The following is a 56,468-nucleotide window of genomic DNA, read 5'->3' on the forward strand; positions in this document are numbered from 1 at the left end:
TCTGGTGCCCATGGATTGCTTCGCTGCGCTCGCAATGACGATTTGACGTCAAGCCAGCCCGGTTCGCTACCGCCCCGCAACCCAAGCCTGTGTCGTCGCCAACATCCGCGCCGCCCGTTCATTGAGGTCGGGCCACCCCTCCCGCAACGCGATCGACCGTTCCTCGACCGCCACCGGCAACCTCTGTGGCATCGCATCCAGCAGCGCGCCGATCGGCAATCCCCCCGCGCCCAGCGCCACCCGTCCGTCAATCGCCTCGGTCAGGATCGCGTCCGCGTCGGCCGGGTCCGCGCCGGAGTCGGGCGCGTCGCATAATTGCACATAGCTGAGCCACGCGGGCGGCACCGCCGCGACATCCGCCAGCGTCCCGCCCGACCGCCGCCAATGCAGCGCGTCGATCAGCAACCCCATCGCCGGATGATTGATCGCGCGCAAAATCGCGCTCGCCTGCCCGATCGTCCTGACTTCGGTAAAAATGCCGAATTCCAGATTGATACGGATCGCATCGCCCGCCCGCTCGGCCAATATCGCCAGCTTGTCGCGCGTCGCCCCATCGTCGGGATCGCTGCTGACGCACAACACATTCCGCGCGCCCAGTTCGATCCCCACATCGACCAGCCGCAGATGATCGGGATCAGGCGGCCCCGGCTTGATCCACACCACTTCGATGTCGATCAGCGGCAGGCCCGTGTCGCGCAGCGCGGCCTTCACCTGCCGCGTCGTCGCATCCGTCCAATCCGCCGCCTCGAACCACATGCCGCCATAATCGAATCCGGCCCGCGCCGCCGCCTCCACCAATTGCAGCGGCGTCGCTTCGGGCATGATGCCCGACGCCATGCAGAGTGGCGGCGTCACGCCCCGGCGGCAGCCATCGCGGCGGCGACCGACGCCTCGATATCCGCCTTAGTCGGATTGGCGCGCAGCGTCAGCCCGCCATTCACCTGCAAATTCTGCCCCGTCATGAAGCAGGCGTCACTCGCCAGGAACAGGCACGCCTCGGCCACATCCTCCGACGTGCCATAGCGGCCCAGCGGATAGCCCTTGCGAAACGCATCCATCAGCCCCGGCACCGCCGCCGCATCCGCCGTCATCGGCGTTTCGGTGATGCCGGGCGACACACTGTTGGCGCGTATGCCCATGGCCCCAAATTCATTGGCGACGGTGCGAACCAGATGGTCGGTCCCCGCCTTGGTCGCCATATAGGCGGCATGGTCGTGGAACATGATCGTCGCGGTCGCTGAACTGATCTGGATGATCGACCCGCCGCCGCGCCGCTCCATCGCCGGGATCAGCGCCTGGAAAAACTGGAACGGCCCGCGCAGTTGCAGCGCATACATGGCGTCGAGATCGTCCTGCGTCGTCTCCAGAAACGGCTTGAGCAACCCCCAGCCGGTCGCGTTGATCGCGATGTCGACCCCGCCCAACGCCGCCTCGGTGTCGGCCACCGCCGTCTTTATGCTCTGCTGGTCCGTCATGTCGCAGGCGACGGCCACCCCGCCAATCTCGTCGGCAAAGGCGGACAGCGCCTCCGCCTTGCGCCCCGCCACCGCGACCTTAGCCCCTTCGGCGGTCAGGCGGCGGGCGATCACCTGCGCCATATTATCCTTGCCCGCCGCACCGACGATCAGCGCCAATTTGCCGTTCAACCTGCCCATCATCTCTTCCTTCGCGCATCTATTTTACGCGCCAAGGTAACGAGCCGGGCCGATGCGCCAAACTCGGCTTTATGCTAGGCCGCCCGCCCCAGTCCGGTGAAGCCCGCGCCGACGAAATCGACCATCCGCTCGACCATCGCATCGAGATCGCTGGAACTGAACCGCCCGCCCGACTGGCGATCCAACATGCCGCTTTCGGCGAGGATATGCGTGATCATCGCCTGAAAAAAGAAGAAGCCCCACTGCACATCGCCCTCATCCATCTCCGGATGCAGCGCGCGCAGCGCCTGGACATAGGCGGCGATCACATCGTCGAAATGCTGGCGAAACGGCGATATGAACGCTTCCTGCTGCGGCATGTTCGCCACCAGCGCCATCAGGCGGATATAATTTTTCCACCCCGTCCCGCCGCGCATTGATCGGTCGACGATCGGCGTGATGAAGGCGCGGATGATCGCGCGGCGGCGCGTCGCCTGATCGCCCGCAACCTGCCGCGCCTGCGTCAGCGCGTCCGCCATGCCCGCCACATGCGCGTCGGCCCGCCGGTCGATCACGGCACCGAACAAATCTTCCTTCGACCCGAAATGATAATGGGTCAGCGCCACCTGCACCCCCGCCTGCGTCGCAATGTCGCGCAACGACACGCCATGATAGCCCCGGATCGAAAAGAGCGACTCCGCCGCGTCCAATATCCTGGCCGCCGTATCGGGCGCGCGTCGGCGGTCGATCTTCGGCGCGGCCTCCGCCGCCTCGGCCAAACCTGTCCTTTTCACTAGTTTCAACGCCCTTCTGCCCATTGGACAGCTATGGCGAAGATATTGACAGACGACAACCGATCAGGGTAAATTTAGTCGATCGTTCAATTAAAAATAGCGAGAGGGTATCATGACCATCGAGTCTTTTCTGGGCCGCGCCATTGCCGCCTATGATCCGCCCGTGCGCGGTGACCGCATCACTGGCGAACGCTATCATGAAAAACGCTGGGCCGACGCCGAATGGGCGCATGTCTGGACCAAGGCCTGGCATATCGGCGGCATGGCGGCCGACCTTGAAGAGGCAGGCGACTTTCTGACCCATAATATCGGCCGGGAATCGGTGGTCATGCTCTGCCAGGAGGATGGATCGGTCAAAGCCTTCTACAATGCCTGCAAGCATCGCGGCTATCGCCTCGCCTGGACCGAAGTCGGCGGTTCGCCCTTCCTCACCTGCGGCTATCATGGCTGGAAATATGCGCCCGACGGCACGCTCGCCCATGTCCAAGACCCGGATGATTTCCCCGGCGGCTCCCCTTGCGGCAAGGTGAAGCTGGAGGAAATTCCCTGCACCGTCTGGGGTGGATTCGTCTGGTTCACCATGGATCGCGATGCGCCGCCGCTCAAGACATGGCTGGGCGCAGCGGGCGAACAGCTCGAACAATGGCAGATGGGCAAGATGACTCGCGTGCTGGCGCTCAGTTCCGACGTGCCGTGCAACTGGAAGATCATCCGCGACAATTTCAACGAAAGCTATCACCTCCCCAATCTCCACCCGCAAATTGCCGGGTCGATCGACGATGCGCTGGAAGGCACCATCTTCGAGATGAACCCCGAAGGCCATAATTGCATGATCATGCGCGGCCTCAAGCCATCGGGCCGCTATCCCACCTCCGACATCCTCGAAATGCCGCTGGCCCAGGCGCTGGAATATTGGGAACTGGACCCCAAGGATTTCGAAGGCCGCGCCAGCCAGGCCCGCGACGCCATCCTCGCGCAAAAGCGCAAGCTGGGCGCGGACAAGGGCTATGCCCATTATGCGACCATGGGCGACAGCGAGATTGTGGATTATCACCACTATACGCTCTTCCCCAACATCACCTTCACCATGTGGCCGGACGGGTTCCAGTTATTGCGGTCCGAACCGCACCCGACCGACCCCGAACGCTGCATCTTCGACCATTGGTTCATGGCGCATGAAATGCCCGGCAGCGATGTCGTGATGGGACCGATGGGGCCAACCCCCTTCCGCCATGTCGAGCGCGAAAAGATCGAATTCGGCACCAGGTCGCTGGGCGATGTCGCCGATCAGGATATGAGCGTCGCGATCGGCCAGCAACTCGGCCTCCATTCGCGTGGCTTTACCGGCGGCATCCTGCCCAATCAGGAAAAGCGGGTGCAGATGTTCCATGAAAAGCTGAATGACGTCTGCGGCATCCATGACTGATCCCGCGCTGATCGACACCCTCGTCGCCCGACAGCAGATCGCCGACCTGACGGCGGCCTATTGCCGGGGCGTCGATCGCGCCGATGCGGCGTTGCTGGGTTCGCTTTTCCACGCGGACAGCCATGTCGAAAGCGGTCCCTTCAACGGCAGCGGTCAGGATTTCGCCCGCGAAATCTGCGCCATCGTCCGCACCGTCTTTACCCAGACCAGCCACGCCAATGCGCATCAATGGGTGGAGGTTGATGGTGATAGCGCGAAGGGTGAAACCTATGTCACCGCCGTCGCCACCCCGCGCGGGCAAGAGGGCGACCCCGTCCATATGCTGACCGGCGGCCGCTATCTCGACCGCTTCGTCCGCACCAACGGCACATGGCAGTTCATCGAACGGCGCTTCGTCTGCGACTGGATCGTCCATCAGGCCGCCGGTGGCGGCGAAGACCTTTATGCCGGTTTCCTGCGCGGCGCGCAGGGGCCGTCCGATCCCGTCCATAGCCTCTGGGGAAACACCGCATCATGACCGCTTCCGTCAATCGCCGTTTCCTGCTCGTCGCGCGGCCCGATGGCCATCCACGTGAAAGCGACTTCCGGCTGGAGGACAGCCCCGTCCCCGCGCCCGGCCCCGGCGAAATCCTCATCCGCAACCATTATGCCTCGCTCGACCCCGCCATCCGCGGCTGGCTCGACGACGCGCCAAGCTATCTGCCGCCCATCGCGATCGGCGATCCGGTGCGCGCCTCCACCATCGGCACGGTCGAAGCGAGCGGGGTCGATCGCTTCAAGCCCGGCGATTGGGTCATGGGGCTGAACGCGATCGAGGAATACAGCCTCGTCACGCCCAATGACTTCATGCACCCGATTGACGTGTCGGCGGCCCCGTCTGTCACCAGCTATCTGTCCGCCATGGGCGCGGTCGGCCTCACCGCCTGGTTCGGCGTCAGCGATGCGATGCAGCCCACACCCGGCCAGACCGTGCTGGTCAGCGGCGCGGCGGGCGCGGTCGGTTCGATGGTCGGGCAACTCGCCAAATTGCGCGGCGCACGGGTCGTCGGCATCGCCGGGGGCGCGACCAAATGCGCGCGCCTGACCGATCGCTATGGCTTCGACGCGGCGATCGACTATCGCGGCAAGGATGAAGCGGCGCTCGCCGACGCCATCGCCACGGCCTGCCCGGACGGCATCGATCATGTCTTCGAAAATGTCGGCGGCGTCTGTCTCGACGCGGCCTTGCGCCATATCAACCAGGACGCGCAGATCCTCCTGTGCGGCCTTATCTCCGAATATAATGGCGACCCCCACGGCGCGCGCAACATCTGGCAGTTGATCGTCAAGACCGCCACCATGCGCGGCTTCCTCATCGCCCGCTATGCCGACCGCTTCCCCGAAGGCAGCCAGGCCATCGCCGCCTTGATCGGCGAGGGCAAGCTCGTCTTTGACGAACATATCGAACAGGGCATCGACAACGCCTACCCCGCCTTCATGCGCCTCTTCGACGGCACCAACGACGGCAAGATGATCCTGAAACTGACCTAAAATTCCTCTCCTTGCAGGGGTCGAACGGAGTCACGTGCCTCCGTTCGAGGACCACGAAGTGGTGGAGGGGTGTCACCCTATCAAGGGCGCGATACCCCTCCCCTCACACCCGCACTATCTGCTTCCCCCTATTCGCCCCGGTGAACAGCCGTGCCAGCGCCGCCGGGGCCGCTTCGAACCCCTGCTGCTCATCGACCTGCCATTGCAGCCGTCCCGCCAGCACCAGCGCTGCCAGCCGGTCGCGCATCGCGCCCCAGCGTGGCTGTTCGTCCAGGATGATGAACCCCTCCATCCGCGCCCGGCGCAGGATCAGGTTGAAATAATTGCCCGGCCCGGCAATCTCGCCACCCTGTTCATAGCGGCTGATCCCGCCGCACAGCACCACCCGCGCGCCGATCGCGAGTCGGCCCAGCATCGCGTCCAGCACCACCCCGCCGACATTGTCATAGACGATATCGCACCCCTTGGGGGCCAGCGCCTTCAACTGCGCCGCGACCTTGCCCTCGCGATAGTCGATCGCCGCGTCGAACCCGGCCTCCTGCGTCAGCCAGGCGCATTTTTCCGCGCCACCCGCAATGCCGATGACATGGCAGCCCGCGACCTTGGCCAATTGCCCTGCAACCGATCCCGTCGCCCCGGCCGCGCCGGACACCACCACGACATCGCCCGCCACCGGGCGGCCGATCGCGTGAAAGCCGTGCCAGGCGGTCAGGCCCGGTATCCCCAGCACGCCCAGCATCGCATGGGGCAGCAGGTCGGGGTGGCAGACATCGAAGCCCTCGCCATCGCTCACCAGATATTCGGTCCAGCCGGTCATCCCCGCAACCATCGTGCCGACCGGCCAGCGGCCATCCCGGCTCTCGACCACCTCCGCAACGCCCATGCCGCGCATCACATCGCCCAGCTCGATGGGGGCGACATAGCCGCCGAAATTCTCCATCCACCCCTTTTGCGCGGGTTCGAAACCCAGCCAGCGCACCGCCAGCAGCATCTCGCCCGCGCCCACCACCGGCATCGGCACGTCGGCCAGGCGAAAGTCGCCATCGGCCAGCGCGCGCCCGATCGGCCGGTCCGCCAAGTGCCATTGCCGCATCATCGCCTTCTCCATCGTCACGCCTTGCCCAAGATGATCTGCGCCGCCCGCCAGCCCAGCGCCATCGCGGGCGCATTGGTATTACCGCTAATGAGACGCGGCATCACCGAACAATCGGCAACGCGCAGCCCCTCGACCCCATGAACCTTCAACGCCGGATCGACCACCGCATCGTCCGCCGCGCCCATCCGGCACGTGCCCACGCCATGCAATCCACTGGTCGACAGCGACCGGAAACTCTCCAGCAGCGCCGCATCCTCCTGCACCGCCGCGCCGGGGATCAGTTCCTCGCCGACATCGTCCGCCAGCGCCGCCTGCCCCACATAGGCGCGCATCAGCCGGATCGCCGCAATCGCCGAACCCTTGTCCGCTTCGCTGTCCAGCCAGTTGGGCGTGATCGCCACGCCATCCCCCGGCTCGCGTCCCCGTGCCTGCACTTCCCCCTCGCTGCTCTGCCGCAGCAGGCTGCCCGACACGGTCAGGCCGGGCCGCTTGTCGATATTGCCGAGCGGTACGGCATCGTTCGCATCACCCAGCGCAAACATATAGCCACTCAGGTATAGCTGCAGGTCGGTACGCGGTCCCGTGACGCCGGTGGACAGGAACGCCCCCACCTCGAACGGCCCGGTCGCCATCGGCCCGTCCCGCCGCAGATAATAGCGCGCGACCGACGCCAGCAGCCCCAGCCCCTGATAGCGCCCCTGGATGCCGCTGTTCCTCTGCAAGCGGAACGGCATGGAGTAGGATAGATGCTCCAGCATATGCCGCCCGACATGGCGATTATGATGGCGCACCGCAATCCCGCTTGCGGCCAGCACGTCGCCATCGCCGATGCCCGACCGTTGCAATATCTGCGGGCTTTCGATCGTTCCCGCGCAGACGATCACCTCGCCATCGCAATCCACGCTGAACGGCCCGCGTTCGCCATGGAGCAGTTCGACCCCGACCGCCCGGCCATTGGACAGCCGCACATGGCGTAGCAGCGTGTCGGTCATCACCGTGAAATTGCTGCGTTGCATCGCCGGACGCAGAAACACCTTGGCCCCGCTCTCGCGCCGCCCGTCACGGATATTATGGCAATAATAGCCGACCCGTCCGCCGACCACGCTGTTGAGGTCATCGGTGCGCGGCAGGCCCATCTGCTCGCCCGCTGCGATCAGCCGCTCGGCCAGCGGATAGCGATAGGTGCGCGGCGTCACATGCACCGGGCCACCTTCCCCACGCAGCGCGCTCCCGCCCAGTCCATGATCCTCGATGGCGCGAAAGGCCGCGATCATCGATCCGGCATTCCATCCGGTCGCGCCCGCCGCTTCCCAATCGTCATAATCCTGCGGCTCGCCCCGGCTCCAGATCATGCCGTTGATCGCCGACGATCCGCCCAGCCCCTTGCCCCTGATCCACATCTCCTGCGCCGGTTCGTCCGGGCGGCGCGGCTGGGCGACCGGATAGGCCCAGATATGCGCCGGGTTGGACACCAGCTTGGCAATCCCCTTGGGCATGGCGATCAGCGGCGACCGATCCGGCCCGCCCGCTTCCACCAGCAGTACCCGGTTGCGGGGATCGGCCGACAATTGCTCGGCCAGCACGCAGCCGGTCGATCCCGCGCCGATGATGATATAGTCGAACCGTTCGGGCAGGTCGGCCATGCGTTGCTCCTCTGCGCTGTGGGTTCAGGCCTTGTCGCGGTGATCGCGCTTGATCTTCTTGGCCAGGCTCCATTTATGGACTTCGGTCGGTCCGTCATAAATGCGGAAGGCGCGCACCTCGCGGAAGATCTGCTCGACGATCGTGTCGCCGGTGACGCCCGTGCCGCCCATCACCTGCACGCATTTATCGGCGATCCGCATCAACGCCTCGGACACCGCCACCTTCGCCATCGAGCTTTCGACGGTGCCCAGCGATCCGCCGTCCAACACACCGGCGCACCAATCGATCATCAATTCGCTTTGCTGAATGTCGATCCAATTTTCCGCCAGCATGAAGCCGACGCCCTCATGATCGACCAGCGGCTTGCCGAACGCCATGCGGCGGCAGGCATAGTCCGCCGCAATCTCCTGCGCGCGGATGCACCCGCCCAGCCAGCGCATACAGTGCGACAGCCGCGCAGGCGACAGGCGGATCTGCGCATATTTGAACCCCTCGCCGCTCTGCCCCAGCATCTGGTCGGCGGGCACGCGCAGATTGTCGATCGTCACGACCGCATGGCCACCGGGCATCGAACTGTCGATCGTGTCCAGCACCCGCTCGATGCGGATCGCGGGGTCAGGCAGGTCCACCAGGAACATGCAGGCACCGTCATCGGACTTGGCCATGACGATCCCGACCATCGCCCCCTGCGCCCCGGTGATGAACGCCTTGCGGCCGTTGATGACCCAATGATTGCCATCGGGTACGCAGGTCGTCTGCATCATCGACGGGTCGGACCCCGCACCGCCATCGGCCGCCGGTTCGGTCATGAAGAAGGCGGAACGGCCGCGGCCTTCCAGCAGGGGCTTCAGGAAATGCGCCTTCTGCTCGGCCGTGCCGACCTTGCCCAGCAGATACATATTGCCCTCGTCCGGGGCCATGGTGTTGCAGGCGAGCGGCCCCAGCGGCGACAGGCCGGACTTGATCAGCACGGTGGCCGTCTCGCGCTGGGTCAAATGCGATCCGTCAGGCAGGACATGCGGTGTCAGCACGCCTGCCGCCCGCGCTTTCTCGCGCAATTCCATCACCAGCTCATCGCTCGGCCCGTGAAAGCCGCAGCGCGGATCGCCTTCATAGGGAATCACGACGCTACGGACGAACGCTTCGACCCGATCGGCTATTTCCTGCGCGCGCGGCGTACTGAACATGGCTTCTATCCTCTTGGATCAATTGAACTGGATCGGGCGCAGCGGGTCGGTCCCGTCGAAATCCTGCGCCGCCTTCGCCACCATGGCGTAAAAGCCGGTCAGTTGCGGCACCGGCGCATAGAGTTCGGTCATATGCCCTTGCGCCGCGACCGTATCGACAAAGGCGAAGACGAAGCCGTCACTCATCTCCGCCCGGCAGGCGAGGTCATGGCCCGCCGCCGCGAAGTCCTTGATCGCGACATCCACATCATCGACGAACAGCGCGACATGGTGCAGCCCCTGCGCGCCGGGCTGCGCGAACATGTCGCGAAAGGCGGACGGCCCGTCATTATTCTGCTGGACAAACTCGATCATCAGCTCGCCCCACTGGCCATAGGCGGAGCTATGGTCGAGCGGCCGCTCCACCCCGCGATGCACGCAGCGCCGCAGCGGAATATGATCGGCGATGAAATAAGGACCGGATCCATGGAGCCGATGATGCGCCAGCGCCGCCGCGCGCACGTCCGGCACGAAATAGGCCAGTTGCCGGATCGCCAGCCAGTTCATCAACGGCCTTGTCCCTGGGCCGTCCGCCGTCCGATCGCCGCCAGTTCGGGCAGCGTATCGACCAGCGACTGCGCTTCGGGCGAAGATGCCGTACCCCGCGCCATCCGTCCCTTGATGCCATGGATAATCGCCGCGAACCGAAACATGTTGAAGGCGAGGTAGAAGGGCAGATTGTCGATCCCGTCCCGCCCGGTCCGCGCGCAATAGGCCGCGACATAGTCCGCCTGCGACGGAATGTTCAGCGCGGCCAGATCCGCACCCTTGAACCCGCCAATGATGTGCGGCGGCAGGTGATACATCATCAGATGATAGGTGAAGTCCGCCAGCGGATGGCCCAGCGTCGATAGCTCCCAATCCAGCACCGCCAATATGCGCGGCTCTGTGGGATGCCAGATCATATTGTCGGCGCGAAAATCGCCATGGACGATGGTCGTCTCGTCGCCTGCGGGAATCTGCCCCGGCAACCAGTCGGCCAGCCAGTCCATATCGTCATTCCGCCCCGCCGCTTCATCTTCGCGATATTGCCGCGACCAGCGCGCAATCTGCCGCGCGAAATAGCTGCCCGGCTTGCCATAGTCGCCAAGGCCGATCGCCTCAGGGTCGATCCCATGCAATTGCGCGATCGCCGCGTTCATCGCGTCGAAATAGGCAGGCCGTTCCTGCGGCGTCAGTATGGGCAGGGTCGAATCCCAGAAGATGCGCCCCTCCACCATGTCCATGACATAGAAGGGCGTGCCGATGACTCCGGCATCCTCGCACAGGCCATGGACCGGCGCGACCGGGAAGCCCGCCTGCCCCAGCGCCGCCAGCACACGATATTCCCGCTCGACCGCATGCGCGCCGGGCAGCAGCGCGCCGGGGGGCTTACGCCGCAGCACATAGGCGCGGGTCGGCGTCATCAAGCGATAGGTCGGGTTGGACTGGCCGCCCTTGAATTGTTCGACCGACAATGGCCCGGCATAGCCAGCAACATGGGCGTGCATCCACGCATCGAGCGCCGCAACGTCGAACCCATGGCCAGTGCGCACCGCGCCGGTTCCTCCGAATCGCTCCTGCCGATCCTCGCTCACGGCCTCATCCTCTCCTGCGCTGCCTCTTCCCTGCCGCCATGGGGCGTCGGGCCGGGCTTGTCCCCTCTCCTTTGTTTCAGGTGCGCACCCACCTCTCGAAAATCGCAGTTAGCAAGCCACGGAAAATAGCGCATCCCGCACGATGCAACGAAGATGCAGTGAACGCGCAGGACACTGAACGCTCAAAATAACACAGTATAGGGGAGAGTATATGCAGAGGAATCTTTTGGTCCGTCCCGTCACGCTGGCGCTTGGCAGTGCGCTGCTTTGGGCGATGCCCGCCACGGCGCAGGATCAGACCGCCCAGCCCCAGGCCGATGCCCAACAGGCCGACCCCAACGCCATCATCGTCACCGCCCGCCGTCGCGACGAAACGCTTCAGGATACGCCGGTAGCCATTACCGCCATCAACGCCGCCATGTTGGAAAACAAGGCTGCGGTGAATATCGGCGACCTGACCGGCTCTGCGCCGAACCTGCTCATCACCAACCAGAATGCGGGTGCCGCCGCTGCGAACCTCGCCATTCGCGGCCTCACTTATGCCGACGTCGAAAAATCGCAGGAACCGACCGTCGGCGTGGTGGTCGATGGCGTGTTCATCGGCACCAGCACCGGGCAATTCTTCGACTTTTTCGACATTGAGCAGATCGAAGTGCTGCGCGGCCCGCAAGGCACGCTGTTCGGCCGCAACACGATCGGCGGCGTCATCAACATCCGCCGCACCCGCCCGACCGGCGAGTTCGGTGCCAAGATGGAAGTCTCCTACGGCAAGTTTGATTCGCTCGCGACCCGTGCGGTCGTCAACGTGCCGCTGTCCAACGATGGCAGCGTCGGGGCCAAATTCTTCTATTTCCACAGCGAAACCGATGGCTGGTATCGCCAGGCGCAGACCGGCGAACGGCGTGGCTTCAGCAATAACGAGAATTTCGGCGGCTCGATCCTGTTCGCACCGCAGGGCAGCGGCTTTGATGCCCTGTTCACGCTGGAAAAGCAGGTTCAAAAGTCGGACCCGGTCGTATCCAACCTGACCCAGACCGGCGAAGCCTTTTGCGGCCTGATCCCGGCGATCGAGTGCAACCGGAACAATCGCGGCGATCTCTACACCGTCTTTGGCCAGGCCAATCTCACCAACTATTCCGCGCCCGCCGCCACGCTGGAAATGAACTATGATCTTGGCGACATCAAACTCACCTCCGTCACTGGCTGGCGCGATTCGCGCGAGAATCAGACGCAGGATTTCGATGGTTCCTCGACCGATCTCTATTATGTCCGCCGCCAGCAGCAATATGAGCAGTGGAGCCAGGAATTCCGGGCTGCGGGCAAGTTCAGCGACAGTTTCGACTATGTCGTTGGCCTGTTCTACTTCAGCTCCAAATATCAACTGACGCAGCATAGCCGCATCTTCGGCTTCGCGCCTGACATCGATCCACTGATTTTCGACACCAATCCGCAGGTGGTCAACGGCAAGACGAAGTCGATCGCCGCGTTCGGCGATTTCAACTGGGCCTTTGCCGACCAGTGGCGCCTGTCCTTCGGCGGCCGCTTCACCCGCGACAAAAAATCGCTGGACAATAGTTTCGGCGGCATAGAAATCGGCCGGGGCACGGACACGTTCAAGAAGTTCACGCCCAAGGTCGGTGTCGATTTCCGCCCGAACAGCGACATGATGTTCTATGGTAGCTGGTCGCAAGGCTATCGGTCGGGCGGCTTCTCGCCCCGCGCTGGAACGGCCGCAAGCGCCGGCATCGCCTATCAGCCCGAAGTCGTCGATAGCTTCGAAGTCGGCGGCAAGTTCGACCTGTTCGATCGCAAGCTGCAATTCAACGTCGCAGCCTTCTATTCCAGCTACAAGGACCTGCACCAGAACAACACGTTGAACTGCCCGGCCTGCGCCACCGGCAACGAGACGATCACGTCGAACGTCGGTTCTGCGAAGATCAAGGGGCTGGAATTTGATTTCACCGCCCGTCCGACGAGGCAACTCACCATCACCGGGTCGATGGGCCTGCTCGACTCCAAGTTCAAGGGCTTCATCGTCGGCGGCATCTCGCCTGTATCGGGCGCGGTCGTTCCCTATGACTATTCGCGCAACGACCTTATCTATAATCCGAACATGACCGCTTCGCTGGCCGCCGACTACACCATCCCGACCGGCTTTGGCGAAGTCATCGCGAATTTGAGCTACCGCTATATCGGCGCTTATGATCAGCAGATCTCGCTTGGGCCGCTATCGGGCGACCTGACCAACGGGCCGATCATCGTCAATGGCAATGACCCGCGCGTTCGGACGGACAAGCAGGGGCTGGTCGATGCCAGCCTGACGACCAAATTCGCACTGGCCGGCACCGAAGCCCGCCTGACCGTCTTTGGCCGCAACCTTGCCAATGATCGCGGCCCAACCCACGGCTTTACCGTGGGCGGCCTGTGGTCCTTCGGCACCGCCCGCGAACCACGCACCTATGGCGCGACGCTGGGCGTCAAATTCTAAGCTCTGCATACAGGACGAAAGGCAAAAGGCCGGGGCGCAATCCCCGGCCTTTTCCTTTGCCCGCTCCGCCTTTGCCCGTTCCGCCTGGCCGTCACGCATGAAAAAGGGTGCCGAAGCGACTGCTCCGGCACCCCGTCATTCCATCAGTCGCGCTTTATAGATCGCCTTTGATATATTTCATGATCGTATTCTGGAACTGGCGGATCTGGATTTCCTGATAATTGGCCAGTTGCACCTTGTCGTTCAGCGAGGCCTTCAGGCCCGTCTGCACATGGGGCAGATTTTCCATATCCTGTTCGAACACATCGCCCAAAATGCCCAGTTCCGGCGCTTCGGTCCATTTCTGGTCGACCGACAGGAATTTCATCGGCGGCGCCTTGGGATGCTCCTGACCCGGTGGAACGCGGGTCAGGACGCGGACTTCCATCAGACAATGGTCGACATCATGCCAGGGCCGCCAGCGATAGACGATATTGGGCTGGAACCCCGCCCAGGGGCTGAAATTGGGAAAGACATTATAGAGCAGCGCATCCATCATCTCCGCGTCGGATGCAAAGCTGACATCATGGCCGAACATGGCGGTGGTGGTTTCCCGCAGCGATGCGCCCAGGGCCGCGCGCGCCGTGACGCCCTCTGGCACTTTGACATTATAGCCGCCCGCCGCCGCTTCCTTATCCTCATAATTGTCGGACGACCGGCCATTATATTTGACGAACTCGTCGACGATCCACTGTTCCGCCTTGTCGGTGGGGTCGACATGGGGTGACATGGTGCCGAACGGCGTCACCGTCAGGTTCACATAGTCGCCATAGATATTGTACATCGAATTGGCGTCGCCGGTGAACGGCAGCAATTGCGGATGGGTGACGACCGTGTGCCAGCTTTCCATGAAAGCCTCCATCACCACCTTCCAGTTGGCCGGCACCACCTTGCCCACCCACATCGCCGTCGCGCATTCCTCCTGCCGCCAGCGCTTGAAATGCTCCGGCATGGGCGCGAGAAACTCTTCGAGCGTCGGCCCGTCCGCGCTCTCGCGAATGAAGATATAGCCCGCCCAGCGCCCGACGCTGATTTCGGGCAAAGACATCTCCTCATCTTTCAGATGCGAGAAGTCCCAGCGGCACGGAATCTGCTTGATCGACCCGTCATTATTCCAGGTGAAGCCATGGAATGGGCATTGCAGTTCGGCCGACCAGCCATCGCCGGTCTTGAGCTTGCGCCCACGATGCAGGCAGACATTGGCGAAAGCCCGAACAGAGCCATCCTCCTGCCGGATCAGCAGGAAGGATTTGCCGACATTCTCATAGACGACATGGTCGCCCGGCTCCGGCAATTCCTCTTCGCGCGCCGCGAACTGCCAGGTGCGCGGCCACATCTTCTGCTTTTCCAACTCGAAAAATTCGGGGCTGGTATAGCGGCTGGCCGGGATCGGGTCCGATCCCAGATTTTCATATTCGTCGGTGTAAAGAAATTCCGGCACCGGATTGGTATCCGCCAGCATCAGGTCGCGGACGCTCGTACCGGGGCAGCGTGCCAGCGGTGCGCCTTTGATCCGGGGATCGCTTTCAGCCATCACTCTCTCTCCTAAATTCTCGCCCGCCCGGCTGCGCCACACAGGCGGCGCGCCGAATCCTTGGTCGCTTGTTCAAATATAGCGACGCGATCACTGCGCGACCATCCCCCCATCGACGACAAATTCGCATCCGGTGATGTAGCGCGCATCGTCCGACGCCAGGAACGCGACCATGGAACCAATGTCGGCGGGTTCGCCCATGCGGCCCATCGGAATGGTCGCGACGATCTGGTCGAATATCTCCTTGTTATCGGCAATCGCCACCTGCTGCATATCGGTCCAGATCATGCCGGGATGCACCGTGTTCACGCGGATATTGTCGCGCGCGGTTTCCAGCGCGACCGACTTGGAAAATAGCCGGACGCCACCCTTGCTCGCGGCATAAGCGGCGGTGCCCTGCACACCCACCAGGCCGGCGATGGACGACAGGTTGACGATCGAGCCGCCATGCCCCTGCGCGCGCATCTGGTCGACGGCGACCTTCGTGCCCAAATACACGCTGTCGAGATTGACCGAAATCTGCTTGTGCCAGTCGGCCGACGTCATCTCGCTCATCGGCCGCAACACGGCGATCCCGGCATTATTGACCAATATGTCGATTTTGCCAAAGGCGGCGATCACCGCTTCGATCACCGTGGTCCAGACCGCTTCGTCGGTAACATCCTGGGCCATGGCCTGCGCGGGGAAACCCTGCGCGCGCAATTCCTCGGCCCGCGCATCGACCGCCGCGCCATCCAGATCGGTCAGGAACAGGCTCGCCCCTTGCCCCGCCATTTTAAGCGCCGCCGCAAAACCCAGGCCATTGGCGGACGCCGCCCCGGTTATCAATGCCACCTTGCCCTTGAGGTCGATCATCATGCGCCAATTATCCTCTTGTCAGATTGTTTGGAGCGCAGACTGGCCAATATGGCGCATGTTACAACTAGTGCTATTCAGAGTCCCCGCCCTGCCGTAGCGCACTACCTATGACCTTACCGAGTTTCGGCGGGGTCACGCACGCGCTATCCTGCCTGCAAAGCCAGAACGGCTGTGCCATCAGAGAGGGTTTGCAATGGGCTATCATGACGTCATCGGCCAGGAAGCCGAAAAGATGCTGGAATTTGTCGAGACCGGCACCACGCACAGCGCGACCGACACGATGGAAGTCCCGGCCACCGCCTATACCGACCCCGCCTATTTCGAGCGGGAGAAGGCGGAAATCTTCCTGAAGATGCCCCTGCTTGCGGCTCTTACAGCGGAAATGCCCAATCCGGGCGATTACAAGGCGATGGAGCTACTCGGCAAACCCGTCCTCATCACGCGCAAGAGCGACGGCACGGTCGCGGCGATGCTCAACGTCTGCACCCATCGCGGCATGATCCTCAAGCCCGAAGGCCATGGCAATGCCAAGCGCTTTTCCTGCCCCTATCATGCCTGGACCTACAGCAATGACGGCAAGCTGATCGGCGTCGCCGAACCGCAGAAATTCGGCCCCATCTGCAAGGAAGAACGCAACCTCACCGCCCTGCCCGTCGCCGAAGCGGGCGGGATCATCTGGATCTGCCTGACGCCGGGGCTGGAGTTCGACATCGCCGCGCATCTCGGCGGCATGCTCGATGACCTCAATGCCTATGGCCTTGGCGATTGGCATTATTGCGGATCGCGGCGCATTTATGGCCCCAATTGGAAGATCGCCTATGACGGCTATCTGGAGGGCTATCATTTCGCCGCCGCGCACCCCACCACCATCCATCCGCGCACCTTCAGCAACATCATGCACTTCACCGCCTTCGGCCCGCATATGCGCGTGGGCTATCCGCAGGTTCGGATCAAGGAAGCGCTGGGCGCGATCCCGCGCGCCGACTGGGGCGAGCATGAGAATGAAGGCTATGATTTCGTCCGCACCATCTTCCCCAACATCTCCATCTTCTTCGCGCCCGAAATCACCCAGGTCGCCCAGTTGATCCCTGGCGACACCCCCGGCACCAACATCACCAACCTGATGTTCATCCGCCGTGAACCGCCCAAGGACGAGGCGGACGCCGCCGCGATCGAAGGCATGATGGACTGGCTGCGCGACGTCGTGAATGACGAGGATTATGGCGTCGGCCTGCAAGTGCAGAAGGGTCTGGAATCGGGCGCGATCAAATCAGTCATCTTCGGCCGCAACGAGCGCGGCAACCAGTATTTCCACAACTATGTCGACTATCTCCAGCGCGCCGACCCGAATGAGGCACCGCCGGAATTATAAGGAGTACACGAAGGCATCTGACGATGCCCTCTCCCCCCGTTCGCCCTGAGCCTGTCGAAGCCTGTCCTGAGCGCCTGCCTTGGCAGGCAGTCGAAGGGGGCCCTTCTTCTTGAAGGGAAGTATAGGGCTTCGACAAGCTCAGCCCGAACGGACTTGAGGTAAGTCCGAACGGGCCTGGTGTCCCCGCCCCTACAGAGTCGTCACACCCTCATTCAGCCGCACCACCGTCTTGCCCGTGGTCACGCCCGACATCAGGTTGATGAAGGCGCTCGGCGCATTTTCGATGCCCGTGGTCACATTCTCCTGCGCGATCAGCGCGCCCGACCGGATCCATTCACCCAATTGCGCCTCGGCCTCTTCCAGCATGTCGAGATGCTCATAGGCCAGGAACCCGCGCATCGTCACCCGGTTGACCAGCACCTGCCACAGGTTGCGGATGGGATAGGGTTCGTCATGATTATTATAATTGGCCATCATGCCGCAGGTCACGATCCGCCCGAACGCTGCCATATTGGGCAGCATCGTGTCGAGGATCAGCCCGCCCACATTGTCGAAATAGACGTTCGCCCCGTCCGGGCAGGCCGCCTTGATCGCAGCATCCAGGTCCGGCTCGGCGCGATAGTCGATCGCCGCGTCGATGCCGAAGGTGCCCGTTAACAGTTCCGCCTTGTCCTTCGATCCGACGATGCCGACCGACCGGCAGCCCGACAGCTTGGCGACCTGACAACCCACGCTGCCGACCGCGCCCGCTGCCGCGCTCATGACGACCGTGTCGCCCGCCTGCACCTCGCCGATCCGCTTCAGCCCGACATAAGCGGTGATACCCGACCAGCCAAGCGCGCCCATATAGGCGGTCAGCGGCACGCTGGGGTCGACATGGACATTTTCAATCGCGAAATTGCTGGGGTTCAGGATCGAATATTCCTCCCACCCGACAAAGCCCCGGCCATAATCGCCTTCCTTGAACCCCGGATTGCGCGACTGGATCACCCGGCCCAGCACCATGGTCGGGATGATGCCGCCGATCGGCGTCGCGGGCAGGTAGCTGTCGTCGCGATCGTCCAGCATCCCGCGCACGGCCGGATCAATGGCGAACACCTCGTTCCGGATCAGGATTTCCCCTTCTTCCAGTTCGCGCACCTGCCCTTCGACAAGGCGAAAATTCTCCGGCACGGGCACGCCATGCGGGCGCGAGGCAAGGACGATCTGGCGGTTCAGCAAGGCAGTTCTCCAGCTTGAGCGCGCGTTGGGCGCGTCTTTGACACCGCTATGCCCTGCCCCGTTCAAAGGCGACACTGACGAAATGCACAGCTACCCGCCAAAAAAGGCGCGCGAAGCCGGGTGGCTCCGCGCGCCTTGAGGAGTCGCGCTATGGGAGAGGGGGGAGATCAGCGCGAAGCGTATTGACGACCTTTGCTGGCGACGGCCCAGCGCTGCGGCGTCGCGCCCGGCGCGGCTTCGCGCACGAAACACTGGCCGCGACGCGACTGAACAATGCGGCAGGCGCTCATGGCGTCGGCGCGGCTGGCAAAGCCGCTGATCGCGAGGCGGTGGAATATCTTGCCATTGACGGTCGCCTGGCTGGTCAGCACGGGGAAGGCCGACAGCATGGCGTTGCCGCCCGCCATCTGCATCCATTTCTCCTTGGCGATTCCCGCACTGTCATAGGCACCCAGTTGCACCACCCAGTTGCTCGCGCCGCTCGCGACCGGCTTGATGAAGGCCACCTGCTGCATCCGCGCGGCAGGCGCGACGGCGGCGGGCTGCGCCTTGCCTGCGGGCTTGGGCGCTGCAACCGGCTTGCCCGAACGATCCTCGATGATGAAGTCGCGCGCGGCGACGCGCACCGGCTTGGGGTCAGCCTTGATGACCGGCACGGCCTCGGCCACGGGCGCTGGCGCGGCCACGGCCACCTGCACGGGGGCCGGGGTCTCGACGACCGGCATCGGATCAGCCTGCGCCATCGCGACCGGCGCAGCCGCGGCGGATGGTGCCGACAGTGCCAGCGCCACCGGCTGCCCCATATCATTGGGATCAATCGTCACGCCCATCAGCGCCGCGACGCGCATCGGCGCCAGCGATGGTTCGGCGATCTGCGCCCAGTCGGAAATCCGCTTGTTCGCGGCGAGCGGTTCCATATCCATGCCCGCGACCATCCGCGCATCCTTCCAGCGCCCGGCCAGCGCATAGGCATAGGCCAGATTCTGGCGCGTGCGCGCGGTTGCCGCCGGGTCATGAATAGCCTGCGACAGAACCCGCACGCCCTCCTGCGGATCGCCTGCCATCGCCATCGCAAGGCCATAGTCGCCCGCTGGCACGCGCTCGGCATGGGCCACAAGCAGGCTGCGCGCATCATCGGAACGCCCCTGCGCCACCTGCACCAGCGCGAGGCTGACGATCGTGCCCACATCGCTATTGCCCAGCGTCATCGCATCGCTCAGCGCCGCTTGCGCCGAGGCAAAGCGCCCCGCCTGCACATAGGCGCGGCCCAAAAGCTGGCGATAGGCGGCATTGTCGGGCGCGAGTTGCACGGCGGCTTCGGCCGCGGCGATCGCCTTGTCCGCATCGCGCGACGCCAGCGCCTTTTCCGCAATGGCGGCTTGCTTGGCAGGATTGCCCTTGGGCTGCCCAACCGAAGCCGATGGACGAAAAGCCGCCCCGGTGCAGCCAACCATCGTGGTCGCGACGAGCAGCGATGCGATCGCCGCCTTGCCGAATGTCGTGCGCTTCATATGCCTACCCACCTTCTATGCCTTGTCGCCGCGTGTCTGCGGCAACTGCTGAGTCAGCCGGTCGATTTCCGGCAACGTGTCGATGAAGTCATCGAGCGCCTGCGTAACAATCTGTTGCGCCGACCGTCCTGTGACGGCGCAGGCAAGGCGCAGTTTCAAATGGCGTTCAGCCTCCAGCCGCAGCGTGAAGGCGGCCTTGCGGCCCGGTGCCGGTGTCGGCACGGCCTTCTTGCGCGGCGTCGGCGCGGTCTTGATCCGCTCGGCCAGTTCCTCGCGTGCCAGCACGACCGGCGGCACAGCCACGGGTGCCGTCATCGGCGTCAGGCCGATCGCGACCGGCGGTTCCTCGACGGGCGTCGGCACCGGCTCCACGTCGAAGCCCATGTCGTTCCAGCCCAGATCATCCTGCGGCACCGCATTGCCGACGGTGCGACCAAAGCCCATCATCGGGCGGCGCATCGCCGGTTGCGCGGCGCCCTTGCGCGCGAGCAAGCCCGACGTCAGCGAGGCGAGCGGTTTGGGTTCGGCCATGACGCCTGCCTCCCTTACTGGCCGATCACGCGGCGGCCGAAGCCCCCGCCGGTCGGGCGAGCCGCGACGGTGCCGACGCTGCCCTGGGGCACGGAAAAGACCGTGCGGCGGAAATTCTTTTCCAGCCGGTCCGACACATAGGACCATAGCTGGACGACTTCGGCGGCGGAGCGTCCTCTGGGATCAACCTCCATCACCGTGCGTCCATCGATCATCGACGCGGCGAAATCTGTGCGGTGGTGCAACGTCACCGGCGCGACCGTGCCATGCTGCGACAGGGCAACGGCGGCTTCGGATGTGATGCGCGCCCTGGGCGTCGCGGCATTGACGACGAATAGCAGCGGCTTGCCTGCCCGCTCGCACAGATCGACGGTCGCGCCCACGGCGCGCAGGTCATGCGGGCTGGGGCGGGTCGGCACGACGATCAGTTCAGCGACGGAAATCACGCTCTGGATCGCCATGGTGATGGCGGGGGGCGTATCGATGACGGCCAGCTTGAAGCCCTGTTGCCGCAATGTCTCCAGGTCGGCGGCCAGCCGGGCAACCGTGGTCTGGGCGAAAGCGGGAAATTCAGCCTCACGCTCGTTCCACCAGTCGGCGAGCGAGCCTTGCGGATCAATGTCGATCAGCACGACGGGACCAGCGCCTGCCATCTGCGCCTGCACGGCCAGATGACCCGACAAGGTGGTCTTGCCCGATCCGCCTTTCTGCGACGCCAATGCCAAAATCCGCAACGAATATCCCCCCAGAAAATCCAGTTCCGGCCGGGACTGCCACAACTGCACCTAAAAATTGGTTAACCGACACTCTGCTTTGCTTGCGCCAAGGGGAACGATATCTAAGCTGGCACCGATGGCCGATATCTTGTGCTAACGTGAATTTAACCTTGTTTGCGCATCACCGGCGCAAAGCTGTTCGCGCAGGAGCATGGGACTATGACGTATCTTTGGAAGAGCATGGCGCTGGGGTGCCTGATCGGCTTGGCCGCGCCAGCGATGGCCGACGTCAAGACGGGCGTCGATGCCTGGCAGCAAGGCGACTATGCCAAGGCGATCAACGAGTGGCGGCCGCTTGCGCTCGCGGGCGATCCCGATGCGCAATTCAACATGGGCCAGGCCTATAAGCTGGGTCGCGGCGTACAGCCCGACCTGACGGCCGCGCTCGACTGGTATCGCAAGGCCAGCGCGCAGGGCCATCTCCGCGCCGAGGATAATCTGGGTCTGTTGATGTTCCAGCAGGGCGACCGCGCGAACGCCATGCCCTATCTCCAGCGCGCCTCGATGCGCGGCGAACCGCGCGCGCAATATATCGTCGGCACGACCCTCTTCAACGGCGACCTGATCGGCAAGGACTGGGTGCGCGCCTATGCCCTGATGACCCGTGCGTCGGCATCGGGTCTGCCCCAGGCAGCGACCAGCCTCGCAGAGATGGACAAATATATCCCGGAAGATCAACGCAAACAGGGTTTGGCGCTGGCCGCCAGTCTGGAAAAGTCGGAAAAGACCGATGCGCTCGCCGCCGCAAGCCCCGCTCCTGCAAAACCGACCCCGGCGCCGGTGCGGCCCGCCGCCTCGACGGTGCGGACAACGGACCTGCCGCCGTCGACTATCACACAACCGTCGACGCCGGTTGCCGCGCCGCCAGCACCACGCCCCACGCCAAAGCCAGCCCCGCAAGTCGTGGCAGCAAAGCCAGCGCCGCAACCGACGCCGCCAACACCTGCACCGGCCGCATCGGGCGGCTGGCGAGTGCAGTTGGGTGCCTTTGGCGAGGAAGCCCGCGCTCGCGCGCTCTGGACCCAGATGACCGGCAAGGTCAGCGGCTTGTCCGCCTACCAACCCTATCTGGTCAAGGCAGGCGCTGTCACCCGCCTCCAGGCTGGTCCGGTCGCCAGCAGCAGCGATGCCGCGCGCCTTTGCGCGAAGATCAAGGCCGCCGGTGCGGACTGCATACCCAAGAAGATGTAAGTCCGCGCCCTACCCCACCTGTTCCAGCATCCACGCCCGAAACTGCGCGACGGCGGGGTTGGCCAGCGCATCGGGCGGATAGGCGAGATAATAGGCCCGTTCGCTCGACAATGGACGGGCAAAGGGGATGACCAGCGTGCCTGCCTCCAGTTCCGGCTGGATCAGGAAGCTGGGGATCAGCGCCACTCCGGCCCCGGCGGCGGCGGCCTGCGCCAGCATCAGGAAATGTTCGAATGTCGGGCCAGGTTGCAGCGCGTCCGTATCCACGCCGGCCGCTGCGAACCAGCGCGGCCAGGCATCGCGGCGCGAACTTTGGCTGAGCAGCGGCGCGCTCAACAGATCGACGGGCGCACGCAATGGATGCGCCGCCAGCCAGCCGGGCGCGCATACCGGCACGACATCCTCGCGGAAAAGGAAATCCATCGCGACCCCCGGCCATTCCTGCGGCAGGCCGAAATGGATCGCGGCGTCGAAATCCTCCTGCGCGAAATCGAACGGTTCCGAGCGCGCCGCGAAATCCACCACCAGTTGCGGATGGCGAGCGCTCAGAAGCGGCAGGCGCGGCGCGAGCCAGCGCATCCCGAAACTGGGCAGCGTCGCGATCCGCAAGGCAGACCCCGCCCGCCGCTGCGCCGCCGCGCGGGTCGCGCGCCGAATGGCGTCGAGCGCGGGGGCGAGTTGTACGGCATAGGCGCGCCCGGCCTCATTGAGCCGCACCCGCCGTCCAATCCGGTCGAATAGCGGTCGCTGGATCAAATCCTCCAGCAAGGCGATCTGCCGACTGACCGCGCTCTGGGTCAGGCCAATCTCGTCGCCTGCGCGCGAGAAACTTTCATGCCGCGCCGCCGCCTCGAAGCTGGCGAGCGCGGTCATCGGCGGCAGCCATTTGCGACCCTCACTCATTCCAAAATCGCATCAACTGATGAAGGCTCCCCGTTTGCATCACCCATACTATCCTGCGATACTGCACCTGTCACCGGGAGCCTATCCATGTCGAATGCGAATATGCCTGTCATCGCCGCCCTGACCAAAGCCGTGCTAGGTGATACCGACGGCCAAAAGGCGCTCGATGCGCTGCAGATAACCCCTGCCCTGCTGGCCGAGCGCGGCCCCACCGTGTCGCGCGCTGCCTTCGCAATGGCTATGAACGTTTCGCTGTTCGACAATCTGTTGCGGCGGGTGCCAAGCGGCGCGGCCTATGTCGCCGACACGCTGGCGCAGGGCGGACGGGTGAACTTCGACCATGGCGCATTGCGCACCATCCGCCTGCCCGAAGGCCCCAACGGCGCGCTGCCCGGCGGCGAGGACGCTTTCACCCGCATCTTCGTGCCGCTCGGCTATCGCATGGCCACCGTCTATCCGCTCGACCGGCTGAAGATGACCGGCCGGGCCTACACCCATATCGACCATCCCGACGCCATCCCGCAATTCTTCCTGTCCGAACTGCATGTCGACCGCTTCGATGCCGAATTCGCCGCCGCCGCCGCGCGTGTGTTCGGCACCGCGCGCGATCCGCTCGATGCGCAGGCGCTGGCAGTGCTGGACGATTATGCGGTGGGCAAGCCCGTATCGTTCGCCGACGCCGTGGCGGCGCTGCCCACCATTTTGTCGGCGTTCGATCGTCAGCATGACGCGCCCGATTTTGCCGACTATCAATTGCTGCTGTCCCGCTCCAACGAAGCCGCCTGGATCGCGACCGAGGGCAATGCCTTCAACCACGCCACCGACCGGGTCGCCGATGTCGCTGCTCTTGCCGACCGGCTGCGGGCGGAGGATCATCCGATCAAGGACCGGCTGGAAATTTCCGCCACCGGCCGCGTGCGCCAGACCGCCCTGCGCGCCGACAGCGTCGAGCGCTGCTTTGCCGATGGGCAGGTCCGCGGCGTTCCCGGCTCCTTCTTCGAATTCATCAGCCGCGACATCGACCCGGCGACGGGTCAACTCGACCTCGCCTTCGACACCGGCAACGCCACCGGCATTTTCGCCATGACGCGCGCAGGAGCATGACGGCCATGTTGCAATCCTTCGATCCCGCCTCCCGCGCTCTCGTCTGGGAAGGCCCGGTTGCCGACGCCACCGCCTGCCATCGCGCGATCGCCACCGCCCGCGCTGCCCTGCCCGCTTGGCGCGCCCTGCCTGTCGATGATCGCATCGCCGTCGTCCGCCGCTATGCTGGCGTGCTCGCCGAACGGCGGGCTGCGCTGGCTGAACTCATCTCGCGCGAAACCGGCAAGCTCTTGTGGGAAAGCGACGCCGAAGTCGGGTCGATGATCGCCAAGGTCGATGTCTCGATCGCTGCCCATGCCGAACGCACCGGCGAGCGCGCCGCCGCCATGCCTTTCGGTCGCGCGGTGTTGCGCCATCGCGGTCATGGCGTGATGGCGGTACTTGGCCCCTATAATTTCCCCGGCCACCTGCCCAATGGCCATATCGTCCCCGCCCTGATTGCGGGCAACGCCATCATCTTCAAGCCATCGGAAATCACGCCCGCCACCGGCGAAGCGATGGCCGATGCCTGGGCCGCGGCGGGCTTGCCGAACGGCTTGCTGACCGTCGTTCAGGGTGGCCGCGCCACCGGCGAAGCGCTGGTCGCGGGCGATATAGACGGGCTGCTCTTTACCGGATCGGCAGGCGCTGGCGCAGCCCTGCGTCGCGCGCTGGTCGATCGGCCCCATGTCATCATGGCGCTGGAACTGGGCGGCAATAATCCGCTGATCGCCTGGGACAGCCCGGAGACCGCCGCCTCGATCATCGTTAATTCCGCTTTCATCACCACGGGCCAGCGCTGCTCCTGCGCGCGCCGCCTGATCGTGCCCGAAGGGGCGACCGGCGACGCGATCGTCGAGGCGGTCGATGCCATGGCCGCGCGCTTGCCCATCGCTGCCTGGAACGAAGCGGGCGACGCTTTCATGGGACCATTGGTGTCGGACGCCGCCGCTGCCGGGGCGCATCGTGCCGTCAGCGACCTGATCGCGCGTGGCGCGCGGGTCATCCGCCCGTTCGGCGGGGTGGAGGGCCGCAGCGCCGCCTTCGTCACGCCCGCCTTGCTCGACGTGACCGGCGTGGATACGCCCGATGCGGAGATTTTCGCGCCCGTCCTGTCGATCGTCCGCGTACCTGATTTCGACGCCGCCATTGCCGCCGCCAACGCGACCAGTTTCGGCCTGTCGGCGGGGCTGATTGCGCAGGATGACCGGCTATGGCAGCGGATGGTGGAGGAAAGCCGGGCGGGCGTCCTCAACCGCAATCGCCCGACCACGGGTGCTGCGGGCAATATGCCCTTCGGCGGTCTCGGCGCGTCGGGTAATCACCGCCCCAGCGCCTATTATGCCGCCGATTATTGCGCCTATCCCATCGCCAGTTTCGAGGCGGAGGCCGTGCAGGCCGTCCCGGTGACCGGCCTGTCCTGAACCGCCCCTACACCACGGGCGCGATCAGCCGACGCGGTGCAGCCCGCATAATTTATTGCCGGTCGGATCGCGCAGATAGGCAAGGTATAGCTTCCCAAAGTCCCCTTCGCGTATGCCCGGCGGGTCTTCGCAGGCCGTGCCGCCCGCCGCCACGCCAGCAGCGTGCCAAGCGTCGGCCTGTTCCGGGGATGCCATGGTGAAACCGATCGTGCCGCCATTGGCTGCGCAAGCAGGCGCACCGTCGATCGGCTTGGTCAGCATCAGCAGCGCACCGTCATGCATGTAGATGACGCGGCCCTTGGCATCGACCATGCCCGGCTTCGCGCCCAGGGTAGCCATCGTCGCATCGTAAAATGCCTTGGACGCCTCGATATCATTGGCACCAATCATGATGTGGCTGAACATTGCATCTCCTGTCATATCGTGCGCGCGACGTTATCATTGCGAATTGCCCAAAAGGGTAGGCGGACATAAGCGCGCTACAATGGTAACCGTCAACCGCTGAAAGAGAGGCAATAAGCCAGATCAGAAGATCACATTGTAGAGGAACCAGCCCATGATCAACAGGCTGGACACGATACAGATACGATCACCGAAGACGTCGATACGAGACATCGAAACACATCCTTCCATTTGCCGGGCGCTCTGCGTCGCCTCTGGGGAAAGATTACATCAGTTTTTACCGTATCGGAACAGGAAAGTTGCGGCCAACTGCCCTATCGGCGGGGTGAACCAACGTTCCACCCCTCTTGACGTCCTTTGATAGCGGTCCCATCCCGCCACATGCGCCAGCCTGCGGAAACCTACCGGAATTCCGGCCCGCGATGTTTCAGGAAAGCGCGAGTCGCTTCCTCCGGCCCGCGATAGGCTTCCTGAAACTCCGCGCTCCAATATTTCAGCTCGTCCAGATCAATCCGCGCGCCCGACACGGCGCAGACCACGAACTGGCCCGGCCGTTCGACGTCGAAATGCGGCGTGTCGTAACGCAGCACGGCCAGGCCCTGAATATCCGCCATCAATCGCCCGTCAGGATACGGTCGACCAACTGCTTGACGGTCGGCACGAAACCATTGGAGTAGAAGGGGTCCTGCTTGAACTTATAGGCGCCATGGCCGGCGAAGACGAGATTCTTGTCCAGGTCGCCGCCATGCACCGCTTCCTGCAACGCCTTCTGGATGCAGAAGCTGCGCGGATCGGCCAGCCGTCCGGTCGAATTGGTCTCGCTGTCCATCCAGGACGAGAAGGAACAATGGCTCAGGCAGCCCATGCAATCGGTCTGATCCTTGCGGATCATCGTCTTTTCCGCGTCGCCAACGAACACCAAAGTATTGTCCGGCGTCTTGAGCGCGGCGGTAAAGCCCTGCCCCACCCATTCGCGCGCACGATTGAGGTCGCCCAGCGTCACCCAGAAATTCTTGCCCTTAACGCCCACGTCTAACTGATGGGTATGGTCGCCCGCCTGTTCGGTGCTGAAGGGGATTTGCCGTTCCGACCGGGCTTCCAACTCGCGCAGGAACGGGTTGCGTACCGCTGAACTGTAAAAGCCGGTCGGCGAGAATTTGTGCAACAAGATATCGCCGGGGTTTAGCTGGGTCAGGAGGTCCTTCCAATCCTGCGGGATCGGGCTTTCCTGCGTCAGCAGCGGGCGCGTGCCAAACTGGAAAGCGATCGTCCCCAATTCGGGATTGTCGATCCAGTCGTTCCAGTCCTTGAGCGCCCACACGCCGCCGGCCATCACGATCGGCACCTCGTCCGAAATGCCCCCTTCGCGCATCGTATCGCGCAGCGCCTTGACGCGGGGATAGGGGTCTTGCGGGACTTTGGGATCTTCGGCGTTGGACAGGCCATTATGCCCGCCCGCCAGCCAGGGATCTTCATAAACCACCGCCGCCAGCCATTCCGACGCCTTGGAATAGGACCGCTTCCACAGCGCGCGGAAGGCGCGGCCGGACGAGACGATCGGCAGATAGCTGACACCGTAGGACGCGGCGATTTCGGACAGCTTATAGGGCATGCCCGCGCCGCAGGTCACGCCCGCGACCATCCCCTTGGTCTTTTCCAGCACGCCATGCAGGATGCGCTGCGCCCCGCCCATTTCCCACAGCACGTTGATGTTGATCGCGCCCTTGCCATCGGCAATTTCATAGGCGCGCTTGACCTGCTCGACCGCGCCGTCGATCGCATAGGCGACCAGTTCCTCATGGCGGTCGCGGCGGGTGCGGCCATGATAGATTTGGGGGATGACATTGCCGAAACTGTCATAGCTGTCGGCATTGACGGCGGACACCGTGCCGATGCCGCCAGCCGCCGCCCAGGCACCGGAACTCGCATGGTTGGACACCGCAACGCCCTTGCCGCCTTCGACCAGCGGCCAGACTTCGCGGCCACCATAGACGATAGGCTTCAACCCCTTGAACACCAAAATCTCCTGCGACAAAAAGGCCCGGCCGGTCGACCGGGAATAAGCGATCCCAACACAGCCCTTACGGCTCCTGACGAATAGGCGCGGCCCTTAAAGCAAAATCCGGGGGCTGGCCAGAGCCTCTCCATATAATGCGGCATAGGCGGCAACCATTGTTTTTTCGGCATAGTCGCGGGTTGCCCGGTCGCGATTGGCCGCCCCCAGCGTAGCCCGCAAATCCGCATCCGCCGCCAGCGCGCCCAGCGCATCGGCCAGCCCGGCTTCGTCGGCCACGACATAGGGCTGGTTCGCCGTCGCGACCATATTGGCGACGTCGCCCACATCCATCGACGCGACCGGCACGCCCGCGGCCATCGCCTCCACCAGCGAGATCGGAAATTGCTCGCTGTCCGACGACAAAGCGAAGATGTCGAACAGCCCGACGAAGCGCCAGGGCCGGTCCATGAAGCCCGCCATATGGATGTCCCCCATTCCCTGCCGCGCCGCTTCGGCCAGGATCGCGTCACGCTCCGGGCCTTCGCCCACCACCACCAGTTGCAGCCGGTCCTTATGCGCGGCGACGGCGCGCACAAGCCGGGGAATATTCTTGACCGGCCGCAACCCCGCCAGCGTTCCCACCAGCAATTTGCCCGGCGACCGGCGCAAGCCAGGGATCGCGTCAGGCGCAGGCGGCGGGGCATAGCGCGCGACATCGATGCCGTTGCGGATCAGATGCACCTTAGGCGCGGGCTGTTTCCAAACCGTGCGCGCGATCGTCTCCAACCGCACCGACGGCACCACCATGCCATGCGCCCGTTGCAGCGCGAGGCGGCGAAACAGGTTGCGCTTGGTCTTGAGCCGCACGGCTTCGTCTGCGTTGAACCCATCCTCATGGTGGATCAGCGGCGGCAGGCCCGCTGATGCCCCGGCCAGACGATGCGCCATCACCGCGTCCATCGACCCCCAATTATAGGTGAGGATCAGGTCGAACCGCTTGAGAAAAGCGGTGATGACCTTGTAGCGCGCCAGCCCCGGTTTGCCCGCAAAGGATGGGCCATCGGGGTAATCCACCGCCACGCCGGCATCGATCGCTGCCCGCGCGCCCATCGCGTCGGGATCGGCGCTGACGACGCTGTGCCGCGCTTTGTCTCCCCAGATGTTCATGAGCTGGACGGCGCGCGCCTCCTTGCCGCCCAGATTGAAACTGCCATGGACATGCAGGATGTGGGGGCGTTTTCGATCGGCGCTGTCAGCCATGCAGCACCCGCGCCAGCAGCCGGTCGATCGCCGCAACGCTCTCCGGCTCGTCCAGCACCGGCGCATGGCCGACGCCCGGCACGGTCACCATTTCCGCCCCCGGCCCGATCTCCGCCGCCATCCGCTGCGCCGTCGCCGCGCCCAGCAGGTCCGACCGCTCGCCGCGCAGCAGCAGCGTCGGGATATCCGAAAAGGCCTTCATCACCGGCCACATATCGACCCCGGCCTCGGTGCCCATGGCGCGGATCGGCTCGGCGACCTTCATGTCATAATCCAGCACGATCCGCCCGCCGCTGTTGAGCCGATAGAGCCGCTTGGCCATCGCCAGCCAGACCTGCAGGTCATATGCGGGATAAACATCGCCATTGGCATCCGCCAGCGCGCGCGCGGCATGGACCCAGGTCGGATGCGACTGGTTGACCCCGACATAGGTACGGATGCGCGCCAGCCCTTCTTCCTCCAGCGCTGGCCCGACATCGTTGAGCAGCGCGCCCGCCAGCCATTCGCGATGAGTCGCGGCCATCAACATGGTGATGATGCCGCCCAGCGACGTGCCGACCGCCACGAACCGGGTGATGGCGAGATCGGCGAGCAAGCGACTGATATCCTGCATATAGGTCAGCGGCACATAGGTCATCGCGTCCTTGGCATAGGCGCTTTCGGCGCGCCCGCGCATGTCGGGACAGATGAGCCGCCACTCTCCGGCAAGCCGCGCGGCAAGCGGCTCGAAATCGCGTGCATTGCGGGTCAGCCCCGGCAGGCAGAGCAGGGGCGGGCGTCCGTCGCCGCCCCCGGCATAATCGCGATAATGCAGCCGCAGGCCGTCGGGGGACCACCAATATCCGTCGCTATACACGCTCAAACTTGATCCTTCCGCCTTGCCACCCCCATATCACCTTATGAGCCAGACGCCGCAACCCGCCAAATTTCGCCCCGCGCGCCAAATCGACACGCTGATGCCCGACATTGCCGATCCCGTTGGGGCAGCGGACTTCCCCCAGACCATCCTGCGCTATCGCAACGACAGGGCCGCCGCATCGGTCGGCCTCGATGGCCTCACCGACGAGCAATGGATCGCCCATTTCGGCCGTTTTGAACCGCTGCAAGGATCGCTGCCCCGTCCCCTGGCGCTGCGCTACCACGGCCATCAGTTCCGCCATTATAATCCCGACATCGGCGATGGCCGCGGCTTCCTGTTCGCGCAATTGCGCGACGACGCCGACCGTCTGATGGACCTGGGCACCAAAGGCACCGGGCGGACGCCCCATAGCCGGTCGGGCGACGGGCGGCTGACGCTCAAGGGCGGTGTGCGCGAAATATTTGCGACCGAAATGCTCGAAGCGCTGGGCGTCCCGACCTCGCGCACCTTCTCGATCATCGAAACCGGCGAAGCGCTGGAGCGCAACGACGAACCCTCGCCCACGCGCGGCGCGGCGATGGTGCGCCTGTCCCATTCGCATATCCGCATCGGCACGTTCCAGCGCGCCGCCTTCCATGAAGACCAGCAACTGCTCACGCGCCTGACCGACTATGCGCTGACGCATCTGTACGGCGAAACCCCCGGCGACAATCCGCCCGCACAACTGCTGGGCCGCGTGGTCGAACGCACCGCCGATCTCGCCGCCAGCTATATGATCGCGGGCTTCGTCCATGGCGTGCTCAACAGCGACAATATCAACGTCACGGGTGAAAGTTTCGACTATGGCCCCTGGCGCTTCACCCCCTTGTGGGACGCGGGCTTTACCGCCGCCTATTTCGACCATCAGGGGTTATATGCGTTCGGGCGGCAGGCCGAGGCGATCCATTGGGACGTGGCGCAACTCGCCGTGTCGCTCCGCGCGCTGGTGGAGGCGGAGCCGCTGATCGCGCAGTTGGAGCGCTTCCCCGCCCTCTATGGTCAGGCCATGGCCCGCCGCTTCTGCTGGCGGCTGGGCGTCGTTCCCCGCGAGGACAGCGACGCCATGATCCAGTCCGCCGTCCGCGCCATGGTCACGACCGCCACCCCCATCGACCGCTTCTTCCACGACTGGCGCAGCGGTACCGCACGGGTCGGCACGGATTATAGCGACGCGGCGTGGGGCGAATTTCGCGCCGCCATCAGTGGCTTCGAGGCGGTGCCCGGCGCAAAGGACCACGCCTATTGGGCCGACGCCCAGCCCTGTTCGATGCATATCGAAGAGGTCGAGGCGATCTGGTCCGCCATCGCCGAGAATGACGATTGGGGGCCGCTCCATGCCAAAGTCACCGCCATTCGCCGCATGGGCGAGGCGCATGGCGCTGGCCCTACAATGGACTAGCCGATCGGTTCCTCGATCGACACTGGGGGCTTTGAAAACCAAGCTGGACCCCGCTCCGTCATGTGGAAACAATCCTCCATCCGCACGCCCATGGTGCCGGGCAGATACAGGCCCGGTTCGTTGGAGAAGCACATGCCGACGTCCAGCCTGGTCGTTTCGCCATGGACCAGGTTGACCGGCTCATGCCCCTCCATGCCGATGCCATGGCCGGTGCGGTGGGACAGGCCGGGCAGCGCATAGCCGGGGCCGTAACCGCGACTTTCATAATGCGCCCGCACCGCGTCATCGACCGCCCCCGCTGGCGTACCGAGTGTCGCGGCGGCGAAGGCGATCGCCTGCCCCTGCGCCACGTCGTTCCAGACGGTGCGCTGCTGAGTTGTGGGCGTGGCACCGTAAACGAAGGTGCGGCTGATGTCGGACTGATAATCGCCCACGGTACAGCCACAATCCATCAGCACGACCTCGCCTGCCCGCACCGCCTGCGGCTTGCCGGAGCCATGCGGATAGGCGGCGGCTTCGCCGAGCAGGACGAGGTTGAACTCACTCTTGCCGCCCAACGCCGTGGTGGCGGCAGTCATCAGCGCGCCGATATCGGCCGGGGTCATGCCCGCCTTCACCTGGGGGTAGGTCCAGCGATAGGCGGCCATGGTGACATTGGCGGCGGTCTGCATCAGCGCGATTTCGGCGGGCGTCTTGCGCATCCGCAGCGCGCGAGTCACCGGGTCGGTGGTCAGACGCGCCTGCGGGAGCGCGGCCTTGAGGCCATCGACCGCGAAATAGCGCACCGTTTCCTCGATGCCGATCCGCCCCTTCGCCAACCCCTGTTCCGTCAGGAAGGCAGCCACCATTGCGTGCGGGCTTTCATGCTCCTGCCACACCCGCACCTCGGCCGGGATGCCGAGCGATTCGTCGATCGAGGGCTTTTCGAAAAAGGGGCAGATGATGAGCGGCGTGCCGGACGCCGGAATGACCATCGCAGTCAGCCGCTCGCTGCGCCACCAGCGCACGCCGCTATAGTAGATAAGGCTTGCCCCCGGCTCGATCAGCAGCGCGTCGATACCCTGAGCCTGCATCATCGCCTGCGCACGGGACAGGCGATCGGCGCGTTCGGCCGGGCCGATCGGCGTGATGCCCTGGGTCAAGGACGTCAGCGCCTCGGCCGCCCGCTCTTGCGCAAACAGGCGCGGGGTGACGGCGGCAGCAATGCCAGCGGCGGCATAGCCGAGCAGGCTGCGCCGGTCAGGCGTAAGCATAGGGGCCACCGGCCTGCAGCGCGGCCTGATAGGCGGGACGCGCGTGCATCTCCCCCAGCCAGCGCAGGATATTCGGCCGACTGTCGTTGAGGCCACCGCGCGAGCAGGCGGCTTCCAGCGGAAAGCTCATCATCATGTCAGCCGCCGTAAAGGCATCGCCCGCGAAATAGGGGCGGCTCGCCAGTTCGCTTTCGATCCAGTCGAGATGATCGTCCAGCATGCCCTGCACCGTCGGCCGCGCCGGGCGCCCCAGCAGGCCGAGCTTGCCGATGATGAGCAGCGCCAGCAGCGGCGGCATCAGCGATCCTTCGGCATAATGGAGGAACTGACGGTAGCGGATCGCGCCCTCCGCATCGGCTGGCGGGCCGAAGCGATTACCGGCGCGCCCGACCAGATAGTCCATGATCGCGCCGGTTTCGATCAGGCGATGGCCATCCACCTCGACCACCGGCGACCGGCCGAGCGGGTGAATGGCGCGCAGCGATGCGGGCGCGCGCATGGTCTTGCGGTCGCGTTCGTAGCGGCGCACCTCATATGGCTCGCCCAATTCCTCCAGCATCCACAGGATGCGTTGCGAGCGGCTGTTGTTGAGATGGTGGACGATGATGGTCATGACGGCTCCGATGCTGCGTGGCGGTCAGGGCTAACGCAGCAGGGGAGCGGTCACAACAGTCTTTGGTCGTCATTGCGAGCGCAGCGAAGCAATCCATTTGGGCGCTACTGGATTGCTTCGCTACGCTCGCAATGACGAATTTTTATACCGCTTCCAATTCCGCCGCCGCCTTCTGCTTCGCGCGATAGGCGTGCAGCAGCGGCTCGGTATAGCCATTGGGCTGGGCGACACCCTCGAACACCAGCGCGCGGGCCGCCTGGAACGCCAGGCTCTCATCCTCGCGCCCGCTCATCGGCTGGTAGAGCGGATCGCCGGCATTCTGCGCATCGACCTTCGCCGCCATGCGCCGGAGCGCGGCATCGACCTGTTCGCCGGTGCAGATCCCATGCAGCAGCCAATTGGCCATATGCTGCGAGGAAATACGCAGCGTCGCGCGGTCCTCCATCAGGCCGATGTCGTGGATGTCGGGCACCTTCGAGCAGCCGACCCCCTGATCGATCCAGCGGACGACATAGCCCAATATGCCCTGCGCATTATTGTCCAGTTCTTGGCGGATGTCCTCTTCCGACCAGTTGCGCCCGGTGGCGACCGGGATGGTCAGCAGCTTTTCGAGCGGCGCAATACCCTCCGCCGCGCGTTCCGCTTGGCGCGCAAAGACGTCGAAGCGGTGATAATGGGTCGCGTGCAGCGTCGCCGCGGTCGGCGATGGCACCCAGGCGGTGTTGGCTCCGCTCTTGGGATGGCCGATCTTCTGTTCCAGCATATCAGCCATGCGATCCGGCGCGGCCCACATCCCCTTGCCGATCTGCGCGCGACCCGACAGGCCACAGGCGAGGCCGATCTGGACATTGCGATCCTCATAGGCGGTGATCCAGTCGCTGCTCTTCATCTCGCCCTTGCGGATCATCGGCCCGGCCTGCATCGACGTGTGCATCTCGTCCCCGGTGCGATCGAGGAAGCCGGTGTTGATGAAGACGATGCGGTCGCGCACGGCATGAATGCAGGCGGCCAGATTGGCCGAGGTGCGGCGCTCCTCATCCATGACGCCGACCTTGAGCGTGTGGCGCGCCATCCCCAGCATGTCTTCGATCGCATCGAACAGGCGGTTGGTAAAGGCGGCTTCGTCGGGGCCGTGCATCTTGGGCTTGACGATATAGACGCTGCCCGCACGGCTGTTGCCGCCCTCGCGGGCCAGGTCGTGCAGCGCGATCAGGCTGGTGACGATGCCGTCGAGTATGCCTTCGGGGGCTTGCGTCCCATCGGGCAGCAGGATGGCAGGCATGGTCATCAGATGGCCGACATTGCGGACGAACAACAGGCTGCGTCCGGCCAAGGTGAAGGCGCTGCCGTCGGGCGCGGTATAAGCGCGGTCGGGGTTGAGCGCGCGGGTCATCATCGTGCCGCCCTTCTCGAACGTCTCGGTCAGGTCGCCCTTCATCAGGCCCAGCCAATTGGCATAGGCCGCAACCTTGTCCGCCGCATCGACCGCCGCGACCGAATCCTCCAGGTCGCAAATGGCGGTCAGCGCGGATTCGAGGATGACATCGGCGATGCCCGCCGGGTCGGTCGCACCGATCGGATGGCTGCTATCGAAAACGACTTCGATATGCAGGCCATTGTGGCGGAACAGGCGGCCCTTCTCGCTGCGCCCCAGATATTGGGTCGGATCGGCAAGAATGATCTCGTCGGTCGAAAGGTCGGCCCAACGCCCGCTGGCGAGCGGGATGGCGTCATCCAGAAACGCCTTGGCCCAGGCAATGACCTGCGCGCCGCGCACCGCGTCATAGCCCTTGCCTGCCGCCGCGCCGGGAATGGCGTCGGTGCCGTACAGCGAGTCGTACAGACTTCCCCAGCGCGCATTGGCGGCATTGAGCAGGAAGCGGGCGTTGAGGATGGGGACGACCAGTTGCGGTCCGGCGAGGCGCGCAACCTCGTCATCGACATTTTCGCTGCCGATGGTGAAGGGCGCGGGTTCGGGAACCAGATAGCCGATCTCGCGCAAAAAGGCCTGATAGGCCTGCGCATCATGCGGCTGGCCAGCCCGCTCCTCATGCCAGTCATCGATCTGCGCCTGCATCGCGTCGCGGGTTTGCAACAGCGCGATATTGTCCGGCGTGAAGCGTGCAAAGATGGCGGCTGCATCGACCCAGAAGGCGGCGGGTTCGATGCCGGTGCCGGGCAGCGCCTGATTGTCGATGAAGTCGGCCAGCGATGCCGCGACCTTCAGCCCGGATTTGTCGATCATGCGGTCGGTCATGGCCTGCTCCTTCTCATGTTCCGTCGTTGACCGCCGCAATACCCCATTACCATTATGTCGTATATTCACTATTATGCGAACATAGTCATTCCTATGGTGAACGAATATGATGGACCCCGACCATGAACTGTTCGTCGCGATCGTGGACGAAGGCGGCCTCGCCGCTGCCGGTCGGCGCCTCCACATCTCGCCCGCCATGATGTCCAAGCGGCTCGCGCGGCTGGAGGAGCGGCTGGGCACGCGCCTCGTTCACCGCACAACGCGGCGGCTGGCGCTGACGCCGGCGGGCGAGCGGCTCCATGCCGACCTGCGTGGGATATTGGCGGCGCTCGATGAAGCCGAGCGGCGCGTGTCGGGCACCTCGGCAATCGTCGCGGGGCCGCTGCGCATCACCGCGCCCACTTCCTTTGGCCGCATGCATCTCGCGCCCTGGCTGCCGCGCTTCATGGACGCCCATCCCCGTGTCGATCTCGCCATCAACTTGTCGGACGATTTCGCCGACCTGATCGACACGCGCGCGGACCTCGCCATCCGCATCACCGCTGATCCGGGGCCGGGCCTCGCCGCGCGACGGCTGGCGACCAACCGCCGCATTCTGTGCGCCGCGCCGGCCTATCTCGACCGCTACGGCACACCAGCCACCCTCGCCGACCTCAAAAACCACCGCCTGCTCGCCGCCGATGGCCAGATGCCCTGGCGCCTTGTCGGCCCGAAAGGCCCTTTGACGGTCGAGGGGCGCAGCCATGTCCACACCAACAGCAGCGAAGTCGTGCGCGAACTGGCGCTGGCGGGCGGCGGCATCGCGCTGCGCTCGCTCTGGGATATCAGCGACGCGCTGGCGCGCGGCGAAGTTCGGCAGATCGTGCGGGACCATGAAGGGTCGGCGGATGTCGGCCTGTTCGCCGTGCAACTGCCACAGCATAATCCGCCCGCCGCCATCACCGCCTTCGTCGATTTTCTTGTCGGACTATATGCGCCAACGCCCCCCTGGGCGCGTTCCACCATTGCCCTTGCGGAACGCAGCCCTTAAGGCCCATCGCATGGACGATAATACCCGCCGCGCCGCCCTCGACTATCACCGCTTTCCCCAGCCGGGGAAGCTGCGGATCGAGCCGACCAAACGCATGGTCAACCAGCGCGATCTCGCGCTGGCCTATTCGCCCGGCGTCGCCGCCCCCTGCATGGAGATCGCCGCCGATCCCGATCTGGCGCTCGATTATACCGCGCGCGGCAATCTGGTCGCGGTCATCTCCAATGGCACCGCGGTCCTTGGCCTGGGCGCGATCGGCGCGCTGGCGTCCAAGCCGGTGATGGAGGGCAAGGCGGTCCTCTTCAAGAAATTCGCCGATATCGACGTGTTCGACATCGAACTCGACACCACTGACCCCGAAAAATTCATCGAAGCCGTCGCCCTGATGGAGCCGACCTTCGGCGGCATCAACCTTGAGGATATCAAGGCACCCGAATGTTTCGCCATTGAGGCGCGGTTGAAGGAACGGATGAACATTCCGGTCTTTCATGACGACCAGCATGGCACCGCCATCGTCGTCGCCGCCGCCGTACGCAACGCGCTGGTGATTCAGGGCAAGACGCTGGCCGACGCCAAGCTGGTGACGTCGGGCGCGGGCGCGGCGGCGCTCGCCTGCGTTGATCTGCTCGTGTCGATGGGCCTGCCGGTCGACAATGTCACCATGACCGACAAGGATGGCGTCATCCATTCGGGCCGCGAGGGCATGTTGCCCAATATGGCGCGCTATGCCCGCGTCACCAATGCGCGCACCCTGCCTGACGTGCTGCCGGGCGCCAATCTCTTCCTCGGCCTCTCCGCGCCGGGCGTGTTGAAGCCCGAATGGTTGCCGTTGATGGCCCCCAATCCGCTGATCTTCGCGCTCGCCAACCCCGAACCCGAAATCCGCCCGGAAGCCGCGCGCGAAGTGCGCCCCGATGCGATCATCGCCACCGGCCGTTCGGACTATCCCAATCAGGTCAACAATGTCCTGTGCTTCCCCTATATCTTCCGGGGCGCGCTCGATGTCGGCGCGACCCAGATCAACGAAGCGATGAAAGTCGCGGCCGCCGACGCAATCGCCAGCCTTGCCCGCATGCCCGCGCATGACAGCGTGGCGCAGGCCTATGGCGGGCGCAGGCTGGTCTTTGGTCCCGACTATATCATCCCCACCCCCTTCGACCCGCGCCTGATCGGCGAGATCGCCGTCGCCGTGGCGCGCGCGGCGATGGACAGCGGCGTCGCCCGCCGCCCGATCGACCTGGATGAGTATCGCCGCCGCCTGACGCGGCAGAATACCCGTTCCGGCCAGCTCATGCTGCCGGTGTTCGAGGCTGCGCGCGGTGGCGCACGCCGCATCGTCTATGGCGAGGGCGAGGATGAGCGCGTGCTGCGCGCCATTCAGGACGCACTGGACGAAGGCATTGTCCGCCCGACCATCATCGCGCGCCGCCGCATCCTGAACCAGAAGCTGCCCGACCTTGGCCTGCGCTTTGAACTCGGTCGCGATGTCGAGGTGATCGACCCCGAAACCGATCATGACATCATGATGCAACTGGTCGAAGGCTATCGCGCCGTCGCCTCGCGCCGGGGCGTGCCCGCCGCCGAAGTGCTGCGCCATGTCTATCGCCGCCCCAGCGTCACCGCCGCGATGCTGCTGCGCCTCGGCCATGTCGATGCCGCGCTGATCGGCGGCAATTCGGAATATTGGGGACAGGTCGAACATGCGCTGCGCATCATCGACCGGGTGCCGGGCCGCAACCGCGTCTATGCGCTGTCGGGGCTGATCCTCGACGCGGGCGCACTGTTCATCACCGACACGCATATGGTGCCCAATCCGACGCCCGAACAGATTGCGGAAATGACGCTGCTGGCGGCGACCGAGCTGGAGCATTTCGGCCTGGTCCCGCGCGTCGCCCTGCTGTCCCACTCCAATTTCGGCGCCTCGCACAGCGACAGCGCGCGTAAGATGCGCGCCGCGCTCAAACTGGTGCGGCAAGCCGCGCCCGACCTTGCGGTCGATGGCGAAATGCACGCCGATGCGGCTTTGAGCCAGGCGCTGCGCGAGAAACTGATCCCCGATTCGCGCTTCGAGGGGCCAGCCAATCTGCTGGTCATGCCCAATCTCGACGCGGCGAACATCACGCTTACAGCCCTTTCCGCCTCGTCCAGTTCGCCGACCGTCGGGCCGATGCTGATGGGCCTGACCAAGCCCATTCATGTGTTGACCCCCGGCGTCACCTCGCGCGGTATCCTCAACCTCACCGCCATCGCGGCGGCGGAAGTCGCCCGCGAAGGTTGAGCTTAACCTTTTACCGCTATGACGGACTAAAGTGATCCTCCCCTGTAAGGGGAGGGCTATCGCATATGGAACGCACTCCATTTTACGGCGTCATGCTGAACTTGTTTCAGCATCCATCATGCCCCAAAAGCGGTTGCTCGTGGGGAGAAATGGACCCTGAAACAAGTTCAGGGTGACGATTTGGATGGGTGGGGTACCATGTGCGATAGCCCTGTCCTGCCAAGGGAGGTGTGACGGACGGGTGTCCCCCTCTCGATAGGGTGACACCCCTCCACCACTTCGTGGTCCCCCGCCCCTACCAGGGGAGGAATTTGTTCGAGGATGATATGGCAGCTCTGCTCAAAGCATTGGCGAAAAGCGCTGGTCCGAAGATTGCGATCGGCGCGGGGCTGGCGGGCATTGGCCTGCTGGTGTCTGGCTGGATCGACCGGCCCGCAGCGGAAGAAGCCGCCGCACCTGCACCTTTAGCCAAGGCGCCATCCGCCCCCGAAACGCCCACAAAGCCCGCGGAACGCCGCAGCGATCAGCCGATGGAAATTGATCCACGCGCCCTGACGGTCAAGCGCATCCTCAAGATCGACGGCCCGTTCCGCCATGGCGACTATGCCTGGGACGAAAGCGGGGCGCCGACGACCGGCCCCGTCATCATCACCGTGGACCTGCGCGCGCAGACGCTATCGGTGTTCCGCGCGGGTTATGAGATCGGCGCAGCCGTCATCCTCTATGGCGCGACCGACAAGCCCAGTCCGCTGGGTGCCTTCCCGATCACGCAGAAGGACGCCGACCATTATTCCAACCTCTACGACAATGCGCCCATGCCCTATATGCTGCGCCTGACCAGCGACGGCGTGGCGATCCATGGCAGCGACGTCCAATGGGGCAAGGCAACCCATGGCTGCATCGGCGTGCCGGTCGCCTTCGCGCAAAAACTGTTCGGCGTGACGAAATTGGGGGATGTCGTCGTCATCACCAATGGCAAGCGGCTGGACATCAGCAAGGCGCAGGTCGGGGCGTAACGCACCGCGACATTATCCCGCGACGATGGCTGATGTTGCGTAACACGCCGCTGCACTTGCAATAAACTCACGCACCCGCGATCTTGACCAGCGTTGTCATGACGCCCATCTGCCGCGCTTCCGCTATTTTGCATTGCAGCATGGAGCAAAGCCATGGGCACCCGCCCCCACCAGGCGCAACCCGCGCTCGTTCTTTTCGCGCTCGCCGTCGGCGCTTTTGCGATCGGGACCACCGAATTTGCGGCGATGAGCCTGCTGCCCTTCTTCGCCCGCGACTTGGGCATCGACGTGCCGACCGCTGGCCATGCGATCAGCGCCTATGCTTTGGGCGTGGTGGCGGGCGCGCCGGTGATTGCCGCCTTTGGCGCAAAACTGCCGCGTCGCCACTTGCTGATCGGCCTGATGGCGCTGTTCGCGATCGGCAATGGCCTGTCCGCGCTGTCGCCCAGCTATGGCTGGATGCTCGCCTTCCGCTTCCTGAGCGGTGTGCCGCATGGCGCCTATTTCGGCGTTGCCGCTTTGGTGGCCGCCAAGCTGGTGCCGATCGAAAAGCGGGCGCAGGCCATCGCGCGGGTCATGTCGGGCCTGACCATCGCCACGGTGCTGGGCGTCCCCGTCGCCAACTGGATGGGTCAGGCGCTTGGCTGGCGGTCGGGCTTTTTCGTGGTCACCGCGCTCGCCATCGCGACGATGACGCTGGTCGCGCTTTACGCCCCGCGCGATGCGGGCGACCCCAAGGCGAGCGCCGCGCGGGAACTGACTGCGCTCGCCAAGCCGCAAGTCTGGCTGACGCTGCTGACCGGCGCGATCGGCTTTGGTGGGCTGTTCGCCGTCTACACCTATGTCGCCTCCACCATGATCGAAGTGACCGGCGTGTCCGAAGTCTGGGTGCCGCTGATCCTGATGATCTTCGGCGTCGGCATGACGATCGGCAACCTCGTCGCTGCGTGGATGGCCGACCGGGCGCTCAACCGCACCGTCATCCTCGTGCTGTTGTGGAGCGCGGGCGCACTCGCCCTATTCCCGCTGATGGCGGGCAATATCTGGACGCTGAGCCTCATCATCTTCCTGATCGGCGCGGGCGGTGGCCTTGGCACGCCGTTGCAGGCGCGGTTGATGGACGTATCGGGCGATGCGCAGACGCTCGCGGCGGCACTGCACCATAGCGCCTTCAACGTCGCCAATGCGCTTGGCCCCTGGCTTGGCGGCGTGGCGATCGCGGCGGGCTATGGCCTCACTTCGACCGGCTGGATCGGTGCCGCGCTGGCGCTTGGTGGCCTCGCTGTCTTCCTGCTGTCGATCGCGCTGCAACAGCGGACCACGCGAATGATCGCGCTTCCGGCCGGATAAGCCGCTTTGCCGCAGCGCCTGTCCCCGATAAGGCAGGCGCATGAGCGATCAGGCAAGAGAAGAGGCGCTGGCCCAGGCCGCATTGGTGGCGCTGCGCGGGGGTGACGCGGCCAAGGCGCGCACGACGCTGGCGCAGATGGCCGCCCCGCCGCCGATGCTGCTGGCGCAGGTCTGCAACCGGCTGGGCGATCGGGATGGCGAGGCGGAGGCGCTACGCGCGATCCTGGCGGGCGATCCCCGCAACCTCCCCGCGCTGCTCGCCATGGGCCATAATGCGCAGGCGCGCGGCGACGATCGCGGCGCGATCAGTTGGCGGCGTACCGCGCTGGCGCAAGCGGCGGCCCATGGCGCGCCGCCGCAACTCCAACCCCTGCTGCAACAGGCACAAGACGCCGTCGCCCAATCGAGCCAGCGCTTCGAGGATCATCTGACCGCCGCGATTCGCGACCTGCCTTCCCTGCCCCGCATCGCGCTCGCCAGCGACCTGCTGCTCGGCAAGCGCGCAATATTCCTGCAACAGCCCAGCATGTTCTATTTCCCCGGCCTGCCCCAGCGCGCCTTCTACGAACGCAGCGACTTCGACTGGGTCGCGCCGATGGAGGCGATGACCGAGGCAATCGTCGCCGAACTGGCGGCCGTACGTGCGGGCGCGCCCGACTTCGCGCCCTATGTCCAGACATCGAAGGCGCGCCCCGCGCCCAACAACAAATTGCGCGACGACCCCAGTTGGGGCGCCTATTATTTCTGGCAGAGCGGCGCGCCGGTGCCGGACCATGCCGCGCGCTGCCCGGCCGTCATGGCCGCACTCACCCATGCGCCGATGCCGGTGATCGAAGGGCGATCGCCGATGGCGCTCTGGTCGCTGCTCAAGCCCGACACCCATATTGCGCCCCATCATGGCCTGCTCAACACGCGGCTTATCTGCCACCTGCCATTACTGACGCCTCCTGATTGCGCCTTGCGCGTGGGCGCGGAGACGCGGGCATGGCACCGGGGCGAAATGCTGATCTTCGACGACAGCATCGAGCATGAGGCCTGGAACCGCAGCGCCGACACCCGCGTCATCCTGTTGTTCGAAGTGTGGCGGCCGGAGATCGTGGCGGAGGAACGCGCAGCGCTGACGCTGCTGTTCCAGGCGATCGACCAGTTCGGCCCGGCGCAGATCGACACCGGCGGATAAGCGCACCCTCTTGCAGTGGCGCGCGTCCGCTGTATGAGCAGCGGCAGGGCAAGAGGATGACCGGGGCGTAACGCTTGACGGACACGCCATGACTCCCACGCACGCCTTCCCCGCACCCCGCCCGCATAATCTGGCCGAAGATGGCTATGCCATCGCGCTGGGCTGCGCCTTCATCGCCATGGGGCTGATGCTGCTGAAACAGGCCAATCTGGTGACCGGCGGCATGGCGGGCATTGCGCTGCTGCTTTCCTATCTGATCCACTGGTCACCCGCGACGCTGTTCCTGCTGATCAACATTCCCTTCTTCCTGTTTGCCGGGCGGGCGATGGGCGCGGCCTTCGGCCTCAAGACGCTGTTCGCCAATATCGCGATCATGGGCATTGGCATGATGATGCCGCTGGCGCTGGAACTGGCGCGGGTCAGTCCGCTGTTTGCCGCGCTGTTCGGCGGGTCGATCATCGGTTTCGGTATTCTCGCCATTGCCCGCCACGGTGCGGGTGTCGGCGGGTTGGGCGTTATCGCGCTCACTTTGCAAAAGACGCGCGGATGGAATGCGGGCCGTACCCAGATGATCGGCGATGCCATCATCCTGCTCGCATCATTACCGCTGCTGAGCGCCGATCGCTTTGCGCTGTCGATCCTGTCAGCGGCGGCGATCAATGCGGTGCTGATCGTCAATCACCGGCCGGGCCGCTATATCGGCCATTGACCCTGCCAGGGCATTCAGCTTTTGCAGAGCGGCTGGCCACCCGGCCCGCGCGCGCGCAGGGCCGTTGCTGCGTCGCCCGCGATCCGGGGGAAGCTGACCCCCTCCAGCGTGCCGCGTCCGTCGCATAGTCGCCCGCAAGCCAGATCCACGACACCCGGCAAGGCGACCTGATCGCCATCATATTGGGCGACGATGATGCAGCGATCGACGCCTGCAAAGCGCAGAATCAGTTTTTCCCCCGCACGCCGGATCGTTCCATTGCCCCGGCACGCCAGTTGCTCGCCAAAATTCGCTTCCAACCCGAAGCGCAGCGTTCCGTTGGCAGCAGGAATGATGCACAGCGCATCGCGCCCGGCTTCGTGGCGGCGCTGAAACAGCCCGACGGGCGAGATTTTGGCTGCGTCGCTGATCACCCCACTCTCGATCGCAGCGCGCTCCAGCCCGGACGCTGGCAGGCCGCCCGCCTCGGCCGCCATGTCGTTGGAAACGGCGGCAGGCTGGCACGCCGCCAGCATCAGACACAGAGCAAGACCGGATCGCCGCATCGACGCCCTAGTCAACCAAGCTCAGGCCATCCGGCCCGACCCGGCGGAAGAAGCAGGAGCGCGCGCCGGTGTGGCAGGTCGGCCCGGCAGGGACCGCCTTCACCCAAATCGCGTCCTGATCGCAATCGATGCGGATGTCGCGCACCGCCAGCATGTTGCCCGACGTTTCGCCCTTCTTCCACAGCGCCTGGCGGCTGCGCGACCAGAAATGGGCAAGGCCCGTTTCGACCGTCAACGCCAATGCCTGCGCGTTCATATGCGCGACCATCAGCAGGTCGCCGCTGTCCACATCGGTCACCACCGCCGTGATCAGGCCATGGTCGTCATATTTGGGATTGAGGGTCAGCCCCTTGTCGCGCGCATCGGTCATGCCGGGGGCTATAGGGCGCAATCGCGATGCTGCGAAGCCCCTTCCCGCCTGACCGGCAAATATGCGCGGCATCAGGGTGGAAGGGAGAAAATGGGGCGATCGAGGGGTCTTGAACCCCCGACCTCCGGTACCACAAACCGGCGCTCTAACCAACTGAGCTACGATCGCCATGGGGCCAGAAGGCCCGCGAGAAGTGGGCACATATGCGGCTCACCCTGCCTCGTCAAGCAGGCAAATGCCGCGATCGGCGCTTTCCGTCGCCTTACAGCCCGGCCGCACGCAACTGGGCGCGCAATTTGCGCAGCGTGGCTTCGGGCACGGTTGGCCGCATCGGCGCTGGCTTGCCCTTGCGCAGCCGTGCGCGATCCTTTTCGGGCGGATCGACCAGCCGCACCCGCACCGGCACATGACCCTGCGCCCGAACGCCCAATTTCTCCGCCGCGCCGCGCGACAGGTCGATCACCCGCCCGCGCCCGGAAAAAGGCCCGCGATCATTGACCCGCACGACGATGGTGCGCCCCGTGTCCAGCGCCGTTACCTCGACATAGCTGGGCAGCGGCAGGCTGGTATGCGCGGCCGTCACCCAGCCCGCGCGGAAGCGTTCGCCATTGGCGGTGCGATTGCCCGATTCCGACCCATACCAGCTTGCATAACCCAGCATGTCATAGCCCGGATCGGCGGCAGGCGTGTAGGTGACGCCGCGCACGACATAGGGCGGGCCGATCCTGACCGGCACGTCGCGCACCGGCCGATATTGGCCGCCCCCACAGGCCGTCAGCAACAGCGCGATCACGCCTGCGCCGCAAGACGCAGCATATCGTCTCATCCACATGCCCGCTTCCCTAAACTGTCCGGCCGATCCCGTCGAGCATCGCCCCCGCGCCAAAAGAAGAAGGGTGGCCGCTGTATCAGCGTCCACCCTTTTGCCTTCCACTCAGCGATAACGGGTGAATCCCCGTGATCGCTTACTCTCTTGTATATTCAGGCCGCGACGCCTTCATGGTCGCTCGACGCGGGCACCTGCGCCGTACGCAGATGCGCAAAGCGTCAGTTGACCGAGTCCTTAAGGCCCTTGCCGGCCTTGAACTTGGGTTGGGTCGATGCCTTGATCGTCATCGTTTCGCCGGTGCGCGGGTTGCGGCCCGTCGACGCCTTGCGCTGCGTGACGGAGAAGGTGCCAAAGCCGACGAGGCGCACTTCGTCGCCCTTTTTCAGCGCGCCGGTGATGGCGTCGAACACGCCTTCCACAGCCTTGGTTGCATCATTTTTGGTAAGGCCGCTGCTTTCGGCAACCGCGCTGATCAGATCCTGCTTGTTCATGCCTTGGGAACCCCCTGGTGCTGTTAGGTTAGTATAGGAATCGCGGCGTAGGGGCGGCAATAAGGCGCAGCTTTCGGCGGCTGTCAAAGGGAAAGCGACGAAGTTAGCCGATAGCGTGAAATTTCGCAATGCAGCATGAATATGGCCGAAACCCGCCACTTTCCCCTGTTGACCGATCGTTCAATGGCGCAACGTGGCGTCCCCATCGCGTCCTTGAACGCTGCTGGGCTGCGCGGCCAGGTCATCCTCTTCGGTCCAGGCAATCGCTTCGGGAACCGACATCAACGCGCGGGCCAGCACTTCATCCACATGGCTGACCGGAACGATCTCCAGCCCGTCCCGGATATTGGCCGGGATTTCCGCTAGGTCTTTCTCATTTTCCTGCGGGATCAACACCGTCTTGATGCCACCGCGCAGCGCCGCCAGCAGCTTTTCCTTCAAGCCGCCGATCGGCAGGACGCGACCGCGCAAGGTCACCTCGCCGGTCATCGCCACATCCTTGTGGACCGGGATGCCGGTCAGCGTCGACACGATGCAGGTGACCATGCCGATGCCCGCCGACGGCCCATCCTTGGGCACCGCGCCTTCGGGCAGATGGATGTGGATGTCCTTGCGGTTGAAGATGCTGGGCTTGATGCCATAGCCGGGCGAGCGCGCCTTCACATAAGAGAAAGCCGCCTGGATCGATTCGGTCATCACGTCGCCGAGCTTGCCGGTGGTCTTGATCATGCCCTTGCCGGGCACCGTCACCGCCTCGATCGTCAGCAATTCGCCGCCGACCTCGGTCCAGGCCAGGCCCGTCACCGCGCCGATCTGATGCTCTTCCTCGCCCACGCCATGACGGAATTTGCGCACGCCGGCATAGTCCGCCAGCGTCTCCGGCGTGATGACGACCTTGTCATAGACGCCTTCGAGGATCTTGCGCAGCGCCTTGCGAGCCAGCCGCGCGACTTCGCGCTCCAGCGTGCGGACGCCCGCCTCGCGGGTATAGTAACGGATGAGGTCGCGAACGGCCTCCTCGGTCACTTCGAACTCACCTTCCTTCAGGCCATGAGCGTCGATCTGCTTGGCGATCAAATGCCGCTGGGCGATCTCGACCTTCTCGTCCTCGGTATAGCCTTCCAGCCGGATGATCTCCATCCGATCGAGCAAGGCTTGCGGCAAATTCAAGGAGTTGGCGGTCGTCACGAACATGATGTCCGAAAGATCGACGTCGATTTCCAGATAATGGTCCTGGAACTTGCTATTCTGTTCGGGGTCCAGCACTTCAAGCAGCGCCGACGCCGGATCGCCGCGGAAGTCCTGGCCCAGCTTGTCGATCTCGTCGAGCAGGAACAGCGGGTTCATCGTCCCCGCCTTCTTCAAGTTGGTAACGATCTTGCCCGGCAGCGAGCCAATATAGGTGCGGCGGTGACCGCGAATTTCGGCCTCGTCGCGCACGCCGCCCAGCGACTGGCGCACGAACTCGCGTCCGGTCGCCTTGGCGATCGAACGGCCAAGCGACGTCTTGCCCACGCCCGGCGGGCCGACGAGGCACAGGATCGGGCCTTTCAGCTTATTGGTGCGCGCCTGGACGGCGAGATATTCGATGATCCGGTCCTTGACCTTGTCGAGCGCGAAATGATCCTCGTCGAGCACATCCTGCGCGCGCTTGAGGTCATTCTTGACCTTGCCCTTCTTGCCCCAGGGCAAGCCCAGCAGCACGTCGAGATAGTTGCGCACCACGGTCGCTTCGGCCGACATGGGCTGCATGCCCTTGAGCTTCTTTAGCTCCGCCGTCGCTTTCGTGCGCGCTTCCTTGCTCAGCTTGGTCTTGGCGATCTTCTCGGCCAGTTCGGCCAGTTCATCACCTTCCTCGCCCTCGCCATTGCCCAGTTCGCGCTGGATCGCCTTCAACTGCTCATTGAGATAATATTCGCGCTGGGTCTTTTCCATCTGGCGCTTCACGCGGCCACGGATCTTCTTTTCGACCTGGAGCACGCCCAGTTCGCCTTCCATGAAGGCGAACACCATTTCCAGCCGCTTGACCGGATCGGCCTCGACCAGCAGCGATTGCTTGTCGGACACCTTGACGTTGATATTGGCGGACACGGCATCGGCCAACCGCCCGGCATCTTCGATCTCGCGCAACTGCACCGGCGTTTCGGCGGGCAGCTTCTTGTTGAGCTTGGCGTAATTTTCAAACTGCTCGGCGACCGAGCGCATCAGCGCGGCGGCTTCCGGCCCTTCGGCGGCAATATCCTCGATCGCTTCGACATCGGCGATCAGATGCGTGCCCGTCTCCGCCATCGTCGCCAGCCGCGCGCGATGCTTGCCCTCGACCAGCACGCGCACCGTGCCATCGGGCAGCTTGAGCAATTGCAGCACAACCGCCACGACGCCCGTATCATAGAGCGAATCCTGGCCCGGATCATCCTCGGCCGGGTCGAGCTGCGACACCAGGAAGATTTCCTTATTGCCTTCCATCGCCGCTTCCAGCGCGGAGACGCTCTTGTCGCGACCGACGAAGAGCGGGACGATCATCTGCGGAAAGACGACGATGTCACGCAGCGGCAGAAGGGGATATTGCACAGTCATTCACACTCCGGGCCAAATGGGGCCTGTCCTACGGTTCATCGCCTTTATGGGGATGCCTATCGCGTCAATCAATCAGGGGATGTCATAATGCGGTCACGATGAACCCAGGGTTATTATAGGGCTCTTCGCGCACATCCGCGCTCAGAACGGCAGTTTGAAGCCGGGGGGCAAGGGCAGGCCTGCCGTCATCTTGCCCATTTCGGCATTGCTGACCTCGTCCGCCTTCTTGCGCGCGTCGTTGAACGCGGCGGTCACCAGGTCTTCGAGCATCTGCTTTTCCGAGGGGGCCAGCAGGCTGTCGTCGATCGAAACGCCCAAAATGCGCCCCTTGGCCGACGCCTTCACCTTGACGAGACCGCCGCCAGCCGCGCCCTCGACTTCCAGCTTGTCGAGATTGTCCTGCGCGCGCTGCAATTCTTCCTGCACACGGCTTGCCATGCCCAGGATTTCGTTCAGATCCTTCATTGTCCTACACTCCATTGTTCGAGCCGGTCGTCCAGCTCCGCGTCGGGAAAGGCCGCCATCGCCGCCTTCACCACCGGGGTTTCGAGAATTGCGGCGCGGGCATTGGCCTGCGCGGCCTGCTCCTGCGCCAAGAGGGTCGGCTGTGCCTCGCCATCGCTCTGCGCCACACGCCAGGCAACGCCCGTCACCTCCTTGAGCGCAGGCGCGATCCGCGCGGCGAAATCCGCCGATAGCGAGGGTGCCGCGCGATAGTCCATCTCAGGCGGCGCATAGCGCACCAGCGCGACGCTATCATGCAGCTCCTGCGCCAACTGGCCCTTGCCGCGCTGCCAGAAGGCCTCGATCAGGTCGGGAAAAGTGGCTGGCAATTGCGCGGCAGGACCAGCACTTGGAGTCGCAGCCACCGCGCCCGGTGCCGCCGCTGCAACAGGCCCGCCTTCGCGCAGTATCCGCGCAATCTCGCCCGGATCGGGCATGGTCGCGGCATGCATCACCCGCAGCAGCGCCATTTCACAGCTTTCGATCGGCAGCACCGCGCTCGCCACCTCGTCATGGCCCTTGACCAGCAATTGCCACAGCCGATGCAGCGGCGCGAAGCCGATCTGCGACGCCCAATCCGCCAGCGCATCGCGTTCCTCGGCGGACTGGCCGGGGCTGGCAATATCGCGCCCTGCCTTCACCAGCGTCACCGCATGGACCAGTTCCATCAGCCCGCGCATCAGCGCCAGCGGCTCGACGCCCAGCGCATATTGATCGCGCACGGCCGTCAGCAGCGCGGCGGTATCGCCCGCCAGCAGCAGCCCCAGCAGACGGCGCACCGCACCGCGATCCGACAGGCCGAGCATGTCGCGCACCTGCGCCGCCGTGACGACCGGCTCACCTTCCCCCATTTCCGCATGGGCGATAGCCTGGTCGAGGATGGAGAGGCCATCGCGCGCCGACCCTTCGGCCGCCTGCGCGATCAGCGACAGCGCATCCGGCTCCGCCGCGACCTTCTCGGCCTCCACCACATGGGCGAAATGGCTGGCGAGCAGGTCGGCCGGAATGCGCCGCAAGTCGAACCGCTGGCAGCGCGACAGGACGGTGACCGGCACCTTGTTCACTTCGGTCGTCGCGAACAGGAATTTCACATGCGCAGGCGGCTCCTCCAGCGTCTTCAACAGCGCGTTGAAGGCGTTTTTGGACAGCATATGCACTTCGTCGATAATGTAGATCTTGTAGCGCGCGGAAACGGCGGCATAGCGCACCGCCTCGATGATTTCGCGCACGTCATCGACGCCGGTATGGCTGGCAGCGTCCATCTCGACCACGTCGATATGCCGCCCCTCGGCAATCGCGGTGCAGGGTTCGCAGACGCCGCAAGGGTCGATCGTCGGCCCGCCCTGCCCGTCTTCGCCGATACAGTTGAGCGCCTTGGCGATCAGCCGCGCGGTCGATGTCTTGCCGACCCCGCGCACGCCGGTCATCAAAAAGGCATGGGCCAGCCGCCCGCGCCGGATCGCATTGCCCAGCGTCTGGACCATCGCATCCTGCCCGATCAGTTCATGAAAGCTGCGCGGTCGATATTTGCGCGCGAGGACGCGATAGGGCTGCGGGGAATCGGACATTGCTGTGGTCTAGCCGTTCGGGCCGCCCTTGTCGAAGCGGGATGATGGCTGGAAGGTGGGAGCCGGAACGACCCGTGACGAAATCACTGTGGCTGCTTCCGTCAGGACCTGACCCGGTTCGCGACGATCACGTCCGCCCGACTCCCGCGGCGCATATGGCGAAAGGGTGACATAATGGCAAGGGGCAACCAAAGCCGTTCGCTTCGAGCGAAGTCGAGAAGCGGCGAACTTGGCGCAAGCGTGTCTCGACTTCGCTCGACACGAACGGAACGGCGGAATGCTCCTATTCCAGCCCGCTCTTCTGCGCCTGCCCGACGAAATTAAGCGCGGCCCGCGCGGTTTCCGCAATCGCCGCCTCGGCCTTCTTCGCATCGACCGTCGGCCGGTCGAGATAGACCGCCAATATATATTCGTCACCCGCCGGCGACTTGACCAGCGCCACGTCATTATAGGCGGTGCCGCAAGTGCCGGTCTTGCTGCCCGACGTCCAGCCTTCGGGCAGGCCCGCCTTGATCCGCTTGTCGCCCGTGCTGCTGGCGTTGAGCCAGCCACGCAGCCGCTCGGCGCTCTCGCCCTGCATGTCGCGGAACAACAGCCGCCCCATCAACCCGGCCATAGCGGCGGGCGTGGTCGTATCGCGCGGATCGCCCTCGGCATTTTCGTTCAACTCCGGCTCGTTACGATCCAGCCGGGTCACGCTGTCGCCATGAGCGCGCATGAAGGCGGTCAACCCCGGCGGCCCGCCCAGCATCGGCAGCAGCAGATTGGCGGCGCTGTTATCGCTGACCTCGACCGCCGCCTGCGCCAGTTCGGCCATGCTCATCCGGCCGCGTTTCAAATTCTTCTTCACCACCGGCGCATAATCGAGAAGATCGTCCTTGCCGTAAGAGATTTCGCCATCCAGCCCGAACTTGCCGCCTTCCGCGCCAATCAACACGGCGGCCGCCAATGGCCCCTTGAAGGTCGAGCACATGGCGAACGGCTCGTCACGGTTGAAGCCCAGCAGCAACGCGCCATTGCTGTCGACCAGCGCGACGCCCAGCCGCCCGCCTGTTTCTTCCTCTATCTCCTTGGGATTGCGCACCTGCTCCAGCGCCGATTGCGGCACCAGATAGCGCGGCGCAGGCGGCAGCAGCGAATCGAGCTGCCTGGTCGGCACTGGCTCCTTGGTCTTTTTCTGTTTGTCGGCGGCGCTGGACGGCGCGGCGATCAGCAGGAGCAGCGCGAGCGCGGGCAGTCGTTTCATCGGCTTCACATACCTTGCATATTATAGGATTCAGGCGGGATGCGCACGGTCAGTTGATCCAGCCCATCGGCCAGGACAATCTGGCACGACAGGCGGCTGGTGCGCGTGGCGGACGCAGCAAGGTCGAGCATATCCTCCTCATCCTCGCTGGCGCGGCCCAGGCGCGGAAAATCGGCGGCTTCGACAATGACATGGCAGGTCGAACAGGCCATCTGCCCCTCGCACGTCCCTTCGAGCGGCTGGCCCGCCGCCTGTGCGATGTCGAGCAGCACCGATCCCGCCGGGGCATCGACCTCCTGTCGCCGTTCCCCGTCAGCGCTGATGAAGGTAACCCTGGTCATGATGGTGCGACGCTCCCTTTTTTACAGCGCCGCTTGTGCGGCTGCCGCCTTGTTCAATGCCTCCGCAGCGCTCTCCAGTTCGGCCGGTGTCGTATAGCGGCCAAAGCCGATCCGCACCGATCCACGCGCCTGTGCGTCTGTCAGGCCCAGTGCGCGCAGCACATGGCTAGGCCTGCCGGACCCGCTTGCGCAAGCGCTGCCGAGCGAAAAAGCGATATTGCGGCAATCCGACAACAATCGCGCGCCATCGATTCCGGCGCGGCGCAGGTTGAGGTTGCCCGGATAGCGCGCGGTCACGCTGCCATTGATCGTCCAGTCGGCAAATAGGGTTCGGGCAAGAACGGCCAGCGATTCGACGTGGGCGCGGTCGGCCTCCGCCCGGTCGCGCATCAATCGCGCGGCAACCCCGAATCCGGCGCACAGCGCGGGCGAAAGCGTGCCGGAGCGCAACCCGCCCTCCTGCCCGCCGCCATGGAGGAGCGGGGTAAGGCTGACCCCGTCGCGCAGCCACAAGGCGCCCACCCCCTTTGGCCCATGGATTTTGTGCGCGCTGATCGCGACCATGTCGCATGTGTCGGGGATCGGCACCCGGCCATAGCCCTGCACCGCGTCGCATAGCAGCAGCGCGCCCGCCTGATGCGCCAACGCCGCCAGCGTCGCGACGGGCTGGATGACGCCGATCTCATTATTGACCAGCATCACCGCCACCAGCGCGACGCCGGGTCGTATCGCCTGCGCGGCCGCATCCAAGTCCACGACACCATCCGCCCCGACCGGCAGCACCGTCACAGCCCGCCCCGCGCGCCGCAAGGCCTCGACCGTATCCAGCACCGCCGCATGTTCAGTCGCGATGGTGACGATATCGCCTTTGGGCGCACCCTGAATGGCGATGTTGAGCGCCTCGGTCGCGCCTGACGTGAACAGCAACCGCCCGCTGGACGGCAACAACGCGCCGACCGCTTCGCGCGCCACCTCCACCTGCGCCGCCGCCGCCCGGCCCGGCCGATGCGCGCTGTGGGGATTGGCGAACTGGTCGCGCAGCAACGGGACCATCGCCTCATAGGCTTCGGGGGCGAGCGGCGTGGTCGCCTGATAATCCAGATAGATCATCGCCGCGCCCGCTGCGCCATCGTGGTCCAGGCGGCCAGAAAGCGATCGACGTCGGCCTCGCCTGTCTGCGGCCCGAAACTCACCCGCACCACCTCGCTCGCCACCGCCTCGTCCCAGCCCATCGCGTGCAGCACATGGCTGGTCTTGAGCGAACCGGACGAACAGGCGCTGCCCGCAGACACCGAAATGCCCGTCATATCAAACTGAATGAGTTGCGCGCGCGCCGACAGGCCCGGCATCCGGTAGCTGGCGATCGCCGCGATACGCGGCGCATCGCGCGCGACGATCACCCCGCCCGCCGCCTCGATCCCTGCATCCAGCCGTGCGCGCAGGATGGCGGCACCCGGCAACCAGTCCGCCCGCGCCTCCAGCGCCGCCGCCATCGCCAGGATCGCAGGCAGATTCTCGGTCCCCGCGCGATAGCCCTGCTCCTGCCCACCGCTCGCCTCAATGAGCGCCAGATCGCGGATCAGCAGCGCGCCGATGCCGGGCGGACCACCAAATTTATGCCCGCTGATCGCGATCATGTCGGCATCGGGCAGCGGCAGTTTGCCCGCGCTCTGCGCGCAATCCGCGAAGAGGATCGCGCCGGAACGATCCAGCGCGTCCAGTGGCTGGATCACGCCCGTTTCATTGTTGACGTGCTGGATGGCGAAAATTGTGCCCCCCCCGTCATCCCCGCGCAGGCGGGGATCCATCTCCCCCGCTATATCCGTGGTGAGGCTGGGAGATGGGTTCCCGCCTGCGCGGGAATGACGAAGCATATGGACGCAACCATCCCCATCCACCGCCAGTCGCTCGGCCCCCTTCGTCAGCCGCAGCACGGCATCATGCTCCACCGCCGACGTCACAACCCGCCCCGCCTTTGCCCGACCCAGCCCGATCGCGATCGCCTCGCTCGCCCCCGACGTGAAAATCACATGCCCGTCCCAGCCCAGCGCCGCCGCGATCCGGGCGCGCGCCTCCTCCAGCGCGGCGCGCGCGGCGCGGCCGTCGGCATGGGGGCTGGACGGGTTGGCCCAATGGCCCATGGCGGCAACCATCGCCGCCTGCGCCTGCGCCAGCATCGGTGTCGTCGCGGCATGATCGAGATAGAGGCGGTCGGCGGCCAAGGGGGGCTACTCATTGATTGCGGAAATGGCGGCGGCTTCTATATAGGCGGTCTGCCGCGCTGCGCCAGCACATCCCTTGGCGCGCCCGTCGCGACTCCATTTGCCGCCCTGCCCATCCGGGCCGAGTGGCCCAGAACGATAACAGGTGCCATGCCAGACGTAATCTTTACCGGACCCGAAGGCCGTCTCGAAGGCCGTTTCAGCCCCCCGCCCCGCCCGCGTGCGCCGGTCGCCATGATCCTGCACCCGCATCCGCAGGGCGGCGGCACCATGAACGACCGCATCACCCAGGCGCTCTACAAGACCTTCGTGAAGCGCGGCTTTGCCGTGCTGCGCTTCAACTTCCGGGGCGTCGGCCGCAGCCAGGGGACGTTCGACAACGGCATTGGCGAACTGTCCGATGCCGCAGCGGCGCTCGACTGGGTGCAGAGCTTCCACCCCGAAGCGCAGACCACCTGGATTGCGGGCTTCTCCTTCGGTGCCTGGATCGGCATGCAATTGCTGATGCGCCGCCCGGAAATCCGCGGCTTCATCTCGGTCGCGCCGCCCGCCAACATGTACGACTTCTCCTTCCTCGCGCCCTGCCCCTCGTCGGGTATCATCGTGCAGGGCACGTCCGATGAAGTCGTGACCGCCAGCGCCGTCCAGAAGCTGGTCGACAAGCTGCGCACGCAAAAGGGCATCACCATCCATCATGATGAGATCCGGGGTGCCAATCACTTCTTCGAACATGAACTCGACCAACTGATGAAGTCGGTCGACAATTATCTCGACATGCGCCTGTCCCCGGATTCGCCGATCCGCTGAGCCAAAAACAAAGCGCTGAACAAAAAAGGGACCGTCCGACGATGGTCCCTTTTTTTGTTCAGCGCCGTTCCAGCCCCGGCAGGTCCGGCCCCGGTATCGCCGTGATCGCGACATTGCCGAACATCACCAGCCCCGCGATGATCATCAGCGCCCCGCGCTTGCGGTCGCGCAACTTGACCATCACATAGAGGCCGCCGCCGGTCAGCAGCAGCCCGGCCAGCATCAGGATGGAGAGGATCGTGCCTGTCATGGCTCTGCCCATAAGGGCGGCGGAGCAAGGTGGCAATCTAGCGCTTCTGCCCCTAAGAGGCGCGGGAACGAATCACCCCATCGGTGAAGGGACGCACCGCAGATGAAGATCGCCATCGCATCCGACCATGCCGCCATCGAATTGAAGGCGGAGCTGGCGCAATGGCTGCGCGACGAAGGGCATGAGGTCGACGACCTCGGCCCCGCCTCCAACGATCGGGTGGATTATCCCGATTATGGTTACAAACTCGCGACAGCGGTTGCCACCGGCGCGGCGGATCGCGGCATTGCGCTCTGCGGGTCGGGCATCGGCATTTCGATCGCGGTCAATCGCAACCCGGCCTGCCGCTGCGCGCTGGTCGGCGAGCCGCTGTCGGCGGCGCTCTCGCGCGAACATAATGACGCCAATGTGCTGGCCATGGGTGCGCGCCTGACCGGCGTAGACATGGCCAAGGCCTGTGTCATCGCCTTCCTAACCACCGAATTTGGCGGAGGCCGCCATGCCGGCCGCGTCGACAAACTATCCCAGCCCGCGCTCTGAAAGGATATTTCGATGAGCATCGACACCCTTAGCCCGGCCATCCGTCAGGATGGCTTCTTCAGCGAATCGCTTGCCAGCGCGGACCCCGAAATCTTCGGCGCGATCGAACATGAATTGAAGCGCCAGCAGGACAAGATCGAACTGATCGCGTCCGAAAATATCGCGTCGAAAGCCGTGCTGGAAGCTGCCGGTTCGATCTTCACCAACAAATATGCCGAAGGCTATCCGGGCAAGCGCTATTATGGCGGCTGCGAATATGCCGATGTCGTCGAGACGTTGGCGATCGAACGGGCGAAAGAGTTGTTCGGCGCGAAATTCGCCAACGTCCAGCCCAATAGCGGCAGCCAGATGAACCAGGCCGTGTTCCTGGCCCTGCTCCAGCCGGGCGATACCTTCATGGGCCTCGACCTGTCGTCGGGCGGCCATCTGACCCACGGGTCGCCGGTCAACATGTCGGGCAAATGGTTCAACCCGGTCGCCTATGGCGTGCGCGCCGACGATCATCGGATCGACATGGACGAAGTCGCCCGCATCGCGCGCGAGAGCAAGCCCAAGCTCATCATCTGCGGCGGCACCGCCTATTCGCGCCACTGGGATTTCGAACGCTTCCGCGAGATCGCCGACGAAGTGGGTGCCTATCTGCTCGCCGACATGTCGCATTTCTCCGGCTTGGTCGCGG

The 56,468-nt window shown here is 64.7% G+C and carries 53 protein-coding genes, 1 tRNA gene and 1 other RNA gene (1 of these 55 running past the window's edge); 18 read left to right on the forward strand and 37 right to left on the reverse strand.

Going from position 1 to position 56,468, the window contains the following annotated elements; all coding sequences use genetic code 11:
* Positions 1-66: 66 nt before the first annotated feature.
* The 3 genes from V2I08_RS11080 to V2I08_RS11090 all read right to left on the reverse strand — a co-directional run bounded on the left by V2I08_RS11080 (position 67) and on the right by V2I08_RS11090 (position 2,428).
* Positions 67-855, reverse strand: coding sequence for a TIM barrel protein (locus tag V2I08_RS11080; RefSeq protein ID WP_349635158.1), 789 nt, complete (start codon positions 853-855; stop codon positions 67-69).
* A complete protein-coding gene (locus tag V2I08_RS11085; RefSeq protein ID WP_349635221.1) occupies positions 852-1,655 on the reverse strand; it encodes an SDR family oxidoreductase in 804 nt (267 codons plus the stop codon). Before V2I08_RS11085 ends, V2I08_RS11080 begins: the two co-directional genes overlap by 4 nt.
* 74 nt (positions 1,656-1,729) lie before the next feature.
* Positions 1,730-2,428, reverse strand: coding sequence for a TetR family transcriptional regulator (locus V2I08_RS11090; protein WP_349635159.1), 699 nt, complete (start codon positions 2,426-2,428; stop codon positions 1,730-1,732).
* A 112-nt stretch (positions 2,429-2,540) separates the two neighbouring features.
* On the opposite strand from V2I08_RS11090, the gene V2I08_RS11095 reads away from it, so the two are divergent.
* Genes V2I08_RS11095 through V2I08_RS11105 form a run of 3 tightly spaced genes read left to right on the forward strand, consistent with a single transcriptional unit; the run spans position 2,541 to position 5,384 of the window.
* Positions 2,541-3,854, forward strand: coding sequence for an aromatic ring-hydroxylating dioxygenase subunit alpha (locus V2I08_RS11095; protein WP_349635160.1), 1,314 nt, complete (start codon positions 2,541-2,543; stop codon positions 3,852-3,854).
* Positions 3,847-4,371 carry a nuclear transport factor 2 family protein gene (locus V2I08_RS11100; protein WP_349635161.1) on the forward strand — a complete coding sequence of 175 codons (525 nt, stop codon included), beginning with the start codon at positions 3,847-3,849 and terminating at the stop codon, positions 4,369-4,371. Before V2I08_RS11095 ends, V2I08_RS11100 begins: the two co-directional genes overlap by 8 nt.
* On the forward strand, positions 4,368-5,384 hold the full coding sequence (locus tag V2I08_RS11105) for an NADP-dependent oxidoreductase (RefSeq protein WP_349635162.1): 1,017 nt from the start codon (positions 4,368-4,370) through the stop codon (positions 5,382-5,384). The genes V2I08_RS11100 and V2I08_RS11105 overlap by 4 nt, the downstream gene beginning before the upstream one ends.
* Before the next feature lie 103 nt (positions 5,385-5,487).
* Here V2I08_RS11105 and V2I08_RS11110 read toward each other — a convergent pair whose 3' ends face one another.
* From V2I08_RS11110 to V2I08_RS11130, 5 genes are read right to left on the reverse strand one after another with little or no spacing between them, the layout of a single operon-like run.
* On the reverse strand, positions 5,488-6,492 hold the full coding sequence (locus V2I08_RS11110; protein WP_349635163.1) for an NADP-dependent oxidoreductase: 1,005 nt from the start codon (positions 6,490-6,492) through the stop codon (positions 5,488-5,490).
* 2 nt (positions 6,493-6,494) lie between these two features.
* Positions 6,495-8,123, reverse strand: a complete 1,629-nt coding sequence (locus V2I08_RS11115; RefSeq protein WP_349635164.1) for a GMC family oxidoreductase N-terminal domain-containing protein — start codon at positions 8,121-8,123, stop codon at positions 6,495-6,497.
* 24 nt (positions 8,124-8,147) lie between these two features.
* Positions 8,148-9,311, reverse strand: a complete 1,164-nt coding sequence (locus tag V2I08_RS11120; protein WP_349635165.1) for an acyl-CoA dehydrogenase family protein — start codon at positions 9,309-9,311, stop codon at positions 8,148-8,150.
* Between the two features lie 18 nt (positions 9,312-9,329).
* The gene (locus tag V2I08_RS11125) at positions 9,330-9,857 is read right to left on the reverse strand and encodes a VOC family protein (protein WP_349635222.1); all 528 of its coding nucleotides are present in this window, start codon (positions 9,855-9,857) and stop codon (positions 9,330-9,332) included.
* Complete coding sequence (locus tag V2I08_RS11130; RefSeq protein ID WP_349635166.1) at positions 9,857-10,927, reverse strand: phosphotransferase; 1,071 nt, start codon at positions 10,925-10,927, stop codon at positions 9,857-9,859. Before V2I08_RS11130 ends, V2I08_RS11125 begins: the two co-directional genes overlap by 1 nt.
* A gap of 211 nt (positions 10,928-11,138) precedes the next feature.
* Between V2I08_RS11130 and V2I08_RS11135 the strand changes: the two genes are divergently transcribed.
* The gene (locus V2I08_RS11135; RefSeq protein WP_349635167.1) at positions 11,139-13,415 is read left to right on the forward strand and encodes a TonB-dependent receptor domain-containing protein; all 2,277 of its coding nucleotides are present in this window, start codon (positions 11,139-11,141) and stop codon (positions 13,413-13,415) included.
* Between the two features lie 154 nt (positions 13,416-13,569).
* On the opposite strand, the gene V2I08_RS11140 is transcribed toward V2I08_RS11135, so the two are convergent.
* A complete protein-coding gene (locus V2I08_RS11140; RefSeq protein WP_349635168.1) occupies positions 13,570-14,988 on the reverse strand; it encodes an aromatic ring-hydroxylating dioxygenase subunit alpha in 1,419 nt (472 codons plus the stop codon).
* A gap of 90 nt (positions 14,989-15,078) precedes the next feature.
* Positions 15,079-15,846, reverse strand: coding sequence for an SDR family NAD(P)-dependent oxidoreductase (locus V2I08_RS11145; protein ID WP_405053642.1), 768 nt, complete (start codon positions 15,844-15,846; stop codon positions 15,079-15,081).
* A gap of 193 nt (positions 15,847-16,039) precedes the next feature.
* Here V2I08_RS11145 and V2I08_RS11150 point away from each other — a divergent pair, with 193 nt between their 5' ends.
* Positions 16,040-17,218, forward strand: coding sequence for an SRPBCC family protein (locus V2I08_RS11150; RefSeq protein ID WP_349635169.1), 1,179 nt, complete (start codon positions 16,040-16,042; stop codon positions 17,216-17,218).
* A gap of 189 nt (positions 17,219-17,407) precedes the next feature.
* Here the strand turns inward: V2I08_RS11150 and V2I08_RS11155 are convergent, their stop codons facing one another.
* From V2I08_RS11155 to V2I08_RS11170, 4 genes are all read right to left on the reverse strand, one after another.
* A complete protein-coding gene (locus V2I08_RS11155; RefSeq protein WP_349635170.1) occupies positions 17,408-18,439 on the reverse strand; it encodes an NADP-dependent oxidoreductase in 1,032 nt (343 codons plus the stop codon).
* Positions 18,440-18,606: 167 nt separating this feature from the next.
* Positions 18,607-19,950: a tetratricopeptide repeat protein gene (locus V2I08_RS11160; RefSeq protein ID WP_349635171.1), complete on the reverse strand. Its 1,344-nt coding sequence runs from the start codon at positions 19,948-19,950 to the stop codon at positions 18,607-18,609.
* 15 nt (positions 19,951-19,965) lie between these two features.
* Positions 19,966-20,481, reverse strand: a complete 516-nt coding sequence (locus V2I08_RS11165; protein ID WP_349635172.1) for a hypothetical protein — start codon at positions 20,479-20,481, stop codon at positions 19,966-19,968.
* A gap of 14 nt (positions 20,482-20,495) precedes the next feature.
* A complete protein-coding gene (locus V2I08_RS11170; protein ID WP_349635224.1) occupies positions 20,496-21,215 on the reverse strand; it encodes a ParA family protein in 720 nt (239 codons plus the stop codon).
* A 201-nt stretch (positions 21,216-21,416) separates the two neighbouring features.
* Here V2I08_RS11170 and V2I08_RS11175 point away from each other — a divergent pair, with 201 nt between their 5' ends.
* Positions 21,417-22,448 carry an SPOR domain-containing protein gene (locus V2I08_RS11175; protein WP_349635173.1) on the forward strand — a complete coding sequence of 344 codons (1,032 nt, stop codon included), beginning with the start codon at positions 21,417-21,419 and terminating at the stop codon, positions 22,446-22,448.
* Positions 22,449-22,457: 9 nt separating this feature from the next.
* Here V2I08_RS11175 and gcvA read toward each other — a convergent pair whose 3' ends face one another.
* Positions 22,458-23,351, reverse strand: coding sequence for a transcriptional regulator GcvA (gene gcvA / locus V2I08_RS11180; RefSeq protein ID WP_349635174.1), 894 nt, complete (start codon positions 23,349-23,351; stop codon positions 22,458-22,460).
* 87 nt (positions 23,352-23,438) lie between these two features.
* On the opposite strand from gcvA, the gene V2I08_RS11185 reads away from it, so the two are divergent.
* Together V2I08_RS11185 and astD are read left to right on the forward strand one after the other, a co-directional pair.
* Positions 23,439-24,455: a 2-oxoadipate dioxygenase/decarboxylase family protein gene (locus tag V2I08_RS11185; RefSeq protein ID WP_349635175.1), complete on the forward strand. Its 1,017-nt coding sequence runs from the start codon at positions 23,439-23,441 to the stop codon at positions 24,453-24,455.
* On the forward strand, positions 24,452-25,858 hold the full coding sequence (gene astD, locus V2I08_RS11190; RefSeq protein WP_349635176.1) for a succinylglutamate-semialdehyde dehydrogenase: 1,407 nt from the start codon (positions 24,452-24,454) through the stop codon (positions 25,856-25,858). Before V2I08_RS11185 ends, astD begins: the two co-directional genes overlap by 4 nt.
* 24 nt (positions 25,859-25,882) lie before the next feature.
* On the opposite strand, the gene V2I08_RS11195 is transcribed toward astD, so the two are convergent.
* From V2I08_RS11195 to V2I08_RS11215, 5 genes are all read right to left on the reverse strand, one after another.
* Entirely contained in the window at positions 25,883-26,263 is a 381-nt protein-coding gene (locus tag V2I08_RS11195; RefSeq protein ID WP_349635177.1) for a VOC family protein, read from the reverse strand.
* Between the two features lie 398 nt (positions 26,264-26,661).
* Positions 26,662-26,874: a DUF2093 domain-containing protein gene (locus V2I08_RS11200; RefSeq protein WP_349635178.1), complete on the reverse strand. Its 213-nt coding sequence runs from the start codon at positions 26,872-26,874 to the stop codon at positions 26,662-26,664.
* Entirely contained in the window at positions 26,874-28,277 is a 1,404-nt protein-coding gene (locus tag V2I08_RS11205; protein WP_349635179.1) for a nitronate monooxygenase, read from the reverse strand. Before V2I08_RS11205 ends, V2I08_RS11200 begins: the two co-directional genes overlap by 1 nt.
* 93 nt (positions 28,278-28,370) lie before the next feature.
* The gene (locus tag V2I08_RS11210) at positions 28,371-29,516 is read right to left on the reverse strand and encodes a glycosyltransferase (protein WP_349635180.1); all 1,146 of its coding nucleotides are present in this window, start codon (positions 29,514-29,516) and stop codon (positions 28,371-28,373) included.
* Entirely contained in the window at positions 29,509-30,378 is an 870-nt protein-coding gene (locus V2I08_RS11215) for an alpha/beta hydrolase (RefSeq protein ID WP_349635181.1), read from the reverse strand. The genes V2I08_RS11210 and V2I08_RS11215 overlap by 8 nt, the downstream gene beginning before the upstream one ends.
* A gap of 37 nt (positions 30,379-30,415) precedes the next feature.
* Between V2I08_RS11215 and V2I08_RS11220 the strand changes: the two genes are divergently transcribed.
* Complete coding sequence (locus tag V2I08_RS11220; RefSeq protein ID WP_349635182.1) at positions 30,416-31,813, forward strand: protein adenylyltransferase SelO family protein; 1,398 nt, start codon at positions 30,416-30,418, stop codon at positions 31,811-31,813.
* On the opposite strand, the gene V2I08_RS11225 is transcribed toward V2I08_RS11220, so the two are convergent.
* The 3 genes from V2I08_RS11225 to V2I08_RS11235 form a co-directional block, all read right to left on the reverse strand.
* On the reverse strand, positions 31,810-33,066 hold the full coding sequence (locus V2I08_RS11225; protein WP_349635183.1) for a Xaa-Pro peptidase family protein: 1,257 nt from the start codon (positions 33,064-33,066) through the stop codon (positions 31,810-31,812). The genes V2I08_RS11220 and V2I08_RS11225 overlap by 4 nt on opposite strands.
* The gene (locus V2I08_RS11230) at positions 33,053-33,679 is read right to left on the reverse strand and encodes a glutathione S-transferase (RefSeq protein WP_349635184.1); all 627 of its coding nucleotides are present in this window, start codon (positions 33,677-33,679) and stop codon (positions 33,053-33,055) included. Before V2I08_RS11230 ends, V2I08_RS11225 begins: the two co-directional genes overlap by 14 nt.
* Before the next feature lie 142 nt (positions 33,680-33,821).
* On the reverse strand, positions 33,822-35,936 hold the full coding sequence (locus V2I08_RS11235; protein WP_349635185.1) for a malate synthase G: 2,115 nt from the start codon (positions 35,934-35,936) through the stop codon (positions 33,822-33,824).
* Between the two features lie 106 nt (positions 35,937-36,042).
* Between V2I08_RS11235 and V2I08_RS11240 the strand changes: the two genes are divergently transcribed.
* The 6 genes from V2I08_RS11240 to V2I08_RS11265 all read left to right on the forward strand — a co-directional run bounded on the left by V2I08_RS11240 (position 36,043) and on the right by V2I08_RS11265 (position 43,499).
* The gene (locus V2I08_RS11240) at positions 36,043-36,966 is read left to right on the forward strand and encodes a LysR family transcriptional regulator (RefSeq protein ID WP_349635186.1); all 924 of its coding nucleotides are present in this window, start codon (positions 36,043-36,045) and stop codon (positions 36,964-36,966) included.
* Positions 36,967-36,976: 10 nt separating this feature from the next.
* A complete protein-coding gene (locus V2I08_RS11245; protein WP_349635187.1) occupies positions 36,977-39,244 on the forward strand; it encodes an NADP-dependent malic enzyme in 2,268 nt (755 codons plus the stop codon).
* A 326-nt stretch (positions 39,245-39,570) separates the two neighbouring features.
* Positions 39,571-40,260, forward strand: a complete 690-nt coding sequence (locus tag V2I08_RS11250) for a L,D-transpeptidase family protein (RefSeq protein ID WP_349635188.1) — start codon at positions 39,571-39,573, stop codon at positions 40,258-40,260.
* A gap of 153 nt (positions 40,261-40,413) precedes the next feature.
* Complete coding sequence (locus V2I08_RS11255) at positions 40,414-41,610, forward strand: MFS transporter (protein ID WP_349635189.1); 1,197 nt, start codon at positions 40,414-40,416, stop codon at positions 41,608-41,610.
* 40 nt (positions 41,611-41,650) lie between these two features.
* On the forward strand, positions 41,651-42,790 hold the full coding sequence (locus V2I08_RS11260; protein WP_349635190.1) for an aspartyl/asparaginyl beta-hydroxylase domain-containing protein: 1,140 nt from the start codon (positions 41,651-41,653) through the stop codon (positions 42,788-42,790).
* Between the two features lie 88 nt (positions 42,791-42,878).
* Positions 42,879-43,499, forward strand: coding sequence for a YitT family protein (locus V2I08_RS11265; RefSeq protein ID WP_349635191.1), 621 nt, complete (start codon positions 42,879-42,881; stop codon positions 43,497-43,499).
* Between the two features lie 14 nt (positions 43,500-43,513).
* On the opposite strand, the gene V2I08_RS11270 is transcribed toward V2I08_RS11265, so the two are convergent.
* The 13 genes from V2I08_RS11270 to V2I08_RS11330 all read right to left on the reverse strand — a co-directional run bounded on the left by V2I08_RS11270 (position 43,514) and on the right by V2I08_RS11330 (position 54,192).
* Positions 43,514-44,044 (reverse strand): hypothetical protein, encoded by a 531-nt coding sequence (locus V2I08_RS11270; protein WP_349635192.1) that lies wholly within the window; start codon positions 44,042-44,044, stop codon positions 43,514-43,516.
* A 7-nt stretch (positions 44,045-44,051) separates the two neighbouring features.
* A complete protein-coding gene (gene hisI, locus V2I08_RS11275) occupies positions 44,052-44,414 on the reverse strand; it encodes a phosphoribosyl-AMP cyclohydrolase (protein ID WP_349635193.1) in 363 nt (120 codons plus the stop codon).
* 91 nt (positions 44,415-44,505) lie between these two features.
* A tRNA-His gene (locus V2I08_RS11280) sits at positions 44,506-44,582 on the reverse strand.
* A gap of 94 nt (positions 44,583-44,676) precedes the next feature.
* The gene (locus V2I08_RS11285) at positions 44,677-45,246 is read right to left on the reverse strand and encodes a septal ring lytic transglycosylase RlpA family protein (protein ID WP_405053643.1); all 570 of its coding nucleotides are present in this window, start codon (positions 45,244-45,246) and stop codon (positions 44,677-44,679) included.
* Between the two features lie 215 nt (positions 45,247-45,461).
* Positions 45,462-45,734, reverse strand: coding sequence for an HU family DNA-binding protein (locus tag V2I08_RS11290; RefSeq protein WP_037477523.1), 273 nt, complete (start codon positions 45,732-45,734; stop codon positions 45,462-45,464).
* A 180-nt stretch (positions 45,735-45,914) separates the two neighbouring features.
* On the reverse strand, positions 45,915-48,311 hold the full coding sequence (gene lon, locus V2I08_RS11295; protein WP_349635194.1) for an endopeptidase La: 2,397 nt from the start codon (positions 48,309-48,311) through the stop codon (positions 45,915-45,917).
* A 141-nt stretch (positions 48,312-48,452) separates the two neighbouring features.
* Positions 48,453-48,776: a YbaB/EbfC family nucleoid-associated protein gene (locus tag V2I08_RS11300; protein WP_037477519.1), complete on the reverse strand. Its 324-nt coding sequence runs from the start codon at positions 48,774-48,776 to the stop codon at positions 48,453-48,455.
* A complete protein-coding gene (locus tag V2I08_RS11305; RefSeq protein ID WP_349635195.1) occupies positions 48,773-50,383 on the reverse strand; it encodes a DNA polymerase III subunit gamma/tau in 1,611 nt (536 codons plus the stop codon). The genes V2I08_RS11300 and V2I08_RS11305 overlap by 4 nt, the downstream gene beginning before the upstream one ends.
* A gap of 51 nt (positions 50,384-50,434) precedes the next feature.
* Positions 50,435-50,532, reverse strand: an RNA gene (gene ffs, locus V2I08_RS11310) — signal recognition particle sRNA small type.
* A gap of 134 nt (positions 50,533-50,666) precedes the next feature.
* A complete protein-coding gene (blaSGM, locus tag V2I08_RS11315) occupies positions 50,667-51,629 on the reverse strand; it encodes an SGM family class A beta-lactamase (protein ID WP_349635196.1) in 963 nt (320 codons plus the stop codon).
* A gap of 5 nt (positions 51,630-51,634) precedes the next feature.
* The gene (locus tag V2I08_RS11320) at positions 51,635-51,970 is read right to left on the reverse strand and encodes a 2Fe-2S iron-sulfur cluster-binding protein (RefSeq protein WP_349635197.1); all 336 of its coding nucleotides are present in this window, start codon (positions 51,968-51,970) and stop codon (positions 51,635-51,637) included.
* A 21-nt stretch (positions 51,971-51,991) separates the two neighbouring features.
* A complete protein-coding gene (locus tag V2I08_RS11325) occupies positions 51,992-53,080 on the reverse strand; it encodes a cysteine desulfurase family protein (RefSeq protein WP_349635198.1) in 1,089 nt (362 codons plus the stop codon).
* Positions 53,077-54,192, reverse strand: coding sequence for an aminotransferase class V-fold PLP-dependent enzyme (locus V2I08_RS11330; RefSeq protein ID WP_349635199.1), 1,116 nt, complete (start codon positions 54,190-54,192; stop codon positions 53,077-53,079). The genes V2I08_RS11325 and V2I08_RS11330 overlap by 4 nt, the downstream gene beginning before the upstream one ends.
* A gap of 150 nt (positions 54,193-54,342) precedes the next feature.
* Here V2I08_RS11330 and V2I08_RS11335 point away from each other — a divergent pair, with 150 nt between their 5' ends.
* Positions 54,343-54,999 carry an alpha/beta hydrolase gene (locus V2I08_RS11335; RefSeq protein WP_017184627.1) on the forward strand — a complete coding sequence of 219 codons (657 nt, stop codon included), beginning with the start codon at positions 54,343-54,345 and terminating at the stop codon, positions 54,997-54,999.
* A 58-nt stretch (positions 55,000-55,057) separates the two neighbouring features.
* Here the strand turns inward: V2I08_RS11335 and V2I08_RS11340 are convergent, their stop codons facing one another.
* Positions 55,058-55,249, reverse strand: a complete 192-nt coding sequence (locus tag V2I08_RS11340) for a hypothetical protein (protein WP_349635200.1) — start codon at positions 55,247-55,249, stop codon at positions 55,058-55,060.
* Between the two features lie 102 nt (positions 55,250-55,351).
* Between V2I08_RS11340 and rpiB the strand changes: the two genes are divergently transcribed.
* Positions 55,352-55,789: a ribose 5-phosphate isomerase B gene (gene rpiB, locus V2I08_RS11345; protein ID WP_349635201.1), complete on the forward strand. Its 438-nt coding sequence runs from the start codon at positions 55,352-55,354 to the stop codon at positions 55,787-55,789.
* A gap of 12 nt (positions 55,790-55,801) precedes the next feature.
* A protein-coding gene (glyA, locus tag V2I08_RS11350; RefSeq protein ID WP_349635202.1) for a serine hydroxymethyltransferase crosses the window boundary here: on the forward strand, positions 55,802-56,468 show its 5' portion. The gene runs 635 nt beyond the window's last position; the window shows 667 of its 1,302 coding nt (coding positions 1-667); the start codon lies at positions 55,802-55,804; its stop codon lies off the right edge, out of view.

The sequence above is a fragment of the Sphingobium sp. MK2 genome, from assembly GCF_040170545.1.
In the GTDB taxonomy this organism is placed as follows: Bacteria; Pseudomonadota; Alphaproteobacteria; order Sphingomonadales; family Sphingomonadaceae; genus Sphingobium.

What these genes read in the sequence shown, in the direction of transcription:
- V2I08_RS11085 (WP_349635221.1), bottom strand. Translation starts at nt 1,655, where the DNA reads ATGGGCAGGTTGAACGGCAAATTGGCGCTGATCGTCGGTGCGGCGGGC.
- V2I08_RS11095 (WP_349635160.1), top strand. Translation starts at nt 2,541, where the DNA reads ATGACCATCGAGTCTTTTCTGGGCCGCGCCATTGCCGCCTATGATCCG.
- V2I08_RS11100 (WP_349635161.1), top strand. Translation starts at nt 3,847, where the DNA reads ATGACTGATCCCGCGCTGATCGACACCCTCGTCGCCCGACAGCAGATC.
- V2I08_RS11105 (WP_349635162.1), top strand. Translation starts at nt 4,368, where the DNA reads ATGACCGCTTCCGTCAATCGCCGTTTCCTGCTCGTCGCGCGGCCCGAT.
- V2I08_RS11110 (WP_349635163.1), bottom strand. Translation starts at nt 6,492, where the DNA reads ATGGAGAAGGCGATGATGCGGCAATGGCACTTGGCGGACCGGCCGATC.
- V2I08_RS11115 (WP_349635164.1), bottom strand. Translation starts at nt 8,123, where the DNA reads ATGGCCGACCTGCCCGAACGGTTCGACTATATCATCATCGGCGCGGGA.
- V2I08_RS11120 (WP_349635165.1), bottom strand. Translation starts at nt 9,311, where the DNA reads ATGTTCAGTACGCCGCGCGCGCAGGAAATAGCCGATCGGGTCGAAGCG.
- V2I08_RS11125 (WP_349635222.1), bottom strand. Translation starts at nt 9,857, where the DNA reads ATGAACTGGCTGGCGATCCGGCAACTGGCCTATTTCGTGCCGGACGTG.
- V2I08_RS11135 (WP_349635167.1), top strand. Translation starts at nt 11,139, where the DNA reads ATGCAGAGGAATCTTTTGGTCCGTCCCGTCACGCTGGCGCTTGGCAGT.
- V2I08_RS11140 (WP_349635168.1), bottom strand. Translation starts at nt 14,988, where the DNA reads ATGGCTGAAAGCGATCCCCGGATCAAAGGCGCACCGCTGGCACGCTGC.
- V2I08_RS11145 (WP_405053642.1), bottom strand. Translation starts at nt 15,846, where the DNA reads ATGATGATCGACCTCAAGGGCAAGGTGGCATTGATAACCGGGGCGGCG.
- V2I08_RS11150 (WP_349635169.1), top strand. Translation starts at nt 16,040, where the DNA reads ATGGGCTATCATGACGTCATCGGCCAGGAAGCCGAAAAGATGCTGGAA.
- V2I08_RS11160 (WP_349635171.1), bottom strand. Translation starts at nt 19,950, where the DNA reads ATGAAGCGCACGACATTCGGCAAGGCGGCGATCGCATCGCTGCTCGTC.
- V2I08_RS11165 (WP_349635172.1), bottom strand. Translation starts at nt 20,481, where the DNA reads ATGGCCGAACCCAAACCGCTCGCCTCGCTGACGTCGGGCTTGCTCGCG.
- V2I08_RS11175 (WP_349635173.1), top strand. Translation starts at nt 21,417, where the DNA reads ATGACGTATCTTTGGAAGAGCATGGCGCTGGGGTGCCTGATCGGCTTG.
- gcvA (WP_349635174.1), bottom strand. Translation starts at nt 23,351, where the DNA reads ATGAGTGAGGGTCGCAAATGGCTGCCGCCGATGACCGCGCTCGCCAGC.
- V2I08_RS11185 (WP_349635175.1), top strand. Translation starts at nt 23,439, where the DNA reads ATGTCGAATGCGAATATGCCTGTCATCGCCGCCCTGACCAAAGCCGTG.
- astD (WP_349635176.1), top strand. Translation starts at nt 24,452, where the DNA reads ATGACGGCCATGTTGCAATCCTTCGATCCCGCCTCCCGCGCTCTCGTC.
- V2I08_RS11195 (WP_349635177.1), bottom strand. Translation starts at nt 26,263, where the DNA reads ATGTTCAGCCACATCATGATTGGTGCCAATGATATCGAGGCGTCCAAG.
- V2I08_RS11200 (WP_349635178.1), bottom strand. Translation starts at nt 26,874, where the DNA reads ATGGCGGATATTCAGGGCCTGGCCGTGCTGCGTTACGACACGCCGCAT.
- V2I08_RS11210 (WP_349635180.1), bottom strand. Translation starts at nt 29,516, where the DNA reads ATGGCTGACAGCGCCGATCGAAAACGCCCCCACATCCTGCATGTCCAT.
- V2I08_RS11220 (WP_349635182.1), top strand. Translation starts at nt 30,416, where the DNA reads ATGAGCCAGACGCCGCAACCCGCCAAATTTCGCCCCGCGCGCCAAATC.
- V2I08_RS11225 (WP_349635183.1), bottom strand. Translation starts at nt 33,066, where the DNA reads ATGCTTACGCCTGACCGGCGCAGCCTGCTCGGCTATGCCGCCGCTGGC.
- V2I08_RS11230 (WP_349635184.1), bottom strand. Translation starts at nt 33,679, where the DNA reads ATGACCATCATCGTCCACCATCTCAACAACAGCCGCTCGCAACGCATC.
- V2I08_RS11235 (WP_349635185.1), bottom strand. Translation starts at nt 35,936, where the DNA reads ATGACCGACCGCATGATCGACAAATCCGGGCTGAAGGTCGCGGCATCG.
- V2I08_RS11240 (WP_349635186.1), top strand. Translation starts at nt 36,043, where the DNA reads ATGATGGACCCCGACCATGAACTGTTCGTCGCGATCGTGGACGAAGGC.
- V2I08_RS11245 (WP_349635187.1), top strand. Translation starts at nt 36,977, where the DNA reads ATGGACGATAATACCCGCCGCGCCGCCCTCGACTATCACCGCTTTCCC.
- V2I08_RS11250 (WP_349635188.1), top strand. Translation starts at nt 39,571, where the DNA reads ATGGCAGCTCTGCTCAAAGCATTGGCGAAAAGCGCTGGTCCGAAGATT.
- V2I08_RS11255 (WP_349635189.1), top strand. Translation starts at nt 40,414, where the DNA reads ATGGGCACCCGCCCCCACCAGGCGCAACCCGCGCTCGTTCTTTTCGCG.
- V2I08_RS11260 (WP_349635190.1), top strand. Translation starts at nt 41,651, where the DNA reads ATGAGCGATCAGGCAAGAGAAGAGGCGCTGGCCCAGGCCGCATTGGTG.
- V2I08_RS11265 (WP_349635191.1), top strand. Translation starts at nt 42,879, where the DNA reads ATGACTCCCACGCACGCCTTCCCCGCACCCCGCCCGCATAATCTGGCC.
- V2I08_RS11270 (WP_349635192.1), bottom strand. Translation starts at nt 44,044, where the DNA reads ATGCGGCGATCCGGTCTTGCTCTGTGTCTGATGCTGGCGGCGTGCCAG.
- hisI (WP_349635193.1), bottom strand. Translation starts at nt 44,414, where the DNA reads ATGACCGATGCGCGCGACAAGGGGCTGACCCTCAATCCCAAATATGAC.
- V2I08_RS11285 (WP_405053643.1), bottom strand. Translation starts at nt 45,246, where the DNA reads ATGTGGATGAGACGATATGCTGCGTCTTGCGGCGCAGGCGTGATCGCG.
- V2I08_RS11290 (WP_037477523.1), bottom strand. Translation starts at nt 45,734, where the DNA reads ATGAACAAGCAGGATCTGATCAGCGCGGTTGCCGAAAGCAGCGGCCTT.
- lon (WP_349635194.1), bottom strand. Translation starts at nt 48,311, where the DNA reads ATGACTGTGCAATATCCCCTTCTGCCGCTGCGTGACATCGTCGTCTTT.
- V2I08_RS11300 (WP_037477519.1), bottom strand. Translation starts at nt 48,776, where the DNA reads ATGAAGGATCTGAACGAAATCCTGGGCATGGCAAGCCGTGTGCAGGAA.
- V2I08_RS11305 (WP_349635195.1), bottom strand. Translation starts at nt 50,383, where the DNA reads ATGTCCGATTCCCCGCAGCCCTATCGCGTCCTCGCGCGCAAATATCGA.
- blaSGM (WP_349635196.1), bottom strand. Translation starts at nt 51,629, where the DNA reads ATGAAACGACTGCCCGCGCTCGCGCTGCTCCTGCTGATCGCCGCGCCG.
- V2I08_RS11320 (WP_349635197.1), bottom strand. Translation starts at nt 51,970, where the DNA reads ATGACCAGGGTTACCTTCATCAGCGCTGACGGGGAACGGCGACAGGAG.
- V2I08_RS11325 (WP_349635198.1), bottom strand. Translation starts at nt 53,080, where the DNA reads ATGATCTATCTGGATTATCAGGCGACCACGCCGCTCGCCCCCGAAGCC.
- V2I08_RS11335 (WP_017184627.1), top strand. Translation starts at nt 54,343, where the DNA reads ATGCCAGACGTAATCTTTACCGGACCCGAAGGCCGTCTCGAAGGCCGT.
- V2I08_RS11340 (WP_349635200.1), bottom strand. Translation starts at nt 55,249, where the DNA reads ATGACAGGCACGATCCTCTCCATCCTGATGCTGGCCGGGCTGCTGCTG.
- rpiB (WP_349635201.1), top strand. Translation starts at nt 55,352, where the DNA reads ATGAAGATCGCCATCGCATCCGACCATGCCGCCATCGAATTGAAGGCG.